This window comes from Flexivirga caeni (genome assembly GCF_003724155.1).
GTDB lineage: Bacteria > Actinomycetota > Actinomycetes > Actinomycetales > Dermatophilaceae > Flexivirga > Flexivirga caeni.
On the sequence record NZ_RJJQ01000001.1, the window covers coordinates 1 to 57,671 of the forward strand.

The following is a 57,671-nucleotide window of genomic DNA, read 5'->3' on the forward strand; positions in this document are numbered from 1 at the left end:
ATCACGCCACTGCCCGCCACGCCCACCCGAGGGTGGCAACAACGGTCCGATCCGCTCCCACGCCGCGTCCGTCAACTCACCACGTCCAACCACGCCAGCATCATCGGTAACACCGACTCACATCATTCGCAGGACACGCCCTAGGCCGCACCTCAGAATCATGCGATTTGATACGCATCGTCGACAAGTTCGGCGACCGTCTCTGGGGAGCCTCCGGAGAGCAGCCATGCGCGCGGGCTCACGGGTTGGTTACCGATCTCCAGGTCCTCACTGATCCTCGCTAGGAACGACTCGATGGCTACGGGATGCGCGTCGGTCGGGAAGCGAGGAGCGACGATTTCCCAACCGGGCAGGACGTGATCCTTCTCGAACTGGAACCGTGGGAACTTGATTCCCTCGCTGGTAGCTACTGACAGGAGGGTGCGTTGGGCGACACGCTTCCGGATGTGGCTTTCCTCGGCATCGAGTATGCGGGCGACCGTGCCGGTGTCGTAGGCGTCGGCGACGATCCGCGTGAGCGTGTGCAGGGTGAGCGTAGATGCACGCTCTTGTGGCGGCGGCATCTCCACAGCGGGCATCCCGGCCCGTTCTAGGACGACTTCCCGTCCCTTGTCGAAATGTCCGCTACGGCTCGCCGCCGATGATGACGTGTCATCGTTCTCGCCATCTCTGTGGTGTGCTCGTGATGTGCTCATCCAAGAGCCTCGCCGTCTCTGCTGCCCGTCAGGGTGGCAGCTTCTTGCGGAGTGATCTCCTCGAACACGATCTCCGTCATGGGGTAACCGATTTCGCCGGACAAGCCTTCGTCGTACACCCAGTCACTGCTATCGGGGCCCCACCGATAGCAGTCCATGCTGCCGGACGGCACCCGAATGGTGGACCCAACCGGTTCACCTGCGTCCGCACGGACCTGGTAGTATACGAATCGGACTGCCGCATGGGCCTTTTCGTCTGCGCTGTCCACGCGTGTCGCCCGGTCGGTGCGTGCCCCGGTTGCAGCCCGGGGCGCCCGCGACGCACGGTCCCGAGGTCGTCCGGTCTGTGCCGCCATACTGCACAGTCTCTCGCGTGGTAACGGCGAAGACCACTCCATCGTCGAACTCCCCTCCGCAAGAAACAGCAGTGGGCGTGCGACTTTCAGATAGTCGGACGAGGTGGCCCGACTGAGGCACGCAGCTGGGCTACTCGAACTTCACTGTTGCTGACCCGGTATCGCACCACAAGCATGCCGCGACCCTGGGGCCTCCCGACTCGGGGTACAGCTCCCAGCTGCCATATCCGAGGATTGCGTCGCCGACTGCATAGCCCAGGAACCGCGGGTTCGATGCGCGCATGACTGCGTTCACCCACCGGCCATCTGGGCCCTTTGCACCACGTGGAGTGTGTAGGTGCACGCTACGGCCGCCGCTCCCGCTCTTGAATGGTTGGATCAGCGTCGCCTGGCCAAGGACAGCGATCGGGTACTGGTTGGGCGCCGACAATCGGTCCGATAGGCGGGCCGCGTCCTGTTCCGCGTCGAAGAAGAAGTCCGTCCATGGGATACGTGCCCCGTGGTATGTCGCCTCGAACCGGGCTAAAGCATCGGGGTCATTCTGAAAGTGTCGCAGCAGACGAGCGATCGCCCGGGCTGCCTGGATCGTGGGATGCAAGGCTGCACCGCCGGAGGACTCGACATCGGTGCGCACCATGCGCCCGTCACCGTCATCGTCCTCGTCGTCGCCGGGAGCAGCCAGCGACCGCGGGTCCCTCAAGATCAGCACATACGTGTCTGCATCACGTTCGATCTCCTCGCGATGCTCGGTGACGAGGTCACCGGCGCGTTCATCAAAGTGGTAGCTGCACCCGTCGTCATGGTCATGTTCCTTACGGTTCTTCAACCGGTAGTAAGGAATGACCGGTACCGGGCCTGCTGCACTGCGCCGCTGGGTGCCCGGCATGGCGACCACGGGGGCAGTACAGCCTCCGCAGTGCAACGGCTTCTTGAACGGCTGGGGGCTCTCGTCAATCGCCCCGCGATCGAACAGTCCGTTCTTGGCGTCCCGCGCGCGCGGAATTCCTACCCGTTCCCTCTCAGGCATCACTGGCCTCCCCTGTATCCAGGCTCGCTGCCCGGCCACGTTAAGCCACAGAGCGGGCACGAGGGGAGGTTCGAGGCCACTGTCGTGGTGTGTCTCGGAGTGCCGGTCTACGGTTCGGGGTCGATCCGATCTTCGTCCATCTGAAGTTGTGTATGAGCCGCCGGAACATGTGGGCACCCTCCCGGCGGGAGGGTATGCGTATGAGAGAGCGGCCACAGCCGGGTTGGGACGGATTCGACGAATCCTCCGTCAATCGTGCGCGTCTTGGGCGTCGGGCCGGGCGACCTCAAGACTGTGCCCGACTTCGCGCGTGGCAGGGTTGTGGGCGTCCGCCCGCCGATGCAGGGCGTGCTCGTTATTCCCGCCGCGAAGCCTATCGGCGATGCGACCGAGACGGCCGAGCTGGTCACCGCCGTCCGGGCAGAGCTTCACGAGCGTGCCAAGTCCCTCGACGATCCGATCGCATTATTTGGTGAACTCGGCTCAGAGATCTACACCGATCGCGAAGCCGACCTGCTCATCGAGACGACTGACAAGGGCATCTTGAAGGTCACGCCGCGTGTGTCGGGCGACTCGAGCACCGGCGTTCGCAGTGTTGAGACCTTCATGTTTGACATGGTGTGTCTGATCTCGGCCATCAAGAACGAGCGTGCACCACGAATCTTGGTGCACGACAGCCACCTGTTCGACGCAATCGACGGCCGCCAGGTCGCCTCGTGCTTGAACATCGGCGCGCGTCTCGCTGAACAGTACGGTTTCCAATACGTCGTCACCCTCAACTCCGACTTCCTTGAGCTGGTGACCGCACAAAGCGACGGAGCGTTCGACGCTGACCCATACATCATGTCGACGCGCCTCACCGACGCCACGGATGACGGCGGCTTATTCGGGCTCAGGTTCGACTGACAGGTAACTCGCGAGGCGAGTCGGTCAATACCCCCTGTGGGCGAGCAGATGGAGCTTGGCTACCGGAACGGGCCGGGTGTGCGGCATCAAGATACGAGAATCCGTTGCCACGTCAGACTCCTCGGACGATTCTGAGCTACCGGATTGTGCTAGGCGGTTTGACGGTCCCGACAGTTGCGTCGAGGATCTCGTGGGCGTAGCTGGTGATGTCGATGATGTCGCTGGCCGGTGTATGTGTTGCATCGTCCATGATGTCGAAGATCTGTGCTTCCATCAGCAGCAGGTCGATCTTGATGATTTGCCCATCTGTCTCGCCGTCGAGCGGGGAGATGAGCTCTGCCCTCGTCGTGTTGTAGTCCACCGTTCCTTGACCGCGGCTGAGGTGCACTCGACGAAGAGACCCGTCTTTCCGTCGGCCAGATGTGGACCGGCTGGCGACGGCTTTTGCGTTGACTGTCAGCAGGCGACTGTCGGGTGCGATGACGATGAAGTCTTCCGGGTTCATCCGCGTCGGTATCTCCAGGATGTTGGAAACTCCGCCGACCAGGTCGTCTTGGGTGGCGAGGATCTGATATCCGAGGTCTTCCAAAATCTGGAACGCGATGTGCTCGCCGAGATTTCCGATGGCGGTGTAGTTTCGAGCGTTTCGCCACGCGAGGATTTTCGGGTGGAGTTCGGGCATGATCAGCCTGCGGTCGTTCGGGTGCGTTTTGCGCTGGCGGCGTACTGGGCGTCGGTGAAGTCCCCGGTGAAAAAGTCTTCGTTGAGCAGTTGAAGTAGGTCGCGGGTGTTCTCAGGTTTGAAGTCCAGCTCGTCGCCTGGCATGAGCCGATCGGGATCGAGCCCGTGCTCGCTCATCTTGGACTTGATTGCGGCCGGGGTGAGGCTCGCGAGGTGTCCGCGACCCAGGATGCTGTGGACTTTTCGCCGGTACACCGAGTTCGAGCGCACCGCGTCCAGCAGCGCGTCCCGGCTGCTGGTAGTGATGGGTAGTGACACGGTGAGGGTTTCGACCCATTCGCCTGCCTTGGCCAGTACCGCGTCCGAGTCGCGGAAGAGCATCTCGAAGGGTTTCTGGTGCAGTGCAAAGACGTCATCACCGGTGATGATCACGTCGAAGGTGTCCTCGAATGCGAACAGCGGTGTCTCCAGCCTGGTGAGGGCGCCGGTGATCAGGATGGCGAGCACTGATTTCGTCGCGAGCCGAATGGGGTTCATCTTTCGGACGAAGACTGTCTTGTCGTCACCGGATCCGATGACGGCGGCGTAACAGGTCAGCGGGCGGCGCAGTTCGTCGTCGCTGGCCAACGGTAGTGATGAGCCGGTTTTGAGTTGGCCGATGAGTTCAGTGTCGAGCAGGTCGTCACGGTTGGTGGTGACGTGCGTGGCGTCTTCCTGGTCGGAGTCGGGGTTATAGGGCACACCGTCGGTGAGCGACGAGGTTACTTCGTCTGCTGTCGAGCGGAGGGCGGACTCGACGTCGGAGCCGATCTGCACTTTTCGTGCATGCACGCGGCCGCCGATGCCCCAGGCAACGACGAGGGTCAGCGCGCCCGTGGTGTTAATGCTCGACCCTGCTGGCATGCGGAGACCTTCCTACTTGACGCGCCTCACGATGGCTGTTCGGTGGCCGGGGGCCGTTCGAGAAGAACGTCGTCCCCCATTGCCACGGCTTGCAATGTATCCCCAGGGACGTACCGGTGTCGGGTGACCAGGTAATACTGCCCGCCCTGATCGTCAACGAGGGCGAGGATGGTCCAGCCGAGACAAAACAGCGTCGGGTTCACCTGGATGATGCCTGTTCGAACGTGCACGATCCCGGCGACCACGATGAACAGCGCGTACGCGGCCAGGTCCCCACCGGTGGGCTGGCTGACCGTCAGGAAGGGCAGCAGGTACCCGGCGAGGAACGCCGACGCCTCAGTGCCGGCCAGTCGTGCCTCCCGCACCACGTGCACACCAGGAGTCGTGCCGCGATGTAACCGGAGGATCGCACCAGCGGCGATCACTCCGAGAACGGCGAGGACCGCGCAGACAGCGCGCAGGGTGGCTCCGTCGAACCGGAGCGCGAGGAGAACAAACAGTGGGGCGTACGCCGATACAAACATCAGCGGCTTCGTCAAGACACCGGTGCCCGCGTTCATGTGTCCAATCTAGGGAGGTCCTGCGACAGTCGCTGATGCTTCGGATTCACCGGACCTACTCCTCGCAGTGCCGCAAGACGTTCCGCACGCGAACCGTGACCGTCCGGAGCTGCGGGTGCATGACGTCGAGCGTCGCAGTGGCACCATCGGCGTCAGCTGTGCACGCCTGAAGACCTAACGTCTGGCGGATTACGGCACGCGTAGAAGCGGCAAGGTGGAACAGTGTTGTCCTATGACGCAGGACGAGCCCCAGGGGCTTTCGACGACTGGCGAGCCGCGTATCACGTCGCTGCCGCTGTCCCAGGCGAGCATCGCAGCGTGTTGGGCGGCCGCCGTAATCCTCCTGGTCGCTGGAATTACGGGCACGTTCTACGAGAAATCTGGTGCGCCGTGCGCCACTCTGATTGCCCTCGGCGCTCTGTTGCTGTTGATTGCCCTGATGAAAAGGATTCCACTTCGGTTGGAAGTGGCCGGCACGAAGATTGATGCGTCCTACCCACCTGATAGGGCCTATAACGCAGGCCGTGAAGGTGGAGTGGTCGAAGGTCTCGAAGCCGCCATCGAAGCGGCCGAGCTGTCCGCCGCAACCGGCTCGGACGTCGAACAGTTGCTGAGCCATCTCCGGCGCACGCGTGAACTTGAACTGCCACCAGCCTCGACGAACGAAGACCGTGAGACGCCCAGGCCAGCCCTCAGCGAGGGCACTTCCCCGGCATCAGAAGGGGTCGGATACCGCGGACCGGCCGTGTGCCGCGCCGCAGGCGTCACGTATCGCCAACTCGACTACTGGGCACGGACCGGACTTGTAACACCGTCCATCAGGAATGTCGACGGGTCACCGCACAGTCGGCTCTATTCCTTTGAGGACACGGTCGCCATCGCGGCGACGAAGCGCCTGTTAGACGCTGGAGTGAGCCTGCAACAAATCCGCGGCACGATCGCTTATCTCCGTGAGAAACCGAGCACCCGTTGGGCCGATGTCACTCTCATGAGCGACGGGCAGTCGGTTTACGAAAGTACGGCCACCGATCAGGCGTTGACCCTCCTGACCACCGGCCGCGCTATGTACGGGATCTCGATAGGGCCTCTCAGCGAGGAGATCAGAAGCAAGCTCGGCGAAGTTCCATCGGAGGACGCCAACGGTTGACCCGCTACGGATGGCAGCACGCGCAGCCGATCAGTCGAGCGGTAGGCCCTTTGACTCCTGGGCCAAGCGGGAGACGCTCACTGACATCCAATCGGTGACATGCCCAGGTGCTGTTGAAACTCATCGGCACACCCTCTCGAAACTCACCTACACAGCCATCTGTGGAGCCATCATGCTCTCGCCGAACGCGCTGCGGCACTCGATCGAGTCAATTGCGCGATGCCTCAACAGGCCCGGGGTCAATCGGTACTAAACTCTGGGTCGCCTCGATACAGAACTGCCCGTCGCGACCGACAAAGCCGCAGGTCAACGGATTTCGTGAAACACCCACTCTGTGTCGGATGGCAGCGGACGGCCAGCGGGGATGTTCGTGTTCCGCCCTCATCTCCTTCATCGTTGCCTTGCTCGTGGGGCTTCGCGGATGATGGTGGCGAACGATTCTGCGACCGTGGGTCAGAGCTGTTCGTCGTCGGTGATGTCGAGCCGGGTGCCGAACTCCGTTGAGGACGTCGCCGATGTATGGCGACCCTTGTCCGGTCATCGTGATCGCCTCGGGCCACTCGATGGGCTCCAGCCCGATCGTGCGGAGGACGGCGATAAGGCCCTCGACGGAATCCCGCCTCCATGCGCGACGACCAATCCGGTCACCCGCTGCTGCGGATCATCCGCCCCGGCAACCGGGTCGCGGCAGCGACCAGGGCCACGAAGACTGCGGCCGCGAGCGCTACACAGCAGCTCATCACGGCCACGTGGCCGTACCCGTGCGGACGTGGGTCGAGGAACGGGTAGGGATACCAATCGACGAGCTGACCTCTCAGCAAGGTGTAGGCGAGATAGGCCAACGGGTACGCAAGCCAGACCAGCGCCCAACGCAGTTCGATCACGCGCTCCGGGAGATCGACCAGCCAGTCGACCACCGTCGCGACCGGCACGAAGTAGTGCAGCACGACGTTCGCCCACGGGAGTGGAGTGTTGACGTCGACATTGCTCAGCAGGAGCGCGTAGACGACTCCGGTGATCGAGATGTAGACCGTGGCAGCACCGCGCAGCTGATCGAGCCAGCCGGGCGCAGCGCCCCTCAGCCGTATGACGGTGGCCGTCGCGAGGACGACGGCGACGATAACGTTTGACTGAATCGTGAAGTAGCTGAAGAAGTTTCCCGCAGTAGCCGGCGGTTTCCGGCCCAGCGCAACCACGAGTTGCACCACCACCGTGACTGCGATCAGACCCGCGACAAGCGACCGGAACACCGCTTGCACGCGGTGCAGGCTGAAGATACCGGGTGCGGATTCGCGTTCGTCGACAGCCATGAGGCCACCGTACGGGTCGACGCGGTGTCGTCCGGGAAACTTCGTTGCGTCATACCACCGCAGTCTGCTGCACTGGGCGCGTACCGCCAGAGATCGAGGAGTTCACCCATGTGCCGTCCGTCCCGCACCGCACCGATCCACTTCACTGCGGCCAAGGACAGGACCCTTGCACACACTCAACCTCGGCATCCTGGCGCACGTCGACGCGGGTAAGACCACCCTCACCGAGCGGCTGCTCTTCGACACCGGAACCATCGACCGATTGGGCCGTGTCGACGACGGAACGTCGGCGACCGACACGATGTCGCTCGAACGGCTTCGCGGTATCACCATCCGCACCTCGGTCGCGAGCTTCACAGCAGGCGACCTGCGCGTGAACCTGGTAGACACTCCGGGGCACCCGGACTTCATCGCCGAGGTCGAGCGGGCGCTGGCCGTGCTCGACGGTGCGATCCTGGTGCTGTCGGCCGTCGAGGGCGTGCAGGCACAGTCCCGGTTGCTCATGCGCGCTCTGCACCGGCTGCGATTGCCGACCATCTTGTTCATCAACAAGATCGACCGGACAGGCGCCGATCCGGATCGTGTCCGGCAGCAGATCGCACACCATCTGCGGCCTGAGCCGGGCACTGCGGTGCTCTGCGGCTCGGCACGCCGCGGCGACAGCATCGACGACCTACTGACGGCCATCGCTCGTATGGCGCCTGCACCCGGCGACGCGCACGCGGCCCTCTCGGCGACGATCTTCTCGATCGACGCCGGCGGCGGCGCCTGGGTGCGTGTGCACAACGGCGTCATACGCACCCGGGACCGGCTCGGGCCACGCTCCCGGATCACGGCGATCCGCACTCCGGGACACCTCCGCACGACGTTTCTCTCAGCCGGTGACATCGGCGTGATCACCGGCCTGGACCATCCGCGGGTCGGCGACCGGATCGGTGCCGACGGCGCGCGCCCAGTAGCTCCATTGCGACCGACGACGCTGGAAACGGTTGTCGATGCAGCTGATCCGCGCGATCGTGGCAAGCTCATCGGCGCGCTGAGTACCCTGTCCGACCAGGATCCCCTCATCAACCTCCGCCTGGACGATGCGCGTGGAGAACTGCGGCTGTCTCTCCACGGCGAGGTCCAGCGGGAAGTGATCGCTGCCCGGCTCGCCGAGGAATTCGGAGTCGTCGCGACCTTCCAGCCGCTGTCCGTGGTGTGCGTCGAACGGGTCACCGGCAGCGGATTGGCGCACGAGACCATCGCCATACCGCCGAACCCCTACCTCGCGACGGTCGGCCTGCGCATCGATCCGGCACCAGTGGGCTCCGGGGTCGATTTCGCCCTCGATGTCGAAGCGGGTTCCATGCCACCCGCGTTCTTCGCGTCCGTCCAGGCAGCGGTGGAGGAGACGCTTCACCAGGGGCTCTACGGCTGGCAGGTCACGGATTGCGTTGTGACCATGACACATTCGGGATACTGGTCCCGCCAGTCCCACTCGCACGCGACCTTCGACAAGTCGATGTCCAGCACCGCGGGCGATTTCCGCCTGCTCACACCCGCGGTGCTGATGCGCGCACTGCGAGCGGCCGGCACGGTGGTGTGTGAGCCGGTCGACTCGTTCCGACTCGACCTGTTGCCCGAGCAGATCCCGGCACTGCTCGGCAAGCTCGCGCGGGAGGAAGCCGAGATCACCGGCACCGACGTGGGAGAAGGATCGGCACGCATCGAGGGCGTCATACCGACCCGGCTCACCGACTCGATGCAGCGCCGGCTGCCCGATCTCACGAGCGGCGAGGGCGTCTGGGAGAGCCGGCTGGATCACTACCGCGCGGTCCGGGGCCGGGCTCCGCGCCTTCCGCGGGTCGGCGTCGACCCAGGAGACTGGGCGGCATACGTCAAGGCCCACCCACGCTGAGCCCCGGTTCGACGTGAGCGCCCACTCCAAGTAAGGTCAGGCTAACCAAACTTCTCGACCTTCCTGGAGTCCCCCGATGACCTTGTCCCGGCGCGCCGCGCTGTCCGCTTTCTCCACTGCCGCAGCCGTTTCGGTGCTCGCCGCCTGTTCGAGCGGCGGCGGTGACGCAGGCCGGGCGTCCGCTGCCCCGAGCCGATCCGCGTCATCCGGCGGCACCTTTCCTGCGACCGTGGCGCACAAGTACGGCACGACGACAGTGCAGCAGAAGCCCACCCGCATCGTCACCGTCGGCCTCATCGAGCAGGACATGGTGCTCGCGCTCGGCACCGTGCCGGTGGCGGTGACCAAGTGGATCGGGGCAGCCCCCGGGGAGATCTATCCGTGGGCCAAGCCGTCGCTGCACGGAGCCGCACTGCCGAAGGTGCTCAACGGCGACAAGGGCCCCCAGATCGAGCAGATCGCCGCCCTCAAACCGGACCTGATCGTCGCGATCTGGTCCGATCTCAAGCAGAGCGACTACCAGAAACTGTCCCGTCTCGCGCCGACCATCGCCCCGCCGAAGGGATACGTCGATTACGGCGCACCGTGGGACGTCATCACCCAGATGGTCGCCGACGGGATGGGGCTGCCCGCCAAGGGCGCCACGATCGTCCGGAGCGTCAAGGCGAAGTTCACCGACGCCCGCGCGAAACACCCCGAGTTCCAAGGCAAGACCGCGATGGTGCTCGGCATCTACGACGGCCTCTACCCGTACGCCGAGAGCGATCCGCGCAACCGCGTGCAGCAGGAGCTGGGCTTCGTATTCCCCTCGCAGTTCAAGAGTCTCGGCGCGAAGTCGGTCAGCGCGGAGCGCACCAAGGAGTTCGACTTCGACGTCGTGGCGTGGGTCGACTCCGAGGCGCACGTGCTTGAGACGACCGGCGGCCTGCTCAAGCAGACCCGCGCCTACAAGGAGGGGCGCGAGATTTTCGTGCCGAACACCATCCCCGGCACCACGAAGCCGAGCACCTACTCCGCCGCGTTCAGCATGGTCACACCGCTCAGCCTGCCGTGGATGCTCGAACGTTACGTGCCCCAACTGGCTGCCGCGGTGGACGGAAAGGTCTCGACCAAGGTGCCGGTCGTGTCCGTCTGACTGCCGCGCCGGAGGGATGACCCACGCGGGTGGCCGGTCCGGCCGCGGATGCGACAGGATGGCCGGGTACGGCCTGCTACCGAGGGAGGGTCCCGTGCCCGGCTGGATGAAGCGCATCGTGCGTGACGTGGACGACATCGACACCACGATCTTCGAGGGTCTGGCCACGATGCGCAGCCCGTTGCTCGACAAGGCGATGCCCCGGCTGACCGACGCGGCGGACCACTCGGTGCTGTGGTTCGCGATCGCCGCCGCGCTCGGCGTCAGCCGCAACCGGCGCGCAAAGCGTGCCGCGCTGCGCGGTGTGACCGCGATCGCCGTGAGCAGCCTGGTCGCCAATCAGCTGGGGAAACGGGTCAATCGGAGACCGCGCCCGTCGATCGCCTCGGTGCCGGTTGCCCGCCTGTCCCGACGGTTGCCGACGTCGACCAGCTTCCCGAGCGGCCACGCCGCATCCGCAGCTGCCTTTGCCACTGCGGTCGGCCTGGAGGCGCCAGTGCTGTCCTTGCCGCTCAAGGCGCTCGCCGGGCTGGTCGGCATCTCCCGGGTCGCGACCGGCGCGCACTATCCTTCCGATGTCGCCGCCGGCTGGCTGCTCGGCACCGCTGTTGCCGAGGCAGGTGCTCGACTCGTGCCACCCGCCGGACCGCCGCCCGCCATCCGGCGCCTGGACGTCATACAGCTGGAGGCGCGGCCGACCGGCGCCGGCGTGGTGCTCGTCGTCAATCCCGCGTCGCACAGCGGGGAGGGTGAGCGCGTGCTCGCCACAGTGCGTGAGCAGTTGCCCGCCACGCAGATTGTCGAGCTGACGAAAGACTCCGACGTCGAAGCCGTCATGCGCGAATCAGCCTCGCAGGCAAAGGTTCTCGGCGTCGCTGGCGGAGATGGCACCGTCCGCACCGCCGCGCAGGCAGCCCGCGAGGCGGACGTGCCATTGGCGGTTTTCCCAGCCGGCACGTTCAACCATTTCGCCAAGGATGCCGGTGCCTTCCCCCTGCGGGCGGCAATCACCGCGGTGCAGCAGGGCACCGCTGCCAAGGTCGACCTGGCCTATCTGAACGACCAGATCTTCCTCAACACGGCGAGCCTCGGCGCCTACACCGACTTCGTCGCGATCCGGGAGCGCAACGAGAAGCGCCTCGGCAAACCGGTCGCGGCGCTGTATGCCGGGCTGCGCACACTGCTGCGATCGACCACAGTCACGATCCGCGTCGACGACCGGGTCGCCGAGGTCGACCTGCTCTTCCTCGGCAACGGTGAATATCAGCCGCACGGCTTCGCGCCCAGCTTCCGGGAACAGATGGACGACGGGCTGCTCGACCTGCGGATGCTCGACGCATCCGGTCCCGCTGCGACGGTCGCCATCCTGGGTGCACTGCTCACCGGACAGCTCGCCCGCAACAAGCACTACCACGAGATCCACGCACCGTCGCTGCGCATCGAGGTCACTGCGGGCGGGCCGGTGCGGGTGGCTCGCGACGGCGAACTCGGCGAGGAGACCAGCGTGCTGGACGTGCGGGTGGACCGGCGGGCGCTGACGGTCTACCGCCACGACTGGTGGTCCTGACACTCATGGGGATCGCTCAGGACACCCGTGCCGCAGTCAGATTCAGCCAAGAGCTGTACCGGTCGAAGCTCAGCACCGCCTACCACGGGCGCATCCGGCATGACCCGTTCGCCAGGCTGCGACTGCGCGAGGGACGCGACGACCCCTATTCTGTGTATGCCGAGTTGCGTCCACGCGGCCCGCTGGTGCCGACCCGGCTGGGCGGCTTCGGCACGGTCGATCACCCCACTGCCCGCTCGGTGCTGACCAGCCGGGCGTTCGGTGTGCGTCCGCAGGCGGAAGCGCCGTCGCCGACGGCCGACGGCGTCGACCTGTCGTTCCTGGACCGCAACGAGCCCGATCACAGCCGGTTACGCCGGGTGGCCGCGCCTGCCTTCAGCCCGCGGATGGTGCGCGGATACCGTTCGCGCATCGAGGAACTCGTCACCGAACTGATCAGCCAGCTGCGCACCGACGGTGCCACCGACTTCGTGTCGACATTCGCCGCGCCGCTGCCGATCGGCGTCATCACCCAGATGTTCGGCATCGACGAGAGCGCAGGGGTCGACACGACCGGTTTCGCCCGCTACGGCGCGGCGATCGGCGGAGCGCTGGACGGCATACACTCGCTGCGCCACGCGCGTGAGCTGATGCAGGCCGGGGAGGCGCTGGGGCAGATGTTCGAACAGCTCTTCGCCGTGCGCGCCACTGACCCGCGCGACGACCTGATCAGCGTGCTGGTCGCCGAACGCGGTGAGAAGGTCCGGCCGGACGAGCTGATGGCGATGTGCTTCCTGTTGCTCGTCGCCGGCTTCGAGACGACGGTCAACCTGCTCGGCAACGCCCTGCTGGCCCTGCTGCAGCATCCCGACCAGTGGCACCTGCTCGTGGAGCAGCCGCAGCTCGCCGGCGCGGCCATCGAGGAGACGCTGCGCTGGAACCCGCCGGTGCAGCGCACCGAGCGCGTCTCCTTCGAGGACCAGCAGGTCGCGGGCACGCCCGTGCGGGAGGGGCAGTGGATCGTTCTGCTGCTCGGCGGCACCGGCCGTGACCCGCAGGTCTACCCGGGCCCCGATCGCTTCGACATCACCCGGTCGCATGCCGCTGAACATCTCGCGTTCTCCAGCGGCATCCACTACTGCCTGGGCGCCCCGCTGGCGCGGCTCGAGGCCACGATCGCGTTGGAACAGCTAGCGAATCGCCTGCCGCGCATCCGTCAGGCGGGTCCGGTCACCATGCGCCCGACGTCGATCATCCGCGGCCCGTTGCACCTGCCGGTCACCGTGGGCTGAGCCTGGCCCCCAGGTCGTATGACGCATCGGCGTCCTCCGCGAGCTGGGCGTCGTTGGTGGTGACGAGCACCGCAGCCCCGGCGTCTGCTACTCGCCGCAGTTCGGCGAGCACGATCGCGCGGTTCTCGGCGTCGAGCGCGGAGGTCGGCTCGTCCGCGAGCACGATTGCCGGGCTGTCGGCGATGGCCCGGGCGACCGCGACCCGCTGGCGCTGGCCACCAGAGATCTCGTCGATCAGGTGGTCGGAGATCGAGTCGATCCCCAGGCGCCCCAACGCATTCGAGGCGAGTCCGGCAGCCTCGGCATACGCCATGCCGCGCGCGACGAGCGGCAGCACGATGTTCTCGGCGGCGGTGAGCGACTCGCACAGCTCGTAGCCTTGCGTCACCACTGCGCACCGGCCGGGCGGGTCGAGCGTGACCGTGCCCGCGACGGGTCGCAGCTCCCCGCGGCATACGTCGATCAGCGCGGACTTGCCGCTACCCGCGTGCCCGGTGACGATGGCAAGTTGCCCGTCCCGCACCTCAAGCGTCAGGGCGTTGAAAATCACTGCACCGTCATGGGATTCGGCCGTGACGTCGTCCACCCGGATCATTGCGGACCCTCACTTGTCGCTCGGCGCACCACGAAGGTGCCTGGTTCGGCGCCGGGGACCACCACCACCGAAGTGCCGGCGGGGAACTGACGGATGAGGTCGTCGGGCAGCGGAATGCTCCCGTCCTCGCGCACCAGCAGCTCGGTGGTCCCGCCGCGCGCATCCATCCGGATCCGGCCGTCCCTGATGGTGATGATGCGAGCATCCAGCGCCGTCGCGACGTCCAGGTCGTGCGTGACCGCGATGACGGTGGTACCCAGTTCCTCGTTCGCGCGCAGGATCGCGTCGGTGACGGCACGCACTTCGGCGCCGGTGAGGCTGCTGGTCGGCTCGTCGGCGAGCAGCACGGCCGGGTTAGTCGCGAGAGTGGCAGCAATCGCGGTCAGCTGGCGACTTGCGGCCGAAACTGCTTGCAGTGGTTGCGGTCTCAGCTTCGGGTCGATGCCGACGATGTCGAGGATCGCGTCGGCGTCGATCGAGCGGGCGAGCCTGCTCGGCCAGCCGAGCTCGATGTTCTGGCGCACCGTTAGATAGGGCAACAGGTTGCGGCTGACGTCCTGCAACAGCACGGCCAGGTCGGTCCCCCGCACACTGTCCAGCCGCCCGACGTCCTTGCCGCTCAACTCATGCCCGGCAATCTGCACCCGGCCCGCGCTCGGTGTCGTCAGTCCCGCGAGCACGCTCAGCAGGGTCGACTTCCCGGCCCCGGAGGGGCCGACGAGCGCAACGATCTCACCGGACCGCACGGTGAGGCTGACTCCGGACAGGGCGGCGGTGTCCTGCCCGTCGACGGTGTAGATCTGGACGAGGCCCTCGACACTGACCGTCGCGGCAGTCGCATCGTTGACGGTCACGCTGTCCTCCCCTCACCTTTGTCAGCGGCACGGGCCAGCCGGAGGCCGAACACCGTTGCCACTACGAGCAACAACACGATCAAGACCGCTGCTGCCACGACCCCGACCGGCCACATGAAGCCGGTGCGTGTGAGCGGCTCGGCCGGTGGCGTCGACCACCACAGCATCGTCGGCCCGGTGAGCAGCGCCGCGAGCGGTGCGGTGGCGGTTCCGATCACGGTGCCGAGCAACGTCAGCAACGCGAACTCGCCGACGGTTGCGGCACGCGCGACCCGTCGGGGGACACCGCCGGTGCGCAGGGCGCGGAGGTCGGACTGACGATCTCGCCGCGAGGCGACGGCGACCAGCACCACCGAGGTCAGCGCCGCGAACACCGAAAGGATCGACACCACGATGCTCAGGTTCATCGCCCATGCGGTGGCCGTGGCGTCATACGATGCGCGCGTCTTCGTCTCCGTCTGGACAGTCGCACTCGCGAACCCGGCCTTGCGCGTAGCATCCTCCAGCTGCGCAATCCGGTGTGGGTTTTGCGTCGCCGAAAACACTTGATAGGTCACGTTGTCCCGGCGATTGCCCGATGCCAGCATCGTCGCCAGGTTGACCACGAGGGTCCTAGCCCCCGCACCCGGAATGTATGGCGCCGTCCCCACGACGCGGTACGGCCCGTCCACGTCCATCATCGTCGGCGCCTGGATGACCGAGCCGGTGTTCGCGGGCAGCGTCCAGGTCGCAGCCAGCGCCGTCGGTTCGTCGGTCGAGCCCCCGCCCCGCAGAGCCGACCAGGGAATCGGCTGCGCCAGTCCGGTGCGCAGGCCCATGCGCTGCAGGTCGCTCGGCACGACTCCGAGGATGGCGTTGCTCTCCGACGTCGCCGACGCGATGCCGACGGCTGGTGAGAAGTCGCGGTGGTGTGGATCCACTGAGTTGACAGCCTGTTCCAGCGCCTGACCACTCACCGTGTCGAAGCCGGTCCCCAGGTTGATGACGGCCGGGGCACCCAGGTCCGCAGCGGTTCGGGCGGCGCGGTTCTCGCCACCGCGCGCGAACTGGCTGATGCTCAGGGTGAAGAGCGCCGACGTGATGACCAGCGTGGCGACCGCGGTGACGACTCCGGCGCGCCTGCCCAGTTGCGCCACGGCGAGCGCACCCGCTGCCCGGCGACGCGCCAGCAGCCGGCGCACCAGCCAGGCGGCGACCGGGGTGAGCAGTGCTCCCACCACCAGCGCCACGAGGCCGGCGAGCAGCACCGGCGTCACCTGCACGGGTGCGCCGGTGAGGTTCTTGGTCGCGGTCAGGATGACGCCGATCAGGCACAGCGTCCCCAGGACGGCCAGCGGCATCGAGAGCCGTGCGCCGCGCGTGCGGGGAGGCCGCACGCGCAGCAACGCGCTGATCGACTGGCGTGCCATGGCGGTCCAGCACACGAGCCAGACGACCAGCACCAGCGTCGCCATCGCGAGCGCCGCACAGCAGGCCGTCCAATTCCACGCCGCGTCAACGTCTCCCGGCAGCCAGAGCCGCCGGACGAGTTCGTCGACGACATACGCGAGCCCGAGGCCGCACACCACTCCGACGACGTATGACGGGAGGAACTCCTCTGCCCCGAAGCGCACCACGCCGCGTGTCCCGTTGCCGCGCATCTTCAGCACGGCGGCCTCGCCGCGGCGCGCCGTGCCGAAGTAGCTGGTCACTTGCACCAGCAGGATCAGCAGGACGACGCCCAGTTGCACCAGCAGGAACGGCAGTATCTGACCCGCCTGCCGCACGTCGGTGTGCGTCAGCTCCTGGATCCTGGAGAGCGATTCGAAGACCGTGACCTGCTGCCCGAGCTTGGCGGTGGTCGCATTGACCCCCGCAACCGCGGCAGGCAGTGTCTGCGGATTCAGCCGGGTCGGCAGCACCGGATAGGAAACCGTCGAGGTGATGCCCAGCCAGCTGACCCCGGGCGGAGCATCCTTGGTCTGCGACTGCGGCGCGGTCGGGACTTTCCCGGCGAAGGTCGACGCGGGGGTCAACCAGTATTCGGTGGGGGAGGTCGAGGTGGCCGTCGGTGGGGCATAGTCCCCGACGCCGGTGCCGCCCCAGAACGGGTTGTCGTCCGAGACCGTGAAGATGCCGACCAGCCGCATCGTCTTGCGCGGGTTCAGCCTCGGGTCCCCTGCCCAGAGAGTCGAGCCAGTCACCGGCAGTTGCGCTCCCAGGTGCAGGATCTTGGACCCGTTCCCCCGGACCGCCGCCTGGGCGACCATCACCTCGTTCCGGGCGGTCGGGCAGCGGCCGCTGACCAGATGGACGTGAGCACAGGCGTCCTGGGTCGACTGGATGCGCACCGGCTGAACCGTCTTCAGCGAGCTGACGACCACCGTCCTGGACTCGATCGGCGCAGCCGTGACCGCCCGCACCCGGGGATCGACTGCCTTCTCCAGTTGTGCGATCGACAGTGGAGAGGTGCCACCGGATTCGAACTGCACCTGGCTGCCGGAGACGCCCTGTTGCTCGGCGTGGAAGGTGATCAACGCGTTGCGGAACGATCGGGTGAGCAGCGGATCGACGGACGCGGTGCCGACCAGCAGGCAGACCGTCACCGCGAAGAGCACTGCGTGCCCGAAGCGGTGCCGCCGGGCAATTGTCGCCAGCCGCGTCATCGCACAGCACCCACCACGAAGATCTCCTTGTCGTCCCCACCCAGCCGAGGTCCGTCGTCGGACTTCCTCGGCCAACCGACGTTAACAACGCATCCATCCATCTGCATTGGGAACCGAAGAATCGTTGGCGGAATCGTGACCTTCGGCCGGCCGCCCCGGCGGCGACCAGTCGCCGTACGTTCAGGAAATCCTAAACTTGACCAAGTCCAGAAAATGCACGAAGCTGTCGGGGTGCCGGACTTCGAGACATCGCTGCGCGACGCCGGGCTGCGCGTGACCCGCCCGCGGGTGGCAGTGCTCGAAGCAGTACACGACCACCCGCACGCCGACTCGGCAACCCTCGCCGAGACCGTGCAGGATGCCGAGCCGGGCGTGTCCCGGCAGGCGATCTTCGACTGCCTCAACACCTTCACCGAGACCGGATTGGTGCGCCGCGTCCGGCCGTCCGGATCGCCGGCGCTCTATGAGATCCGGCGCGGCGACAATCACCACCACCTGGTATGTCGCTCCTGCGGCATTGTCGTCGACGTCGCGTGCGCAGTCGGCGCCGCGCCGTGCCTGGACGCCTCCGACGACCATGGCTTCGTCATCGACGAGGCCGAGGTCATCTACTGGGGCATCTGTCCCGAATGCATTGACCATCAAGAAAATTCATCCCGGCAGGCACCTTCTGGCGGGCGCGACGAAAGGATGCCATGAGCACCACCGACGAACAGCCACTCGCCGAGATCGACGACTCCAGCGGCAAGTGCCCGGTCCTGCACGACCTGGTGCGCCCCACCTCCGGCGACGCCAACCAGCAGTGGTGGCCACAGCGTCTCAACCTGAAGATCCTGGCCAAGAACCCGGCCGTCGCCAACCCGCTCGGAGACTTCGACTACCCGGCGGCGTTCGAAGCTCTCGACCTCGCCGCGGTCAAGCACGACATCGCTGAGATCATCACCACCTCCCAGGACTGGTGGCCGGCCGACTTCGGCAACTATGGCCCGTTCATGGTCCGGATGGCGTGGCACAGCGCCGGCACCTACCGGGTGCAGGACGGTCGCGGCGGTGGCGGCACCGGGCAGCAGCGCTTCGCGCCACTGAACTCCTGGCCCGACAACGTGCTGCTGGACCGCGCACGGCGGTTGCTGTGGCCGGTGAAGAAGAAGTACGGCAAGTCGCTCTCCTGGGGTGACCTGATCATCCTGGCCGGCAACGTCGCCCTGGAGAACATGGGCTTCAAGACCTTCGGCTTCGCCGGCGGACGAGTCGACGCGTGGGAGCCGGATGACGACGTCTACTGGGGCTCCGAGACCGAATGGCTCGGCGACGACAAGCGCTACACCGGAGAGCGCGACCTCGAAAACCCGCTGGCCGCAGTGCAAATGGGCCTCATCTACGTCAACCCCGAGGGTCCCGAGGCTAACGGTGACCCGCTCACCTCCGCGCGCGACATCCGCGAGACCTTCAAGCGGATGGCGATGAACGACGAGGAGACCGTCGCGCTGATCGCCGGTGGGCACACGTTCGGCAAGACCCACGGTGCCGGCGACGCCGCCCTGGTCGGCCCCGAGCCGGAGAGCGCGCCCTTCGAGCAGAACGGCCTGGGCTGGAAGTCGTCATACGGCAGCGGCAAGGGCATCGACGCCATCGGCTCGGGCCTGGAGGTCACCTGGACCTACCACCCGACGCGCTGGGACAACGAGTTCTTCCACATCCTCTATGGCTACGAGTGGGAGCTCTTCGAGTCGCCGGCGGGCGCGAAGCAGTGGCGCCCGGTCAATGGCGGCGGCGCCGACATGGTGCCGGAGTCGCAGGGCGACGGCAAGCGCGAGCCGCGCATGCTCACCTCTGACCTCGCGCTGCGCTTCGACCCGGTCTACGACACGATCAGCCGGCGCTTCATGGAGCACCCGGACGAGTTCGCGGACGCCTTTGCGCGCGCCTGGTTCAAGCTGACCCACCGTGACATGGGTCCGGTGTCGCGCTATGTCGGCACCGAGGTGCCGTCCGAGGAGCTCCTCTGGCAGGACCCGATCCCGGCCGCGCCCGCCCCGAGCGCCGAAGCGATCGCCGCTGCGAAGCAGCAGATCGCCGACGCCGGTTTCTCGGTGTCCGCGCTGGTCAAGACCGCGTGGGCGGCAGCCGGCTCCTTCCGCGGCTCGGACAAGCGCGGTGGCGCCAACGGTGGCCGGCTGCGGCTGGAGCCGCAGCGCAGCTGGGCGGTCAACGACCCGGCGGTCACCGGACCGGTCGTTGCGAAGCTCGGCGAAATCGCTGCGGCTACTGGGGTTTCGTTCGCCGACACCGTGGTGCTGGCCGGCAACGTCGGCGTCGAGCAGGCGGCGAAGGCCGGCGGGTATGTCGTCGAGGTGCCGTTCACCGGCGGCCGCGGTGACGCGACCCAGGAGCAGACCGACGTGGAGTCGTTCGCGTACCTGGAGCCGCGCATCGACCCGTTCCGCAACTACACCGACTTCGAGCCGATCGCGCCGCTGGAATACCACCTGATCGACCGGGCCAACCTGCTGAACCTGTCGGCGCCGGAGATGACGGTGCTGATCGGCGGGCTGCGGGTGCTCGGCGCCAACACCGGCGATAACCGGGCGGGCGTCTTCACCGATCGGGCGGGCGTGCTGACGAATGACTTCTTCGTGGGTCTGCTCGACCTCACCGCCGACTGGGTGCCCGGCGAGCAGCCCGGCACGTATGCCGGCACCGGCCCCAACGGCCAGGACTGGGTCGGCACCCGTGCGGACCTCGCGTTCAGCTCGAACTCCGAGTTGCGCGCGGTCGCCGAGGTCTACGCCTCGGACGACGCCAGCGAGAAGTTCGTGACCGACTTCGTCGCCGCCTGGGCGAAGGTCATGGACAACGACCGGTTCGACGTCAAGAACTGACCCGGCGGTCCGCTCACCCCTGATCGAGAGGACCCCAACCGCAACGAGCGGACCCCTAAACCACGCTGGTTTACGGGTCCGCTCGTTGCATATTGGGTCCTCTCGATCGCGGAGAGCGCGTGCGCGGAGCCCGAGCGAACAAGCTCAGCTACTCGGCGCGGCGCGCCGCGTCATACTCGTGCTGCTTCTCGGCCGCGCGGAAGAACAGCACACCGCCGCCGATGCCGACGAAGAACGTCGCGAGGGTCTGGCCGACCCACTGCGCGTCGCCCTGGAACAGCTCGCACAGGATCACCAGCACCAGGACCACACCCGGGACGACCCACGACTGGACCTGCCAGCTGCGCGGCTTGATGACCAGCGACGCCAGCACGCCGATGACGAACCCGATGATCGGGCCGGTCAACCAGGTGGGGCCGGGCAACGACGAGGTCGAGGGCTGGAAGATGAAGTCGAGGAAGAGCAGCAGCAGGAACGCGACGACGGTGATCACCGCCCAGAGCAGTCCTTCCTGCTTGGCGTTCAGATCCGAGCCCGGGGCTGCCTTGACCGGTGAATCGAACTTTCCCATGGGTGCGCACTCCTGACGTCGGGGATTACTCGCGAGTCACTTACCGGGAAGTTACCGCAGATCCGGGCGCGATGTCAGTTACGCTCTCGGCGCATGAGGCCCGCTCACCGCATTCGCTTCGCAGCCGTGGGAGCGACCGCGCTGCTGCTGGCCGCGTGTTCGGCCGGCACGAGCGACTCGCGTGCGGGCACGCTCTCCTCCCCCGCTTCGAGTCGTATGGCGGGGCCGTCAAGCGCCTCGGCGAGCACGACCCCGGCATACGGCACGCGCACGACCGGACCGCATCCGAAGGCCGCCCGCTCGGTCACGATCGCCGTCTCAGGAGACGAGATCCCGCATCCGGCGGTGTTGGCCGCGGCACGCCGCGGCATCGGCTGGGATTTCGGGCCGATGTTCGCGCAAATCGCACCGGTGCTGCGGTCTGCCGATGTCGCGATCTGCCAGCTCGAGACGCCGCTGGGCGCGTCCGGCGTCAACCTGAGCCACGGCTTCACCATGGGTGCTCCGGCAGCGTTCGCCGTCGGGCTGCGGCGGGCCGGCTTCGACGGCTGCAGCACCGCGAACAACCACTCCTTCGACCAGGGCGTGGCCGGGTTGCGCGAGACGCGCCGCATCATGGGCGCCACCGGCCTGCAGGCCGCGGGGCCCGCCGCGGACGCCAGCCATCCCGCGCAGCCGGCGATCTACCACGCGAAGGGGTTCACGATCGCGCAGCTTGCCTACTCCTACACCCTCGACAACACGGTCGGCGACAGCTCGCACGTGCCGGCCGCGGCACCGTGGACCGCCGCCAACCTGTATGACGTCGTCGGTGTCGCGGGCATCGAGAAGGACGCGCAGGCGGCGCGCGCCCAGGGTGCGGATCTGGTGCTGGTCTCGATGCACTGGGGCGAGGAGCAGGACCCTCACCCGACGACCGAACAGCGACGAATTGCAAGGGAATTGCTCACCTCCGGCACGGTCGACTACATCATCGGCAACCACCCGCACGTCGTGCAGCCATGCGAGCGGATCGACGGCCGGATGGTCAACTACAGCTTCGGCAACGACCTGTCCGACCAGTTCGCGGGCATCGTGGCCTATGGCGGCGCGGTGTCGACCGAGGCGGCCCAGGACGGGCTGATCGCACTGGTGACCTTCACCAGGGACACCGACGGGAAGATCACCTCGACCGAGCGGCTCCAGCCGACGCGGGTGGACCGGGCGAACAGCCACGTCATCCGGCTGGTCAGCAAGGCGTCCGATCCGGCGTCCTGGCAGCGCACCACGTCCGTGGCCACCGCCGGCGGAAACTCCTGTGGCGCAACGCCGCTGCACTGAAGGCCGATGCCAGGTGTGGCAGCAGTTGACCCTGAGCGGCGCCACCCTCACCGAGAGGACCCTAGTTGCTGCGAACGTCACCCTCTGACGATGTCTAGTGACCTCTCGTGGCCGACGCGCGACGGTCCGCCCTTCTCCGGATCGAGCGGTCCTCGGGTCGCACCCGCGGCATACCAGGCAGGCATGATGGGGACATGTCCCGCGACGTGAGCGCCACCTACCGACTGCAGCTGCATGCCGGATTCACCTTCGCCGACGCCGCAGCACAACTGGATTACCTTGCGGCGCTGGGTGTTTCGCACCTCTATCTGTCACCGATCCTGCAGGCCGCGCCGGGGTCGATGCATGGATATGACGTCGTCGACCACTCGCGCATCAGCGAGGAACTCGGCGGGCGTGGCGCGTTCGAGCAGTTGGCGACCGCCGCACACAGCCGTGGGCTCGGGCTGGTCGTGGACGTCGTGCCCAACCACATGGCGATCTGCGCCCCCGAGTCGCTGAACCCCCAGCTGTGGACGCTGCTGCGGGACGGCCGCGACGCCGAGACCGCCCACTGGTTCGACATCGACTGGAAGGCCGGCGGCGGGCGAATCGGGTTGCCGTTCCTGGGCAAACCGCTCGCCGAGGTGCTCGCGGCCGGGGAGATCACGCTTGACCGGTCGGGAGACGAGCCAGTGTTGCGCTACTTCGACCACGTGTGGCCGCTGTCGGTCGGCACCGACACCACGGACGACGTCGCCGAGCTGCTGGAGCGCCAGCACTACCGGCTCGCCGACTGGCGGGCCCAGGACGCCGTGCTCAACTACCGCCGGTTCTTCGACGTGGACACATTGATCGCCATCCGGGTCGAGGAGCAGGACGTCTTCGACGCAACCCATGCCCTGCTGCTGGAACTCGACGACGCCGGCTTCATCGATGGCTTCCGGATCGACCATCCGGACGGTCTCGCCGACCCCACTGGATATCTGGAACGCCTGTCGGACAAGCGATCTCGCGGCACCAAGGTGTGGATCGAGAAGATCCTGGAGCCCGGGGAGAGCCTGCCGCGCGGCTGGCGATGCAGCGGCACCACCGGGTATGACGCCCTGCGCGTCGTCCAGTCCGCCCTTGTCGACCCAGAGGCAGCAGCCACGCTGCGCGCAACCTGGACCGCGAGCGGCGGCGATCCCGACTTCCCGCACGCCGTCGACGTCGCCAAGCGCCAGGTCGTCAGCCACTCGCTGCAGCCCGAGGTGCTGCGCCTCACCCGGCGCGCGCACGAGGCGCTGCCCGATCTTGACCCCGGCCGGCTGCGTGAGGCGATTGTCGAGCTCCTCGTCGCAGGTTCCGTCTACCGGGTCTATGTGCGCCCGAGACACCGCACGTCCAGCATCGCCCACGAGCTGGTCGAGGACGCGCACGCTGTCGCCGTGCACGCGCGGCCCGACCTGGCTCCCGAGCTCGAAGCTCTCGCGCCCCTGGCCCTGCTCGCCGAGGAAAGTCCGGCCGCGCTCGACTTCGGCGTCCGCTTCCAGCAGACGTGGGGACCGGTGATGGCCAAGGGCATCGAGGACACGACGTTCTACCGATGGGCCGAGCTGATCGCGCTCAACGAGGTCGGCAGCGACCCCAGCCAGGTCGGGGAGTCAGCGGCCGACGACCTGCACAACTGGTGCGCGCAACAGCAGGCCAACTGGCCGGGCACCATGACCACGCTGACCACGCATGACACCAAGCGCAGCGAGGACACCCGTGCACGCCTCATCGCCGTTGCCGGCGATCCGCTTTCCTGGCAGACAATTTCGCGTGCCACCGGAGCAGCGGCGAAGGCCGCGGGAGTCGACCCTCGCACTGCGCACTTCGTCTGGCAGACCCTGCTCGGCGTCGAGCCTGCGGGCGACGACCGCGTCCGCGACTACCTGTGCAAAGCGCTGCGCGAGGCCGGACTCAAGACGCGTTGGACGGACCCCGACCCGGCATACGAGCAGCGGGTAATCGACTTCGCCCTCGCTCTCGCGGCCGGCGGTGCAGTGCACGACGCGATGACGGCGGCGGTGAGCTCCAATGAGCGCGCCATCCGGGCGATCACTCTCGGCGCGAAGCTGGTGCAACTCACCATGCCCGGTGTCCCCGACAGCTACCAGGGCACCGAGCTGGTCACCCGCACGCTCGTCGACCCGGACAACCGCCGGCCGGTCGACTTCGACCGGCGCGTGGAGTTGCTCCGCAGCGGCACTCCTACCGACCTCGACTCCGAGAAGCTGCACGTCGTGACGACCGCGCTGCGTGCCCGCCGCGATCACCCGCGTGTCTTTGGCAGCGAATCGTCATACCGGCCAGTGCTTTCCAGCTCCGAGCACCTCCTCGGCTTCAGCAGATCAGTCGCACCCGGACGACTCACCGGTGCGATCGTCCGCGGCGGACGCGAGACGTTCGTCACCCTTGCGACGCGGGCGCCGGCCCGGCTCGAACGAACGCACGGCTGGGGTGACGCGACGGTCGACCTCGCTGCGGGTGACTGGCATGACCACCTCACCGGCGAGACCGTCACCAGCGACGGGCAGGTCCGGCTCGCCGAGCTGCTCAGCGCCTGGCCGGTCGCGCTCCTGGAGCGCTCATGACGGGCCTCTCGCAGCACACCTTCTCGGTCTGGGCGCCGAATGCGCACCAGGGTGTCGAACTCGCGCTGCGCGACGAGCGAATCCCCTTGCGGCGCAACGGTGACTGGTGGCACGTCCAGGCGGATGCCGCGCCAGGAGACCGCTACGCCTATCTGCTCGACGGAGGCGCGGAACGCCCCGACCCGCGCTCGCTCGCCCAGCCGGACGGCCCGCACAGCCGGTCCGCACTCGTCGACCTCTCCGCACACGACTGGGCCGACGGCGAGTGGGCGGGCCGTTCGCTGGCCGGCTCCGTCGTGTATGAGCTGCACGTCGGCACCTTCACCGAAGGGGGCACCTTCGACGCGGCCATCGAGAAGCTGGATCACCTTGTCCGGCTTGGTATTTCACTTGTCGAGGTGATGCCGGTCGCCAGCTTCCCGGGCAGTCGCGGGTGGGGGTATGACGGTGTCTCGCCATACGCTGTGCACGAGACGTATGGCGGTGCAGCCGCCTGCCAGCGCTTCGTCGACGCGTGCCACACGCGCGGTCTCGGCGTGCTGCTCGACGTGGTCTACAACCACCTCGGACCGAGCGGCAACTACCTGTCGGACTTCGGGCCGTACTTCACTGACCACTACGTCACGCCGTGGGGCAGCGCGGTCAATCTCGACCGTCCGGGCAGCGACGAAGTGCGTACCTACCTGATCGACAACGCGCTGATGTGGCTGCGCGACTTCCACTTCGACGGGTTGCGGCTGGACGCCGTGCACGAGCTGCACGACGGCCGTGCGGTGCACTTTCTGGAGGAGCTGGCTGGCAGCGTCGACGAACTCTCCGGGGAGCTGGGCCGGCCGCTCTCACTGGTTGCCGAGAGCGACCGGAACGATCCGCGCACCGTCGTGCCGCGCGACGGATCCGGCGCCGGCCTCGGCCTGTCCGGGCAGTGGTCCGACGACGTCCATCACGCGCTGCATGTGACGCTGACCGGCGAAACCCAAGGCTATTACGCGGATTTCGCGGACCCGGGTGCACTCGCCAAGGTGCTTCGCACGCCGTTCTTCCACGACGGCACCTGGTCGAGTTTCCGCGGGCGGCACCACGGGCGACCGGTCGATCGTGAGCGCACCCCGGCATCCTCGTTCGTGGCGTCCTTGCAAACCCACGACCAGGTCGGCAATCGCGCAGCGGGAGAACGGCTTTCGCAACTCGTGTCGCCCGCTCGTGCGGCTGCTGGTGCGGCGCTGCTGCTGACTGCACCATACACACCGATGCTCTTCATGGGCGAAGAGTGGGGCGCCTCGACGCCGTGGCAGTACTTCACCGACCACCAGGAGGGAGATCTCGCGCAGGCGGTTTCGGAGGGTCGCCGGCGTGAGTTCGCCGAGCACGGCTGGTCTGCGGATGTGCCTGATCCGCAAGCACTTTCGACCTTCACTGACTCCTCGCTGGACTGGTCGGAGGTCGACGACCCTGAGCATCGCAGGCTGCTCGACTGGTATGCCGCGCTCCTCCGGCTGCGCCGCGAGACGCCGGTCTTCACCGAGCCGGGCACGACGCTCGTGCAGCGCGACGGCGGGATGCTCGTCGCAAGCCGCAGCGATTATGCGGTGGTGGTCAACCTGGGCACCGAGCCGGGCGACGTGCCGGGCGAGGTGCTGCTGGCCTTTGGCGAGGTGACTGGTGGCGGCACGTCCCTCGTCACCGTCGGCGCAGACTCGGTTGTCATTGTGAAATTGCAACAATGAGAACACTTCTCGTCATACACCATTCGCCGACGCCGCGACTGCTCTCGTTGCTGGATGCGGTGCTGGAGGGCGCGCGACACCCGGATCTGCCACCGGTCGACGTGCAGGTCGTCGAAGCGCTCGCCGTCACGGTCGACGACTTTCTCGCGGCCGACGGCTACCTGCTCGGCACCCCGGCGAACTTCGGCTACATGTCCGGCGCGATGAAGCACGCCTTCGACTCCACGTATGACGACACACGCGGACGCATCTCCCGGCAGCCCTACTCGTTCTGGATCCACGGCCGCTCCGACACGACCGGCGCGCGTCGCTCGCTGGAGTCCATCGCCACCGGCCTGGAATGGCGCCTCGCCGCCGCCCCGGTGGAGATCCTGCGCGTCGAATCCGCCGAACAGCGCGACGCCCTCACCGAACTCGGCGGCACCATGGCCGCCCTCGTCGCCGACCTCGACGCCTGACGCCGCACGCGGCCCACCCCGGAAACTCGGGTGACGTATGTCGGTGTCGCGTGGTCGACTGGCCGACGTGCCCGCACCACATATGACCCGGCTGCGCTCCGGGATCCGGCAGCTGATCCCGCCGACGCCGCTGTCCCGCCGGCTCGCGCTGCAGTCGCTGCTCTTCGCGACGGGTGAGGGGACGTTCATGACCGGAAGCGCGGTGTTCTTCACCCAGGTCGTCGGGCTGTCCGCGGCGCAGGTGGGCCTCGGTCTCACGGTCGCGGGTGTCGTGTCGTTCCTCGTCGCCTATCCCGCCGGCCGGCTGGTCGACGTGCTCGGCCCGAAGCGCATGTGGGCCGCGGGCGCACTGCTCGGTGCGCTGATGTTCGGCGTGTGGCCGTTCATGAGCGGCTTCGCGTCATACCTGCTGATGGTGGTGCTCTTCGAGATCGTCGGAAACGCGGGCGGTGCGGGCCGGGGGGCCTACATCCTCGACGTGATGCCCGAGGCCGAGCGTGTCGGGACGCAGGCCTACATGTACTCCTCGCTCAACGTCGGCTTCACGCTCGGCGCGATCATCGGCGGGGTGGCGCTGGCCTTCGACAACCTGACGGTGATGCGCTGGCTGCCGTTGCTGGCGCTCGCAATTGGGCTGGTCAACGCATTCTGGATCGGCCGGCTGCCTCGCGCCTCGCACGACCTGCGCGTCGCCGAACGCGAGCGCGGCGCACGCCGGGAGAACGTCCCCGGCAAGGGGCCGCTGCGCAACGTCGGCTGGATGGCACTCAGCTTCTTCTCCGGGACGCTGAACACCAACCAGGTGCTGCTCAACGTCGTCATCCCGCTCTGGCTGGTCGAGGAGACCGACTCGCCGCACTGGCTGCTGGCCTGGCTCTTCGGCACCAACACCGTGCTGTGCATCTTCCTGCCGGCATACACCTCGCGGGGCGTGCGTACCGTCGACCACGCAATCCGTGCCGTCTGGATCTCCAGTGGCTTCTTCGTGCTGTCCTGCCTGATCACGATGGAAACGCACAGCACCACGGGGTTGCTCACGATCTTCCTGGTCTGGCTCGGGCATGTCGCCGTCACCGGCGCCGAACTGGCCAACTCGGCGGGCAACTTCACCTTTGGTGCGATGCTGATGGACCCGCGCAGACGTGGCGAGTATGGCGGCGTGGCAGAGGTTTTCGGCACTCTCGGCGGTCGTTGGGCACCTGCGGCGTTCACCTTCCTCGCCCTCAGCTGGAGCGGCCCAGGCTGGCTGGTGATCGCGGCGATCGTCGTGATCGCAGCTCTCGGGACCGGCCCGGCCGCGCACGCCGCGGAACGTTTCATCCAGCGGGAATTGCCGTCCGGCGCCGCCGGCGTCGTCACCGTGAGTGACGGTCCCCACGCCGACTGACGGCGAGGTCGCACCGCCGCTCGCCGAGGAAGCCGTCACTCGGTGAGGTGCAAGCAGCCGGATGCGCGAAGATAGCGCGCGTGAATCCTTCCGCTGCGATTGCGACCGTGCTGCTCGACGAACTCATCCGGCAGGGTGTGCGCGAGGTCGTGCTCGCGCCCGGCTCGCGGTCCGCACCCCTGGCGTATGCCGCCGAGGCGGCCGAACGAGCCGGCCGGATCCGCATGCATGTGCGCGTGGACGAACGCTCCGCGGCATACCTCGCGCTCGGGCTGGCGAAGGCATCGCGTATGCCGGTGCCGGTCATCACCACCAGCGGCACCGCCGTCGCCAACCTGCACCCCGCGGTCCTGGAGGCATCGCACGGTTACGTCCCGCTGATCCTGCTCACTGCCGACCGTCCGCAGGAGCTGCGCGGCACCGGTGCGAACCAGACCACCGACCAGGTCAAGCTGTTCGGCGCGGCGACACGCTGGTTCCACGAGTTCGGCACCCCGGAGCGACGCGCCGGCCAGCAGGCGATCTGGCGTTCGGTGATCGGCCGCGCCGTCGCGGAGTCGCGCGGCTACCCGTCGGGCGACCCCGGCCCGGTCCACCTCAATGTGCCGTTGCGCGAGCCGCTCGTGCCGGGCACGCTCGACGAGACCGACGCCGACTGGCCAGAGAGCCTGGCCGGCCGGCCGCACGGCGAGGCATGGTTGCGCCTGCGGCAACCGGATTCGCACCCGCGCGGCGCCGTGTCCGGACCGGGCATCGCGCCCGTGCCGCGCACCCTGGTGCTGCTCGGCGACCTGCCTGCGCCGCAACACTCTTCGGAACTGGCCGAACTCGCCGATGCCGCCGGCTGGCCGATCATGGCCGAGCCGTTCGGCGCCTACCGGCGCGGGCGCGTCACGCCGAACGGGCCGCTGCTGCTGCGGGCTCACGAGTGGGTGGAGGCGCACCTGCCCGAGCGGGTGCTGATCGGCGGGCGGGTGACCCTTGACCGCGAGGTCGCCATGCTGCTGCGCAACCCGGCGGTGACCGTCGAAGCAATCACGCCGTTGACTTCCTGGTCCGACCCGGGTCATGTGGTGCGCCGGGTGCACGACTGGGACGACATCGAGCGCAGCCATCAGGCCGTCGCATCCTGCGTGGACCGCGCCTGGGCCTCCGAATGGCGCGCGGCCGGTCAAGCTGTCGCGGCAGCTGCCGCTCCCCTGATCGACGCAAGCTGGCCGTCCGGTCCGGCCGTGGCGCGGACCGTGGTGCACAATCTGCCGGCGGACTCCGGCGTCTACCTCGGCTCGTCCAACACCGCACGCGACCTCGACCTTGCGCGCGACCCGCGCGCGATCGTGTCCGGCGTCGTGTCCGTCGGCAACCGCGGCCTGGCCGGCATCGACGGCGTCCTCTCCTCGGCCATCGGTTTCGCACTGTCCCGTGCGCCCCTGCCGACCGTCGCGCTGATGGGCGATCTGACCTTCCTGCACGACAGCAACGCGCTGCTGATCGGCCCGCACGAACCGCGTCCCGACCTGACCGTCGTCGTGCTGAACGACAATGGCGGCGGCATCTTCGGCACGCTCGAGCCGGGCCGGGCGGAGCTGGCCGCGCCTTTCGAACGGATCTTTGCGACGCCGACCGACACCAACCTCAGCGAGCTGTGCGCGGCGCACGAGGTGGCGCATGAATACGTCTCCCGGGCAAACGTCCTCGCCGACCGGATCGCCCACCCTGGCAAGGGGATTCGGGTGTGTGAGGTGCCGATAGATCGCGCCGGGCAACGGGAGCTGCGGGCCGAGCTGGCAGCCGCGGCCACAGCCGCGCTCGGGTGATCCGCGCACCCGATCTCTCGATACGCTCGTTCCTCGCTGCTCGATCAGCGTGCCCACGTCCACGTGACCAGCGCCCATCGCGCGCGTCCATCGGCACAAGTCGTCCCGCCGGTCTGGCGCCTGTCCGATAGGGACAAATTTCGCCCGATATTTGGCCGCAGCCGTCACTTGTTCTGACCGGACTCGACCTGTCATCGTTCTTCCGAGATGATCTACGTCACAGAAGGTGAGTCTTGAGCGCCCTGCATTCCTATTCGGCTCCCGAGCCGGCGCTCGATCGTATGATCGATACTTACTCCATGCTGCCGCCCGGCGCACGGCGCGCTCTCGTCGCGATCGCCGACCACCTCGAGCCGAACAGCGACGAGATCGCCGAAGTCATGGTCGGCGACTACGTCCGGGAGATCCCGCAATACGCGGCGATCACCGACCAGGGCATGCTGGCCGACGTGCACTCGGTGTCCTCGGCGCTGGTGCGGTGCTGGATGCGCATGCTCCGCAGCGGCAGCCCCGCCGACCCTGACCTGATGGCTGTCATCCAGGACAGCGCCCGCCGCCGCGCCGCACAGGGAATGGACCTCAGCGCGTTGCTGCGCGCCTACCGGCTCGGCGTGCGCTCCATGTGGACCCAGATGACCGAGAGCCCGGACTGGCGGGCGTGCTCCAGCTTGCGCAAGTCCGCCGACCGGGTGACGTCATGGGTCCTCGACTACGGCGATTTGCTCTGCACCCAGGTCGAGGCGTGCTTTCTGGAGGAGTCCCACCGGGTCGCACAACAGCGCGAATACGGCCGGTCCGCGTTGCTCAACGCAATCCTGACCAGCGCCGGGGACGCGGAGAGCCGGCACTCCGAACTGTGCCGGCCGCACGCGCTCGCGGTTGTCGAGGTGGCGAACCAACGAGATCTGAGCCAGCTGGAGTCCCTCGGACACACGCTCGAGCGATCCGCCGGTGCAACCCTGTGGACCGTGCGCCACACCAGCGTCGTGGCAGCCGTCCCGATGACCTCGGCCATGCACCGCAGCACACTGCGGAAACAACTGGAAAGCATTGTCCAGCATGATGACTCGCTCGCCGCAGGTCTTGGTGGCAGCGCCCACAGCAGCCGGGACTCACGCAGCAGCTACGTCGAGGCGACCGATGCGATCCATGTCGGTCGCGCGGCCGACACCACCTCACGCCGGGTCTACGACTACCTCGAGCTCGCGCCGCTGATCGAGATGCTGCGCGACCCGGCGCGCGCCCGGCGCTTCGCGCACACCATGCTTGAGCCGTTCGGTGCCATGTCACACCGGACCTGGATGCTGCCGACCCTCGAGGCATACCTGGTGCACGGCGGGCGACAACGCGACATCGCGGACGCTCTGTCGGTGCACGTCAGCACGGTGAAATACCGGCTCGGCGAACTGCGGACTTCCTTCCCCGCGTGGCTGGACGGCGGTCGGCAGGCCGGCAACCTGCTGCTCGCCATACGGCTGCGCCAAGTGCTCGACACGGCCGACGACAACCCCCCGTAGAACACTCCCGTTCCCGCAGCGCTGCCGACGACACGACGGTCCAGCGCCGATCCCGCACACCCTCCAACCCTTCTGAAGACGAGGCGAAAGATCATGATGCACAAGAACATCGCCATTGCGGTGGCAGCAACCCTCCTGCTCGGTCCGCTTGCTGCGTGCAGCAGCAGCGGCTCCAGCGGCGATGGCAACGGCAGCGGCGGAGGTTCCGGTAGGGGCGGCTCGGTCACGATCGGCGAGTCGACGTCGCTCAGCGGTTCCATCGCCAACCTCGGCCAGACCGGGCTGCAAGGGCTGCAGCTGGCCGCAGCCGACATGAACGCCTCCGGCGGCCTGCTCGGCAAGAAGATCAAGGTGGTCAGCGCGGACGACAACGCGCAGCCCGCGACGGGAGCGTCCGAAGCCCGCTCGATGATCACGAAGAACCACGCCGTGGCGTTGTTCGGCCCGGTCTCCAGCGCGGTGGCCGCCGCCCAGGAGCAGGTCGCCGCGCAGTACAAGGTCCCGATCTTCTTCCACACCTCCAACGACGTCGGGCTGATGACCAAGACCTTCACGCCATACGCGTTCCAGGACGTCCCGAACACCATGATGGAGCCACGTGCCGTGGCCGACTACCTGGCGAAAAAGGTTGGCAACAAACAGATCACGATCGCAACCTTCGCCCCCGACTACAGCTTCGGGCACGATACCGTCGACGGTTTCCTGCAAGCGCTGAAGACGCTGCACGTGAACTACAAGCTGGTCAAGCAGGAGTTCCCTCCGCTCGGCGCGAGCAACATCAGCTCCTACCTGTCGGCGCTGGTCTCGGCCCATCCGCAGTATGTGTTCAACGCGCAATACGGAGGTGACCTGGTCGCCTTCACGAAGCAGGCGGCACAGTTCGGCTTCTTCAAGGACACCACCGTGATTGCGATGTATGCGTACGCGCCGCTGGCGGCCCTCGGCAGCAGCGCGCCGGCCGGCGCGATCGGCTTCGACCGTGCGCCGTTCTGGGAGATCAAGACGCCCGAGATGACCAAGTTCGTCTCGGAGTTCAAGGCGAAGTACGGGAAATACCCCACGGAGTGGGCGATACTCGCCTACAGCGCCGCGCAGGAGTGGGCGTATGCCGTGAAGAAGGCCGGGAGCTTTGACTCGGCCAAGGTGATCAAGGAGCTCCCAGGCGCATCGGTGCCGACGATCATCGGCTCGATGACGGTCCGCGCCTGCGACCACCAGTCGGAGGTGCCGGAGTATGTCGGAACGATCAGCGGCACCGCGGACCCGAAGTTCGGCATACATCTCTACAACGACGGCTTCACCGCGCCGTTCAAGGACATCTCGCTGACCTGCTCCGAAGTCAAGGCGCTGCAGAAGTGACGCGACCAGCCCACGACGGCCGAACCGCCGAGGGAGCCGCATGAGTGAGTCGTCCATCATCACTAACCTGATCGGTATCCTCACCACGGCGAGCACGCTCTTCATGGTCGCGGCGGGGCTGACCCTGGTGTTCGGTGCGTTGCGGCTGATCAACATCGCTCATGGCAGCTTTTACATGTATGGCGCCTACCTGGCCACCACGCTCGCCGCGCGCCTGGGCGGTGCGGGGTTCTGGGTCTCCCTGGTGATCTGCCCGCTGGTCGTTGCCGCGATGGGTGTGCTCGTGGAGGTGCTGGTCCTGCGCCGGCTGTACCGGCGGGAGCACCTGACGCAGTTGCTGGCCACCTTCGCGCTGCTGTTGATCTTCGCGGATATCGCGCTTCGGTTGTGGGGAAAGAGTGTCCGCAGCATCAAGGCCCCCAGCGCGCTCAACGGTCACTTTCAGTTCGGCGGTGCCGCCGTCCCGGTCTACGACCTCTTCGTGATCGGTGTGGCCGCGCTGGTGGCCATCGGGCTGTGGGCATTGATGAGCCGGAGCAAGCTGGGCTGGCGGGTCCGGGCCGTCGTGGACGACCCGGAGGTGCTGGCTGCCTCGGGAACGAACGTGCCGCTGATCCTTACCGGCGTGTTCGCGCTCGGCGCGATGCTCGCGGGCTTGAGCGGCGTCGTGATCGCTCCGGAGCAGGCGGTGCAGCCCGGCATGGACGCCGAGATCATTGTGGCGGCCTTCATCGTCGCCGTGATCGGTGGCCTGGGCTCCATTGTGGGCGCCGCCATCGGCTCACTGATCATCGGTGTCGTGGAGACGCTGGGCGCGGTGTGGACGCCGAGCTGGGCTTCGACGTTCATCTACGCCCTGATGATCCTGGTACTGGCAATCCGCCCCTGGGGCCTGTTCGGGGAGACGGAGCGATGAGCAGCGGCAAGTCCCCGGTTCCCACCGCGTCCAGTCAGGAAGAAGCTCGAGTGCCGACCGGGGCCGGAGCGGCTGCGCGCTCGTCGTCGCTCGCTCGAAGCGTCGCAACGCCCGTCGCGCTCACCGTCCTGATGGTGGCGCTCGGCTTCGCCGTCGGCGGCAACACGCTCACGACCCTCGAGGAGGTGCTGGCGCTGGTGGTCTTCGCCACTGCCACCAACCTGCTCCTGGGGCAGGCCGGTCTGGTCAGCTTCGGCCAGGCGGTCTTCTACGGGATCGGCGCGTACACGGTCGGACTCGGCTGGTTGCACTGGCATCTGTCGTTCTGGCTGACGTTCTTCCTCGCGCCTGTGGTCAGCGCGCTCGTCGCCATACCTGTCGGACTGGTCGCGCTGCGGGCCCGCCGGCTCTACTTCGCGCTGTCCACCCTGGCCTTCTCCGAACTGGCTTACCAGCTGGCCGAGTCGCGGTACGACTTCACCCAGGGCGCGAACGGGGTGTTCGGACCGTTCGTCCCGAGCGTGCTGACCGACCCCATCAAGGGATATCTCTTCTTGCTCGCGGTCACCGTGGTCAGCCTGCTGCTGATGTGGAAGGTAACGCGATCGCCGTTCGGCCTAGTGACCCGGGCGATCCGCGAGAACAGGGGGCGCGCACAGGCTCTGGGCGTGAATGTCTACCGGCACCAGCTGATCGTGTTCGTCGTCTCTGGCTTCTTCTGCGGCCTCGCCGGCGCGATGTTCGTGGTCTACAGCCAGTCGGCATACCCCGAGCTGCTGGACTGGACCAGCTCCGGGACGCCGATCTTCATGGCGGTCATCGGTGGCATGGGCACCTTCCTGGGTCCGGCGCTCGGCGCGTTCATCTACCAGTTCGGCCACGACGAGCTGGTGCGATACGTCAGCGACTGGCAACTTGTCCTGGGCGGGGTGCTGCTGCTGATCGTCATGTTCTGGCCGGATGGCGTCCTCGGTTCGCTGACCAAGGTCAAATGGTCCCAGTGGCGGAATTCGCTGAACAAAGGTGGATCCGATGAGTGAGAAGGCCTTGCTGGTCGCGACCGGGCTGGTCCGCGCCTTCGGCGGGTTCCGCGCGGTCGACGAAGTCGACCTCACGGTCACCGAGGGCACCATCCACTCGGTGATCGGTCCGAACGGCGCCGGCAAGACAACCCTGTTCCGGCTACTGACCGGCATCCTGCGGCCGACCTCCGGAACCCTGGAATTCGACGGTGCCCAGATCGGCGGGAAACCACCGGACATGGTCGCGCGCCTCGGGCTGGCCCAGGCGTTCCAGACCACGAACATCTTTCCCCGGATGAGCGTGCTGGAGTCGGTCCGCGCAGCCCTGGTCAGCCGGCACCACCGCACCCGCGACATGTTCAGCTGGTTTCATACACGCCTCACCGGCGAGGCGATGGACATGATCGACCGGGTCGGCCTGACCGAATTCGCGGACGAAGAGTCCCAGACCCTGTCACACGGCGACCAGCGCGCCCTTGAGGTTGCGCTCGCCCTCGCGGTCCAACCACGACTGCTGCTGCTCGACGAGCCCACCGCCGGAATGTCACCCTTCGAGTCCCAGCGGATGGTCTCGCTGGTCCGGGCCCTGAGCCGCGACATGGGCCTGACCGTCATCCTGTCCGAACACGACATGGACACCGTCTTCGGGATCTCCGACGAGGTGACCGTCATGCACCAGGGCAAGGTCATCGCCGACGGCCCCGCCGCAGAAGTACGCGCCAACGACGAGGTCATGTCCATCTATCTGGGGAGCGAAGCATGACGCTGACCGTGCACGACATACACACCTACTACGGCAGAAGCCATGTACTGCAAGGCATCTCGCTCGAAGTAGCCGACGGTGAGACAGTCGCGCTACTGGGCCGCAACGGCGCAGGCAAGACGACCACCATGCGCAGCGTCGTCGGCCTGACCGCACCCCACCGGGGCACGGTCGAACTGGACGACACCGACATCACCGGCATGCCGACCCACCAGATCGCCCGACGCGGGATGGCCTTCGTACCCAGCGGCCGCCGAGCCTACGCCTCACTGACCGTGCGGCAGAACCTCGCGCTCTCCACACGCGGCAAAGACAGCCCGAACGCGTGGACCCTGGACCGGGTCCTGGAGACCTTCCCCAAACTCCAGCAACTCGGCAACCGTCGCGCGGGACACCTGTCCGGCGGCGAGCAACAGATGCTGAAACTCGGGCGCGCGCTGCTCAGCGCGCCCCGGATCCTGCTACTGGACGAACCCACCGAGGGGCTCTCGCCGGCCATCGTGGCCGACCTCGGCCGCTGGTTGGCCATCCTGAAAAAAGAGCGGACCACTGTGCTGATCACCGAACAAAACGCCTTGTTCGCACTGAAATACGCCGACCGCGGCTACATCATCGAAAAGGGGCTCGTCCGGCACGAAGCGTCCGCAGAATCACTACGACAGAGCACCGAGATCCAGCGCTACCTCGGGGTGGCGGCCAGTGCCTGAGCCTCGCACTGGATGCCCCAGGATGCCGACCAGCTGTCCCCAGGCTGCAGGATCACGAGCGATTCGCCGGAGACGAACGCGTTCGCCGGGCAGGTCATCGGCTCCACTGCGACACCGGTATGGCGCGCCCGGCCGCCCGGCAACGAGTCGCCGGTGAACAGCTGGGTATACGGGAACGAATCCGCCTCTGCCCACAGCGTCGTCGACCGATCGCCGGACGCAACCCGGATGCGCCAGCGCCCGTCGGCGTCTGCTTTCAGCCCGGTGAAGGCGGTGTCGAGCGCGGTCTGCGCGATCGGGCGCTCCGTGCGGAAGTCGTAGCCGGTGCCGTCGACCGGCCGCACTCCAGTCGGGAGCAACCGCTCGTCGACGGTCAGCCAGTTGTCCGCCGGGAGCGACAGGGTGAGTTCATCGACCGAGCTCTCACCCGTCGTCAGGTAGGGATGCGCGCCGAAACCGAACGGCACCGCGACAGCACCGACGTTGGTGGCGGACGGTGTCACCGTCAGCCCTTCGTCACCCAGCTCGTAACGCACGCTCAGGTCGAGTATGCCGCCCCACCCCGGACTCGGCATCAGCCGAAACTGCACGGTGACAGTCGAATCCGTGCGTTCAGCGAGCGACCACTGCTCCCATCGCACCAGCCCGTGCGAGGCGTTGTGCCGTGCGGGCTCGGTCAGCGGCAGCTGCTGTGCCTTGCCGTCGAAGGTGTACTTACCGTCGCCGATGCGATTGGGCCACGGCATCAGCACTTGCCCGCGGCCGGCGTCCGCAGGTGCGTCGGCGGGGAAACCGTGCAGCACGGGGCGACCGCCCACTTCATACGACCGGATGCCGCCGCCGACCCCGACGACAGTCAGCCGCTGCTCGCCGTGCGCGATCTCCCATTGCTGCCCGGACGGCAGGACCGGCACCTCAGTCATTGCCAAGTATCCGGGTCGCGGCCTCGCGCATCTCGACCTTGCGGATCTTGCCGGTCACGGTCATCGGGAACTCCTCGGTGACGTGCACGTAGCGCGGGATCTTGTAGTGCGCCAGTTTGCCGGCGCTGAACTCCCGGACGTCCTCAGCGGTCAGCGGGTCCTCACCGGATCGCATGATGATCCACGCCATCAGCTCCTCGCCGTACTTTTCGTCGGGCACCCCGATCACCTGCACGTCGGCGATCTTCGGATGGGTGTAGAGGAACTCCTCGATCTCGCGCGGGTAGACGTTCTCCCCGCCGCGGATGACCAGGTCCTTGATCCGGCCGACGACGTTCACGTAGCCGTCGTCGTCCATCGTCGCGAGGTCACCGGTGTGCATCCAGCGTGCGGTGTCGATCGCCTCGGCGGTCTTGTCCGGCTGCTCCCAGTAGCCGAGCATCACGCTGTAGCCACGCGTGCACAACTCACCGGTGCCACCGCGCGGAGTGGTCAAACCCGTTGCTGGGTCGACAATCTTGACCTCGAGGTGCGGCATGACACGCCCGGTCGTCTCCGTCCGCCGGGCCAGGTTGTCGTCGGCTCGGGTCATCGTCGACACCGGCGAGGTCTCCGTCATGCCGTAGCAGATGGCGACCTCGCTCATGTTCATCTCGGCGATCACTCGCTTCATCACCTCGACCGGGCACGGCGAGCCAGCCATGATGCCGGTGCGCAGCGTGCCGAGCTCGAACTGCTCGCCCGCGTCCATCAGCGCCAGCTCCGCGATGAACATCGTCGGCACGCCATACAACGACGTGCAGCGTTCTGCCGCAACGGCCTTCAGCGTCGCGGCGGGTTCGAAGGAGGGTGCCGGGATGACCATGCAGCTGCCGTGTGAAGTAGCACCCAAGTTGCCCATGACCATGCCGAAGCAGTGGTAAAACGGCACCGGCAGGCAGATGCGGTCTTCCTCGGTGTAGTTGACGAGCTCGCCGACGAAGTAGCCGTTGTTGAGGATGTTGTGGTGCGAGAGCGTGGCACCCTTGGGGAATCCCGTTGTGCCCGAGGTGTATTGGATGTTGATGGGGTCATCGGCGGTGAGCCCTGCCGATCGCTGCGTGAGCTGTTCGGGAGTGGTGCGCGACGCCCCAGCAAGCAGGTCGTCCCAGGTGGGGTCACCGATGTAGACAACGTCGGTCAACGAGCGGCATTCCCCGCGCACCTGCTCGACCATCGACCGGTAGTCGGACGTCTTGTGCTTGTCGGCGCTGACGAGCATCCGCATGCCGGATTGCTTGACGACATAGGACAATTCGTGGGATCGGTAGGCCGGATTGACGCACACCATGATCGCGCCGATCCGCGCGGTCGCATATTGCACCAGCGTCCACTCCGGACAGTTGGGCGACCAGATGCCGACCCGGTCGCCCTTGTCGATGCCGGCCGACATGAGGCTCCGCGCGACCTCGTCGACGGCCGAGTCGAACTCGGCATACGTCCACCGACGACCGCTCGGCACATCGACCAGCGCCTCCCGGTCGGCGAAGCGCTCTGCCGTGCGCCGCAGGTTGTCGCCGATCGTGTCCCCCAGCAGTGGCACGTCCGACGTACCGCTGCTGTATGACGGGTGGCTACTCTCTGCCATCGGTGACCTCCTGGGACTGGCGGTGTGTCCCCCTCAGATTAAGTCAACGGCGTCCGGCGCGACGGCATAGCACGTTCAAGCGTCTGCGCCAGCCGGTCGCCGCGGTGCGTGCCGATGATGTAGGTGCCTGTGTCGCCGAAGACCTGACTGGCGGCCCGGACGCTGTAGCCGACGATCGCGGCACCCGGCATAGCCGCGGGAACACGCGCCGGATCCACCCGCACCACAAGGATGTTCGCGACTTCCGGGCCGGTGAAGTTGCCCCAGTTGCCCACCCCTTTGCCGAGCTGTGGCACCGGAATGTCACCGTCCGGGTACGGCGACCTCGGGACCGGGATCCGTCTCCGGCGGGGGCGGTGACACACGGTCCAGACCAGCACCTCGTCCAGCGGGATCTCCTGGCGCTTCCACGCGCGTCCGGCACGCGGCACGACGAAGGCACCGATGGTCAGCGTGCCACCCGCCAGCCGGATGCCGTAGGGCGCGAACAGCGCGATCGCGAAGACCACGACGATCACGATGACGAAGGGCAACAGCAGCCAGAGCGCCCAGCCGAACCGCGTCGTACCCCAGACGATCACCACACCCGCCAGCACACACCCCGCCAGCAACCGCCACGGCACCTGGCTCATCGACTCGCGGTAGGTGACCGAACGGTCCACCGGCACGCGCAGCCACGACGGTTCCCCGAGCGTCCTCGAGCCGTCCAGCAGCCTCGCCGAAGCGGCCCGCAGCGCACGATTTCGCGCCGCGAGCAGCTCGGCTCGCTGGGCCGAGCCCGGGGTCCGGCGCATGGTCAGCCCGACGGTGCCGAGCGCCGCGCACACGGCTGCGCCGGACAGGCCACCCGCCCCCGAGAAGTCGCCGCCCACCATGTCCGTGATCTCGACGGCCAGGATGAGCAGGGCCGCCGCCTAGAACACCATCGCCAGAGCGGTGCCGGTGAAACGCCGGCCGCGCGACACACCGGTGGCCGGCGCCGAAGCCACGGACGACACCTGGACGACTTGTTGCCCGCCACGCACGGCCCGGCGAAAGCAGAGGAACGCCAGCCAGCTGAGCAGCGCCAACACCACGCAGGTGATCGCGACACCGCTTGCCCGACCATCCTTCTGCGCGCTGCCGGTCGCCACCTCGACTAGGACGGCTCCGAAGAACAGATCGACCAGCACGAGCAGCACGCCGGTCACGATCCACGGCCACCGACGTCGGCGGTCGGGCTTCGCAGTGCTCACCTGCCCTCCTTCTCCTCGCGGGCGCATCTCAGACACCCGGATGGCGGCGACGCTCCCAGCCCGGTCTCCGAAGAACCTGACAGGCCGTCGCCAGGCTCTGGCCCGGACCTATTCTTGACCGGTGCCGCGATCCGCACGCAGTTTTGCTGACGACCTCCGCGCGCGCAGCGATGATCAGCTGCGCACGCTCCTTCGTGCACGCCCGGACCTGACCCGACCGGCACCTGCCGACCTCACTGCCCTCGCCGCGCGCGCGAGCACCGTCGCCAGTGTCCGGCGCGCACTGGATCAGTTGTCCGCCGGCCACCTCCGCGTGCTGGAAGCCGTGCTGGTCAAGGACGTCGACGCTGCGCCCGAGCTGCTGGGTGCATCGAAGCGACACGTGCAGTCGATCTGCCGGGATTTGTGGGACCAGGCGCTGCTGTGGCGCAGCCCTGAGGGCTGTCGCCCCGCGCGAGCTGTTGCCGACGTGCTCACCGCACCAGCGCGGCTCGGGCCGACAAGCCGGGAGTTGGGCGTGCCCGACCTCTCGGAGAAGGCACTCACGGCATACGAAAGCCTCACTGGCGCAGCCAAATCCGCGATCGACCGACTGCGCTGGGAGCACCCGCGCGCGAGTTTCGACGGGCCTGCCGCGGCGGACGTGCTGAGCGAGCTGGTCGCCGCCGGGCTGCTGGTGCGCACCGACGATGACGGCGTCATTCCGCGCGAGGTGGGTCTCGCGCTGCGCGGCGGCCGACTCTATCGGGACGGTATCGAGCCACCGGTGCCACCGGATGGCGGGCAGGTCGCCAAGGACGCCGACGCCGACTCGGCCCGTGCCGCACTCGACATCCTGTGGCACGTCGAATCCGTTGTCCGGCAATGGGACTCGGCCCCACCTCGCGTGTTGCGCTCGGGCGGCCTCAGCGTCCGGGACCACCGAACCGTCGCTACCTCACTCGGTGTCGAGCTCGGGCTCGCGGCATTCGTCACCGAGTTGGCGTATGCCGCGAGCCTGATCGCGAACGACGGCGACTTCGAGCCGAGCTGGCTACCCACTGCCGCGTATGACGAGTGGGCCGACCGCGACCCGGCCGACCGATGGGCGGCACTGGCGACCGCATGGTGGGCGTCCGGCCGCGCCGCGTTTCTCGCCGGCGCCGGCACCACGCAGGGCACGATCAACGTGCTCGGCCCCGACGCCGCATGGCCGCTGATGCGCGGTCGCCGGCAGGACGTGTTGCATGCCCTGCGGGATGTGGACCCGGACGTCCCGGTGGCGGTCGACTACGTGGACGCCGTGCTGCGTTGGCGCCGGCCGTTGCGATTGCCTGCCGGCGCACCAACCCACGCCGCCGATGTACTCCGCGAGGCAGCCTGGCTCGGCATCACGGGACGCGACGTCCTTTCCACCGCCGGGCGTGCCCTGGTCGACGGAGCCGACCCTGCGGAGGCCATGCGAAGCGCCATGCCTGCGCCCGTGGATCACCTTCTGTTGCAAGCGGATCTGACGGCTGTCGCGCCCGGTCCGCTCACCGCTGACCTCGACGCTCTCATGCGCGAGTCCGCCGAAGTCGAGTCGCGTGGGGGCGCCACCGTCTATCGCTTCACGGACGCAAGCATCCGTCGCGCCCTCGACGGCGGCCGGCCTGCCGGCGAGTTGTTGGAGCGGCTGACGGTCGCCAGCCCGACTCCGGTGCCGCAACCCCTCGAATACCTCATCTCGGATGTCGCACGCCGGCACGGGCAGACCCGGGTGGGCACCGCAGGCTGCTACCTGCGCAACGACGACGTCGCGACTCTCGACGCAATGACCAATGACCGCTATCTCGCAGCGCTGCAGCTGCGCAGAATCGCACCGACGGTGGTCGTCTCGCCCGCCCACCCGGCAACAGTTCTGGAAATGCTGCGGCAGCACGGCTATTCGCCGATCGCCGAGGGCCAGGATGGTCACGTCGTCCGGGTCGGAGACGACCGTCGGCGCGCACCGGTGCCACGCACTGCGCAGCCGCCGACGCTCGACTCGGTCAGTGACGGCGCGATCGACCAGGTGATCGGCCACCTGCGGCGTGGCGAGATCGCTGCGGGCACCCGATCGGCGCGCAGCTCGGGCCCCCGCATCCCCTCCACCGATCCGACCGTGACCCTGGCGTTGTTGCAGGAGGCCGCGGCTGATCGCGCGGCCGTCTGGATCGGCTTCTCCGATGTGCACGGCGAGTTGCACCGCACCCTCTTCCACCCGCGACAGGTGGATGGCGGACGGGTCACGGGGACCGTCGGTGAGCGGGACGAGACACGGACCTTCTCCATCCACCGCATCTCCGGGGTCGCGTCCGAGTAGGCGCAAACTCCTTCAGCCGCAGGCATATTCGACCACCACGAACGGCCGCGTAGACCACCTCTTCGCGGGCCGATCACGCCCCGGCGCGCAACTTTGACCAAACCATTGCGAAACCTTTGCCCCTCGATGAATGCGCTCGGCAGTAGTTTCGGCCGTCATCACTATTGAGTTGTGACACATCTGAACGTTATCTGAAAGGACACCTATGTCGTCATCAACGCGACGTGGGCCGCGGCCAAGAGCCGCTGGCGTCGCATTACTGGGTGTGGTCGCTGCCTTGCCACTCGCCATGACCGGCGGAATGGCATACGCACACCCGTTGCACAGCGCGGCTCACCAGTCGCATCGTTCGGCAACCCGGGCACCCTCCACAGGGACCGTCTCCGGAACACCGATCAAGGCCGGCGTCAAGGTTCAGCACAGCTGTTCACAGTCGGTGAGGGAGGGCTGGGCCACCTGTTTCGCACTACGACAGTCCAACCCGGTCGAGCCGAACCGCATCGTCCCGCATGCCGTCACCCCGAATGCAACGCCGTCCGGTTACGGCCCCAGCGACATCCAGTCGGCATACAACCTCCCCAGCAGCACCGCCGGCTCGGGCACCACTGTCGCGATTGTCGATGCGTATGACGACCCCAACGCGGAGTCGGACCTCGCGACCTACCGCAGCCAGTACGGCCTGCCGGCCTGCACGACGGCGAACGGCTGCTTCACGAAGCTGAATCAGTCCGGTACGCAAGGAAGTTACCCGACCGCGAACACCGGGTGGGCGGGCGAGATCTCGCTCGATCTGGATGCCGTCAGCGCCGCGTGCCCGGCGTGCAAGATCATGCTGGTCGAGGCGAACTCGGCGAGCATGCCCGACCTGGGCACCGCCGTGAACACCGCGGTGGCCAAGGGCGCGAAGTACGTCTCCAACAGCTACGGCGGCTCGGAGGACAGCACCACCAACAGTGAGGACTCGAGCTACTACAAGCACGCCGGGGTCTTCATCACCGCCAGCACCGGCGACTCGGACTACGGCGCGGAGTTCCCCGCAACGTCAGCGTACGTGACGGCTGTCGGCGGCACCTCGCTCAGCAGAGCGAGCGGCACGAGCCGCGGATGGACCGAATCTGTCTGGTACACAAGCTCTTCCGAAGGCACCGGCTCGGGTTGTTCGGCATACGTGGCCAAGCCGTCGTTCCAGAGCGGCGTCAGCACCGGGTGCAGCAAGCGCGCCGAGGCCGACGTCTCGATGGATGCTGACCCGGCGACCGGCCTCGCGGTCTACCAGACCTATGGTGGCAGCGGATGGAGCGTGTATGGCGGGACCAGCCTCGCGTCCCCGCTGCTCGCGTCCACCGCGGCTCTCGCGGGCGCAGCCGGCAACTCGACCTACGGGAACGACCTGTCCTACTCGCACACAGCCGACTTCAACGACGTGACCAGCGGCAGCAACGGCAGCTGCGGCACGGTCCTGTGCAACGCGGGGACCGGCTGGGACGGACCGTCGGGCAACGGCACCCCGGACGGGGTCGCCGGTTTCGGTGCTCCCACGACTTCCGGTGTGACAGTGACGAATCCGGGCAGCAAGAGCAGCGCGAGCGGCACCGCCGTCTCACTGCAGCTCGCGGCGAGCGGTGGCACTTCGCCATACACCTGGAGCGCCAGTGGTCTGCCGAGCGGGCTGTCGATCAGCAGCTCGGGCCTGGTCTCCGGCACGCCGACGAAGGCTGGAACCTACTCGGTCACGGTGACCGCGACCGACGCAACGGGCACCACGGCGTCGGCAACGTTCCCCTGGACGGTCACCGCGAGCGGCGGCGGTGGCAGCACGTGCTCCGGGCAGCTCGTGCAGAACCCGGGCTTCGAGTCGGGCGCGGCCAACTGGACCGAGAGCAACAGCAACATCATCGGACAATGGGGCGCCGACGAGCCGCCGTATGCCGGGTCGTATGACGCCTGGCTGGACGGCTACGGGACGACACACACCGACACGCTGTCGCAGAGCATCACCATCCCGTCCGGCTGCACCGCGAAGCTGTCCTACTACCTGCACATCGACACCGACGAGACAGGTCCGACGGCATACGACAAGCTGACGGTGAAGGCCGGTTCGACGAAGCTGGCGACCTACTCCAACGTCAATGCGGCAAGCGGTTACACGCTGCACACGGTCAACCTGTCGGCGTTTGCCGGCAAGACGGTCAAGATCACTTTCACCGGCACGGAGGACGACTCGCTGCAGACGTCGTTCGTGCTGGACAACGTGACGGCAAACCTGTCGTGACGAACTACTGATTGAGCGGTACACCAACGCATTGAGCGGCACACTCCGAGACGGTCTCGGAGTGTGCCGCTCGATGCATATGTGTGCCGCTCAATGGGGCCGCTCGGCCAGCCATGCCTCGTGGGTGATCTCATAGAGCACCTCGCCCTTCTCGGTGCCCGGCAACGGATCGTCGAAGTCCACGAAATACGTTCGCACATAACGCATTCCGATCTTCTCCATTACTGCCCGCGACCCGGCGTTCACCGCCATGGTGTCCGCGACAACCTTCCGCACGCCGACGGTCTCGAACGCGTGCCGCAGCAACTCGCGGGATGCCTCGCTCGCATAACCCTGCCGCCAGTGTCTCCGCGCGATGCGATACCCGAGTTCGGCGGCGTCTGGGTCGACCGGTCGCAGCTGCGTGTGCCCTGGCGGGAGCATCATCAACCCGACGAACTCACCTGGCACGCAGTCAGGTTCACCTGTATGGCGGAACGCCACCCAATACCCGAGCCCGTCGATCCGACACCCCAACTCCATGCGTTCCGAATGCGATTCGAGCACTTCGTCGCGAGTGCGCGCCCGCCCCCAGATGTAGCGCAGCACCTCCGCGTCCGAGTCGAGCGCGACTTCCAGTTCGAGATGCTCGTCATCAAGCGGCACCATGAGCAGGCGCTCCGTGCGCAGCACTGGCTGGTTCATCGTCTTCTTCCTGATCGAGAGGACCCAATCCGCATCCACCGGACCCAATCCGGGCCGCGGTTTGGGGTCCGCTCGGTTCCCGATTGGGTCCTCTCGATCCGGAGACGTCCCCAGTTCAGAAGATCCGGACCTGCTCGTCCACGGCCAGGAACATCCCGTCCTGGTCGGAGACATCGAAGGCAGCTGCGAATTCACGCAGATTGCGGGCGACGTTGGCGCGGGCGTCGGCAGGCGAATGCGGGTCAATCGTCAGCAGCCGCTTCGCCTCCGCCTCGCGTGCCTTGCCACACCACACCTGGGCCCAGCCGAGGAAGAAGCGCTGCTCGGGGGTGAACCCGTCGAGCTCCGGCGACGCCTGGGTCTCCCGCGCGATCTGCAGCGCCTTGAAGCCGATCGTGAGACCACCGAGGTCGCCGATGTTCTCGCCGATCGTGAGGGCTCCGTTGATCGTGTTGCCCGGGGCATCCCGACCTTCCAACCCGTTGAACTGCTCGATCAGCTTCTGCGACAACGCGTCGAAGCGTTCGCGATCGTCGTCGGTCCACCAGTCGACCAGATTGCCGTCGCCGTCATACCGCGAACCCTGGTCGTCGAAGCCATGGCCGATCTCGTGCCCGATGACGCCACCGATGCCGCCGTAGTTGACGGCATCCTCGGCGTCGACGTCGAAGAACGGCGGCTGCAGGATCGCGGCCGGAAAGACGATCTCGTTCATCACCGGCATGTAGTAGGCGTTGACGGTCTGCGGAGTCATGAACCACTCGCCGCGGTCCACCTCGTCACCGACCCGGCTGAGCATGCGGTCGACCTCCCAGGCACTCGCCGCCGCAATGTTGCCGAGCAGGTCGTCCTCGCGAATCTCGATGCGGGAGTAGTCCTTCCACTCCTGCGGGTAGCCGATCTTGGGGGTGAACTTGGCCAGCTTCTCCAGGGCCTTCGCGCGCGTGGTCTCGCTCATCCAGGGCAGGTTCTCGAAGTCGCGCCGATATGCCTCGACGAGGTTCGCGACGAGCTTCTCCATCCGTTCCTTGGCGTGCGGCGGGAAATGCTTCTCGACATACAGCCGCCCGGCCGCCTCACCGATGAGCATCTCGACCAGGCCGACACCGCGCTTCCAGCGTTCGCGGTTCTCGGGTATGCCGGACAGCGTGCGGCCCGCGAAGTCGAACCGCTCGTCGACCATCGCCTGGTTGAGGTATGGCGCCCGGTCCGACACCAGACGCCAGGTGAGCCAGGACTTCCACGCCGTCACCGGTTCGTCACGCAGCGCCTCAGCGAATCCGGTGAGAAACGAGGGGTGCTCGACGTTCACCGGGTCGAGCACGCGCTCTTCCGCGCCCACGCCGTCGAGCCAGGCGTCCCAATCGAGTCCCGGCGTCAGTTCATCCAGCTCGGCGCGGGACAGCTTGTTGTAGGTCTTGACGGCGTCGCGCGCGGCAACCCGGTCCCAGTGCGACTTCGCGATCCGCGTCTCCAGCGCCATGATCGTGTCCGCCTGCCCGCCGTCGAGTCCGGCAAGCACGAGCAGTCGTCCGATGTGCCCGACATACTTCTCGCGAACTTCCGCGTGCTCGTCCTCGCGGTAGTAGGACTCGTCAGGCAGACCGATGCCCGCCTGCATGATGTAAAGGATGTTGTGTGCTGAATCCTTCGCATCCGCAATGGAATAGAAGCTGACGAAGGTGTCGACACCGCGACGGCTGAGCTGTCCACACACTCGCACCAGGTCCGAGCTCGTCTGCACCGAGTCGATCAGCGCAAGTTCGTCGGCCAGCGCGCCGGCGCCGAGCTGTTCGATGCGATCGGTGTCCATGAACGAGGTGAAGAGGTCCCCGACCTGCCGACGCGGCGTGCCCGGATCGGACTTCGACTCCGCGGCCTCCTCAATGAGGTGATGCACCGCCTCCTCCGCAGCCTCGCGCAGGCGGTCGAAGGTGCCGTACCGTCCGCGGTCCGAAGGGATTTCGGTCTCTCGCAACCACGTGCCGTTGACATGACCAAAGAGGTCGTCCTGCGGACGGACGCTCGTGTCGAAATTTTCGGTGATGACACCCGACTTCATCTGTGTGCACTCCTCATCAACTGACGTAGCTCTGGCTGCTGGCCAACCTACGCGGCGGCGCGGCCTGTGTCGCGTCGGTTGTGCAACGCGCGACGCGACACCGCCGTGCCCGGACCCCGCCGGAGCGGGTGATTGCCCTCGTTACAGTGAGCCCATGGCGGACACCCCCGACGGGCGCGGCACCCTCGACTGGCACTCAGCGGCGCACCGCACCGACCTGCTGGCGGCGCCACTGGTCGCGGTGCTCGCGTCCGTCCCGGGACTGGAGGTCGCCGAGATCGACCCGACGCTGGCCGACACGGCGGGGTTCTGCGCGGCATACGGCTCGGCGCCGGAGCTTTCCGCCAATTGCGTGGTGGTTGCCGGCCGCCGCGGCGAACTCACGCGGTATGCCGCGGTCGTCATACTCGCGACGACCCGCGCCGACGTCAACAAGGCGGTGCGCACGTTTCTGGACGTGCGCAAGTGCTCCTTCGCATCCATGGACGACGCCGTCCGGCTGAGCGAGATGGAGTATGGCGGGATCACCCCGATCGGACTGCCCGCCGACTGGCCGGTGCTGGTCGACGCGCAGGTCGCGAATGCGTCTGGGCCGGTCGTCATCGGCTCCGGGCTGCGTCGCAGCAAGTGCCTCGTCCCTCCGACAGAGCTCGCCGCCCTGCCCACCGCGCAAGTCGGCGTCTTCGCCGGCTGACCAGACACCTGGCGGCACACCGGAGGAAGTGAGCCCCGCCGGTCGTTACGGTTGATTGGGCGCCGCGGGCGAGCCACAGGTGCTTCCCGCCCGCCCCGGCACTGACTCGAAGGGACACCTGCGTGACCGACGGACCACTGATCGTCCAGAGCGACAAGACCGTGCTGCTGGAGGTCGACCACCCCCAGGCGACCGAGGCGCGGCGCGCGATCGCGCCGTTCGCCGAGTTGGAGCGCGCGCCGGAGCACATGCACACCTACCGCGTGACCCCGCTTGGCCTGTGGAACGCGCGGGCCGCAGGCCACGACGCCGAGCAAGTGGTCGACGCGCTGATCCGTTACAGCCGCTACCCCGTGCCCAACGCGCTGCTCATCGACATCGCCGAGACGATGGACCGCTACGGCCGCCTGCAGCTGACCAAGGACGACGACGGCCGCCTCATTCTGACTACCACCGATACCGCGGTCCTCGCGGAAGTGTTGCGGCACAAGAAGATTGCGCCGATGATCGGCGAGCGTCTCGATGACGCACGAGTGCTGGTCCACCCCTCAGAACGCGGCGCGATCAAGCAGCAGCTGATCAAGATCGGCTGGCCGGCGGAGGACGACGCCGGGTATGTCGACGGCGAGGCTCACCCGATCGCGCTGGTGCAGGACGGGTGGACGCTGCGGCCATACCAGCAACAAGCCGTCGACGGCTTCTGGCACGGCGGGTCGGGCGTCGTCGTCCTCCCCTGCGGCGCGGGCAAGACGCTCGTCGGGGCCGGCGCGATGGCCGAGGCGAAGGCGACCACCCTGATCCTGGTCACCAACACCGTCTCCGCCCGGCAGTGGCGGGACGAACTGCTCGCCCGCACCACGCTCACCGAGGACGAGATCGGCGAATACTCCGGCGCCCGCAAGGAGATCCGTCCGGTCACGATCGCGACCTACCAGGTGCTCACCCACAAGCGCAAGGGCGTCTTCCCACACCTCGAACTGCTGGACGCGCGCGACTGGGGTCTCATCCTGTATGACGAGGTGCATCTCCTCCCAGCACCGATCTTCCGGATGACCGCCGATCTGCAGGCCCGGCGCCGGCTCGGCCTGACCGCGACGCTGGTGCGCGAGGACGGCCGGGAGTCCGACGTGTTCAGTCTCATCGGCCCCAAGCGGTATGACGCCCCCTGGAAGGACATCGAATCGCAGGGTTACATCGCGCCTGCCGACTGTGTCGAGGTGCGCGTGACGCTGTCCGACAGCGACCGGATGGCCTACGCGATCACCGAGCCGGACGACCGCTACCGCTTCGCCTCCTGCGCGCCGGTGAAGGAGCCAGTGGTGGAGCAGCTCGTGCGACAGCACGACGGCCAGCCCACCCTGGTGATCGGCCAGTATCTCGACCAGCTCGAGTCGCTGGCCGAGCGGCTGGGTGCCGACCTGATCACCGGCGAAACGCGAGTTGCGCAGCGGCAGAAGCTGTTTCAGCAGTTCCGCGACGGCGAGATCAACAAGCTCGTGGTCAGCAAGGTTGCCAACTTCTCCATCGACCTGCCCGAGGCGAGCGTCGCGATCCAGGTCTCCGGCACGTTCGGCTCCCGGCAGGAGGAGGCCCAGCGTCTCGGCCGGGTGCTGCGGCCCAAGGGCGACGGCCGCACCGCCCACTTCTACACCATCGTCACCCGCGACACCGTCGACGCCGAGTTCGCCGCCCACCGGCAGCGGTTCCTCGCCGAGCAGGGGTACGCCTATCGCATCGTCGACGCCGACGACCTGCCGGTGCCCGACTGAGACTCAGCCCCGCAGGAACGCCAGCACCGCGAGCACTCGACGGGCCACACAACCTCAGGAAATGTGGTGCAGCACCGCCTCTACGGGCGAGATCGCGAAATAGATCAGGAAGAGAGTGGCAATGAGCCACATCAGCGACGGCACCTGCTTCACGCGACCGCGAGCCAGCTTCACGACCACGAACGCGATGCAGCCGGCACCGATGCCCACGGTGATCGAGTAGGCGAACGGCATCACCACGATCGTCAGGAACGCTGGTATGGCGATGTCCCAGTCGTGCCAGTCGATGCCGCCGACCTGCTGCATCATCAGAAAGCCCACCAGGACCAGCGCCGGAGTAGCGGCCTCGTAGGGCACCACACTCACCAGTGGCGACAGGAACGTCGACAGCAGGAAGAGCACGCCGGTGACGATCGCGGCGAGGCCGGTGCGGGCGCCCTCACTGACACCTGCCGACGACTCGATGAAACCGGTGTTGGAGCTCACCGACCCCAGGCCGCCCGCCGCCGCGGCCAGGGAGTCGACAACCAGGACCTTCTGGGCGTTCTCCGGGTTGCCGTCCGCGTCAAGCAGGTCCGCCTTCGCACCGATCGCGACCATCGTGCCCATGGTGTCGAAAAAGTCCGCGAGGACCAGCGAGAAGATCAGCATCAGCGCGGTGATGACACTGATCCGCCCGAACGATCCGAAGAGGCTGACATGCCCGATCAGTCCGAAGTCCGGTGTGTCGACCCAACTGTGCGGCAGCTTCGGGACGTTCAGCTCCCACCCCGTGGGGTTCTTGGTGCTGAGCGCTCCCTGATGGCCGATCGCCTGCACGACCACCGCGAGCACGGTGGTCGCCAGGATCGCAATCAGTATGGCGCCCTTGATTTTTCGCACGTACAGGACGATCACGAGGATCAACCCGACGCAGAAAACCAGCAGCGGCCAGCCCTTCAGCTGGCCGTTCACGCCCAGCTGCACCGGCGTGCCCGAGCCGGGCCGCACGAATCCCGACTCGAAGAGCGCCAGGAAGGTGATGAACAAACCGATGCCGACGCTGATCGCCGTCTTCATCGGCGGCGGCAGGGCGCGGAACGCGGCGACCCGGAAACCGGACAGCACGAGCACCAGCATCACGATGCCTTCGAGCACCACCAGGCCCATGGCGTCGGCCCACGTCATACCGGGCAGCGCAGCAATCGAGAATGTCACAAAACCGTTGAGCCCCAGACCGGTTGCGATGGCCAACGGGAAGTTGGCGATGAACCCCATCAGGAGCGTCATGACACCGGCAACCAGGGAGGTCGCCGCGGCGATCTTCGCCAGGTGCAGGTCGCTGCCGCCACCGAGGAAGTGGCCGTGACCGTCCTTGGCCGTGCCGATGATCAACGGGTTGAGCACGATGATGTAGGCCATCGCGAAGAACGTCACGACCCCGCCACGGATCTCGCGACCGATCGTGGACCCGCGGGCGGTGATCTTGAAATGGCGATCCAGAGCATTAGCACCGATGGCTGGCGTCGTCATGGCGATGAGCGTAGGGGTAAATGGCAGGCAGGACTCCCGATTAGGCTGAGCCGCGTGAACGATTCCGAGGCCGAGGAGCCGAACGCCGACGATCTGCTCCCGGTGAAGATCGACGTCCTGCGCGTGGTCGAGATCGGCGTCGCGCTGTGGGTGATCGCCCTGGTCGTCACGCTCGTCATACCGGCGCTGCACCGGGACGGCCACGACTGGTGGCCGTGGACCTGCGTCGCAGGCGCAGTGCTCGGCGGCATCGGCTGGGGCTACCTGCGCCGTGGAAGAGGCAACGCCGCAGCCGCCTGAAGCGGCATACCGTCCCATCATCCGGTGGGCCGACTTCCGCGCAGGCGGCACGAGGGTACAAAGTTGTCCCATGACCTCTGATCCCGCCCTGCAGGATTCGACAACCTTCGTGCTCTTCGGAGCGACCGGAGACCTCTCCCGCCGCAAGCTGCTGCCCGGACTGTTCCACCTCTTCGACACCCACTTGCTCGCCGACCTGCGCGTGATCGGGACCTCGCTGGAGGACCTCACCCGCGACGAGTTCGTCGCGTGGGCGAAGGACGCCGTCACCGAGTTCGGGAAGCACCCAACGGACACCAAGGTGTGGAACGCATTCGCGAAACGCCTTTATTACGTGCCGGGTTCGGCGGGTCCGGCCGCGCTGCGCAATGTGGTGACCGAGGCCGAGCAGGACATGGCCCCGCCGATCCAGCGCCTGCACTACCTGAGCGTCCCGCCGAAGGCGGCGCTCGACGTCATCCAGACGCTCGAAGCCGCCGACCTGGTCAAGGACTCCCGCGTCATCATGGAGAAGCCGTTCGGCACCGACCTGGCCAGTGCGGTCAAGCTGAACGGGGCGGTGCACGCCGTCTTCGACGAGGAGCAGGTCTATCGCATCGACCACTTCCTCGGGAAAGAGGCCGCGCTCAACATCCTGGCGTTCCGTTTCGCCAACGGTCTCTTCGAGCCGATCTGGCACCGCAACTTCATCGACCACGTGCAGATCGACGTCCCGGAAGTGCTCGGGCTGGAAGGGCGTGCCGCCTTCTACGAGGGCACCGGCTCCTACCGGGACATGGTCGTCACGCACCTCTTCCAGGTGCTCGCATTCACCGCAATGGAACCGCCGACCTCCCTGGACCCGGCCTCGATCACCGAGGAGAAGAACAAGGTCTTCCGGTCGATGCTGCCGATCGAACCCACCGATGTCGTCCGGGGCCAATATCAGGGCTACCGCGACGAGAAGGGCGTCAGCCTCGAGTCGGAGACCGAGACCTTCGTCGCGCTCAAATGCCGCATCGACAACTGGCGCTGGGCGGGAGTCCCGTTCTATCTACGCACCGGCAAGAAGCTCGCCGAAGGGCAGCGGATCATCTCCATCGCGTTCAAGGAACCACCGAAGTCGATGTTCCCGGCCGGATCGGGCGTCGGCCAGCAAGGTCCTGACCACCTGACCTTCGACCTCGCCGACGAAGCACGAGTTTCGTTGTCGTTCTATGGAAAGCACCCCGGACCCGGCTTCCGCCTCGACAAGGTGTCGATGCAGTTCGCCGTGCAGGACACCGACTGGGCCGGGGCTGTGCTCGAAGCCTACGAGCGCCTCATCTACGACGCCGTCCGCGGCGACCACACGCTCTTCACCACCGCCGACGGCATCGAGCGCCTGTGGGAGATCAGCCAGCCACTGCTGGACAACCCGCCGCCCGTGCGCCCCTACGCACCCGGGTCCTGGGGCCCCAACCAGATCCACCAACTCGTCGCACCCAACGCCTGGCGCCTGCCCTTCGAGCGCAAGTGGCGCGTGCCGAGCTGAGTCTTTGCGCTGCACTCCTCGCAGAGGGGGTGCAGGTGGCCACGAACAAGTTCGTTGGCCACCTGCACCCCCTCTGGTCGTCGTTCCGCGGGCGTCCGCTGTGCGTCCGGATGGGTTGATCTGGCCCGTCACCACGGCTAGCGAGGTATGCCGGACCCAGCGCCGAAGTCCGCAAACCTCGACCGTCGAAGGTTAGGTAGTCCGGGAGCGCCGGCTAAGTGAAGTCGAGTGCCAACTCGTCGAGAACGGGTGCCTCCAGAGTCTCGGGAGGCGTTGCGGGAGCGTCGGTTTCGCTGTGCGCGCCGCATCCGTGGTCGAGCGAGACGACCCGCCCGTCGGACGGCGACCACTCACCCGCGCAGACGCCGAAGAGCTGACGCAACACTCCCGGGAGCGGCAGGAAGAACCCGCACGAGGAGCAGTGTGCCTTCGCCTGGCGAGCCACCTCGGAGCTAGGACCACCGTCACCGTCATACCAGCGCTGGGCGGCTGCCTCGCGACCCTCCGCGGACAGCACCCGCGGCCGGCCGAGTCCGAACTCGACGAACGCGACCTGGTCGACGTCCTCTTCCCCGGTCGCCTCGAATCCCTGCTCCAGCAGCGGGTCACCCGCGACATACGGCCGCTCGTCGCCGGCACCGATGTCACCGGGCGCAAGACGCTCGACATACGGCAGCCACTCGGGCGCCAGGATCGCGGCGTCGGTCGGCAGCAGGTTGGTCTCGCAGACGGTGGCGAACTTCTGCCGCGGCGCGCGGGCGACCGAAATGGCCCAGTGCCAGCCGACGTACCCCGGGGAGGTGCACTGGAAGTAGTGCATCGCCAGCCGCTCGTCCAGCATGACGGCGCCCGCGTGGTCCCCGACCGCGCCGGGTTCGGCGATGGCGAGGGCTGCCTCGTGCGCGAGAGCGACGCCGTCCAGCAGCACCTTGTCCGCCTTGACGGCGACCCGGCCGGGTGCCTTCTGCGCCGTGACTTTCCGCGTGCCCGTCTTCTTGGCGGGCTTCTTCGCCACCTTGGCGGCGGACTTCTTGGTGGGTGACATGTCAGACCTCGAGATCGTCGGCGACAGCGCGCAACACGGTGGCGACCTTCTCCGCGTGCCGCTTGTCGGGGTAGCGTCCGCGCCGCAGACCGTTGCCGAGATCGTCCAGCAGCTTGATGACGTCCTCGACGATGACCGCCATGTCGTCGGCCGGCTTGCGGTGGCGGGCCGCGAGGGAGGGGGACGCATCGCGGATGGTGACGCTGAGCGCCTGGGCGCCGCGCCGACCCTCGGCGACGGAGTAGTCAATGCGAGTGCCGCTCTTGACCGAGGTCACACCCGCCGGGAGCGCACTCGAAGGCAGGAAGACGTCCTGGCCGTCGTCGCCGGAGACGAAACCGAAACCCTTGTCGGAGTCGAAGAACTTGACCTTGCCGGAAGGCACCGTGACACCTACTTGATCGTTGCGGAGGGCTGAACTGAGTGGGAGCGACCCGGACGAACCGCCGTGTCGATGCCTGCGCAAGATTAACGCCTCGCGCAGGCATCCATCGAATCGTTCCGCCGTCCGGCCGGGGTTGTCACCGCGTGCGCAGTTCGCCCAGTCGCGGCACCAACTCGGTCAGCTCACCGACGATGAGGTCGGCACCGGCGGCCCGCAGCGTGACGGCGTCCGCGGGGCCGGTGGTCACACCGACCGCGACGGCTTCCGCCGCCCGCGCCGCATGCATGTCCCCCGCGTGGTCGCCGACGTATGCCGTAGCCCCGTGCTCACGCAGCGGAGCCGACTTGTCGTGCCCGAAGAGATCGCCGACCACGACGTCCGGCACGATCCCCACGTGTTCCAGCGTTGCGCGCACGGCGGGCGGGTTCTTCGCGCTCACGACCAGGACCGTCCCGCCAGTCTCGTGGATGGCGGCGACCAGCGCGGCCGCACCCGGCAGCGGCACCGTCAGCTCGATCGCGTGCTGCAGGTAGTGCGCCCGGTAGTCGGCTGCTGCGGCCACCACCTGGCCGGCCGGTAGGAAGTGCCCCAGATTGTCCAGCAGCGGCGCGCCGATGAGCGGCCAGAGCTGTTCGTCGGTCGCGGCAACACCACGCTCCTGCAACACCTTTCGCATGCTGCCCGCGATGCTGTGGCGCGAGTCGACCAGTGTCATGTCCAGGTCGAAACCGACGACGAGTCCTGCGTCCTTCATGGACACTTCTTATCGTCCGTAGGGGTCCTTCGGATCGCCCGGGGTCGGGCCGTATGGCGGCTGGCCGCCTGGGGCCGGGCCGCTGTGTGGCGGGGGGCCCGCGCCATACGGGCCGGGGTAGGTGCCCGGCGCCCCCGGATATCCGGCAGCGGCCAGGCGAGCCCGGTTGCGTTCCTTGCCGGAATTGACCAGCTTGACGATGCCGATGATCAGCAGCACGACTCCCACGAGGAACACGAGAGCGCCGCCGCCGACGCCGATGCCGATCGGCACCAGCACCCGGTGGGCGATGTCGCCGGCGATGTCCGAGTCCAGCACCTTGGTCCGCAACCCTGAGCAGTCGATCGTGTAGTCGCCGGCGGTAGTGGGCTGGAAGGTGCCGACGCGGGTCAGCGCCGTGCTGCCCCAGTCGATAGTGAGGCGTCCGTCGCCCTGGCTGACCGCGACCTGCTGACCGTCGGGTCCGGTGATCCGGCAGGCCGGCAGGGCCTGGGAATCGTCATACGTGCCATCGACCAGGATCGTCTGGCTGTCCGTCGTGTCGACGTGCACGCTGCTGCTCGCGGCATGCCACGGCTGATCGTTGACAGCGCTCATGCCGTGAGACACGCCCTGCCAGATGCCGATGCCTGCGGCGGCCGGCGCCAGGATCAGCATCAGGACCGCACCGACGATCGTCAGCGCGAGTCCGCGTCGTCGGGGCAGGCTCATGGTTTCCTTCCGGCCGGGTGACGGTCACCGGGCGCAGTGCCATCATCCCCCACCCGAGCGGTGACGCGCGCCTCAACGGTCCCGTCGGCGCTCCGATCCGGCGTACGGCTCCTCAGCCGACCGGCATACCCACTCGGCGCTGGGAATCCCAGAGCCGGGCGTAGGCGCCACCCGCGGCGAGCAGCGACTCGTGTGTGCCGCGCTCGATGATCCGGCCGTGGTCGAGCACGACGATCAGGTCCGCGTCGCGCACGGTGGACAGCCGGTGGGCGATGGTGAGGGTGGTGCGACCGCGGCTCACCTCGTCGAGTGCGAGTTGCACCGCGCGCTCGGTGGCATTGTCCAGCGCACTGGTGGCCTCGTCGAGGACCAGCACGCGAGGGTCGTGAAGAATGGTGCGGGCCAAGGCGATTCGCTGTTTCTCCCCGCCGGAGAAGCGGTAGCCGCGAGCGCCGACCAGCGTGTCGTACCCGTCGGGCAGTGCCTCGATGAGGTCGTGCACCTGCGCCGAGCGGGTGGCCGCCTCGATCTGCGCGTCGGTAGCATCCGGGCGGGCGTAGCGCAGGTTCTCGCGGATCGTGGTGTGCAGCAGGTAGGTCTCCTGGGAGACCACCCCGACGAGCGATGCGACGTCCTGCAAGGTCATCTCCCGCAAGTCGACGCCGTCGATCGCGACGGATCCGCTGGCCGGGTCGTGCAGCCGGGAGACGAGACCGGCGAGCGTCGATTTGCCGGAGCCGGTCGCTCCGACGAGCGCGACCTGGGCGCCGGCCGGCAGCCTCAGGTCAATGCCGTCCAGGGCGTTGCGATCGGCACCGTCATACCGGTAACGAACGCCGGTCAGCGTGACCTCGCCGCGGGCGGTGGCGACGTCGATCGGCACCGGGTGCTCGGGGTCGTCGATGGTGACGGGCAGGTCGAGGAACTCGAAGACCCGGCTGAACAGGGCCATCGACGTCACAACCTCGGCGCCGACGTTGAGCACGCCGAGCACCGGGCGGAAGAGCGCTGCCTGCAGGGTGGTGAACGCGACGAGCGTGCCGATCGACATACCTCCGCCCGTGGCGGGCAGACCGGCGGCCAGATAGATCAGCGCCGGTATGGCGGCGAAGACGATCGCCATCGTGCCCATCCGCCATCGACCGGCCATCTGCGATTGGAGCTCCAATTCGGTGAGTTCCGAGGAGGTTTCGCGGAACCGTGCCGAGAGGGCCGGGCCAGATCCGACGGTCTTGGCGAGCATGACGCCGCTGATCGAGAGCGA

Annotated in this window: 49 protein-coding genes (1 of these 49 running past the window's edge); 26 read left to right on the top strand and 23 right to left on the bottom strand. The window is 67.4% G+C overall.

Annotated features, from left to right (window positions below):
- Positions 1-158: 158 nt before the first annotated feature.
- From EFY87_RS00010 to EFY87_RS00020, 3 genes are all read right to left on the bottom strand, one after another.
- Positions 159-695: a hypothetical protein gene (locus EFY87_RS00010; RefSeq protein ID WP_148043182.1), complete on the bottom strand. Its 537-nt coding sequence runs from the start codon at positions 693-695 to the stop codon at positions 159-161.
- Positions 692-814, bottom strand: coding sequence for a hypothetical protein (locus tag EFY87_RS21085; protein WP_281276128.1), 123 nt, complete (start codon positions 812-814; stop codon positions 692-694). Before EFY87_RS21085 ends, EFY87_RS00010 begins: the two co-directional genes overlap by 4 nt.
- A 367-nt stretch (positions 815-1,181) precedes the next feature.
- Positions 1,182-2,078, bottom strand: a complete 897-nt coding sequence (locus tag EFY87_RS00020) for a hypothetical protein (RefSeq protein WP_148043183.1) — start codon at positions 2,076-2,078, stop codon at positions 1,182-1,184.
- Positions 2,079-2,333: 255 nt separating this feature from the next.
- On the opposite strand from EFY87_RS00020, the gene EFY87_RS00025 reads away from it, so the two are divergent.
- Entirely contained in the window at positions 2,334-2,984 is a 651-nt protein-coding gene (locus EFY87_RS00025; protein WP_123269276.1) for a DUF2326 domain-containing protein, read from the top strand.
- 136 nt (positions 2,985-3,120) lie between these two features.
- Here EFY87_RS00025 and EFY87_RS00030 read toward each other — a convergent pair whose 3' ends face one another.
- The 3 genes from EFY87_RS00030 to EFY87_RS00040 are packed head-to-tail and all read right to left on the bottom strand — an operon-like array spanning position 3,121 to position 5,128.
- A complete protein-coding gene (locus tag EFY87_RS00030) occupies positions 3,121-3,666 on the bottom strand; it encodes a hypothetical protein (protein ID WP_123269277.1) in 546 nt (181 codons plus the stop codon).
- Between the two features lie 2 nt (positions 3,667-3,668).
- Positions 3,669-4,568 (bottom strand): Kiwa anti-phage protein KwaB-like domain-containing protein, encoded by a 900-nt coding sequence (locus EFY87_RS00035; protein WP_123269278.1) that lies wholly within the window; start codon positions 4,566-4,568, stop codon positions 3,669-3,671.
- A 26-nt stretch (positions 4,569-4,594) separates the two neighbouring features.
- Positions 4,595-5,128, bottom strand: a complete 534-nt coding sequence (locus EFY87_RS00040; RefSeq protein WP_123269279.1) for a hypothetical protein — start codon at positions 5,126-5,128, stop codon at positions 4,595-4,597.
- A gap of 232 nt (positions 5,129-5,360) precedes the next feature.
- On the opposite strand from EFY87_RS00040, the gene EFY87_RS00045 reads away from it, so the two are divergent.
- Entirely contained in the window at positions 5,361-6,275 is a 915-nt protein-coding gene (locus tag EFY87_RS00045) for a MerR family transcriptional regulator (RefSeq protein ID WP_245988248.1), read from the top strand.
- A gap of 644 nt (positions 6,276-6,919) precedes the next feature.
- Here the strand turns inward: EFY87_RS00045 and EFY87_RS00055 are convergent.
- Positions 6,920-7,585: a Pr6Pr family membrane protein gene (locus EFY87_RS00055; RefSeq protein ID WP_123269280.1), complete on the bottom strand. Its 666-nt coding sequence runs from the start codon at positions 7,583-7,585 to the stop codon at positions 6,920-6,922.
- 166 nt (positions 7,586-7,751) lie between these two features.
- Between EFY87_RS00055 and EFY87_RS00060 the strand changes: the two genes are divergently transcribed.
- The 4 genes from EFY87_RS00060 to EFY87_RS00075 all read left to right on the top strand — a co-directional run bounded on the left by EFY87_RS00060 (position 7,752) and on the right by EFY87_RS00075 (position 13,458).
- Complete coding sequence (locus tag EFY87_RS00060) at positions 7,752-9,485, top strand: elongation factor G (protein ID WP_123269281.1); 1,734 nt, start codon at positions 7,752-7,754, stop codon at positions 9,483-9,485.
- Positions 9,486-9,561: 76 nt separating this feature from the next.
- A complete protein-coding gene (locus tag EFY87_RS00065) occupies positions 9,562-10,620 on the top strand; it encodes an ABC transporter substrate-binding protein (protein ID WP_123269282.1) in 1,059 nt (352 codons plus the stop codon).
- 94 nt (positions 10,621-10,714) lie between these two features.
- Entirely contained in the window at positions 10,715-12,187 is a 1,473-nt protein-coding gene (locus EFY87_RS00070; RefSeq protein WP_220093440.1) for a bifunctional phosphatase PAP2/diacylglycerol kinase family protein, read from the top strand.
- On the top strand, positions 12,178-13,458 hold the full coding sequence (locus tag EFY87_RS00075) for a cytochrome P450 (protein ID WP_220093441.1): 1,281 nt from the start codon (positions 12,178-12,180) through the stop codon (positions 13,456-13,458). Before EFY87_RS00070 ends, EFY87_RS00075 begins: the two co-directional genes overlap by 10 nt.
- Here EFY87_RS00075 and EFY87_RS00080 read toward each other — a convergent pair.
- Genes EFY87_RS00080 through EFY87_RS00090 form a run of 3 tightly spaced genes read right to left on the bottom strand, consistent with a single transcriptional unit; the run spans position 13,445 to position 17,552 of the window.
- Entirely contained in the window at positions 13,445-14,053 is a 609-nt protein-coding gene (locus EFY87_RS00080) for an ABC transporter ATP-binding protein (protein WP_123269284.1), read from the bottom strand. The genes EFY87_RS00075 and EFY87_RS00080 overlap by 14 nt on opposite strands.
- A complete protein-coding gene (locus EFY87_RS00085; RefSeq protein ID WP_123269285.1) occupies positions 14,050-14,907 on the bottom strand; it encodes an ABC transporter ATP-binding protein in 858 nt (285 codons plus the stop codon). The genes EFY87_RS00080 and EFY87_RS00085 overlap by 4 nt, the downstream gene beginning before the upstream one ends.
- Positions 14,904-17,552 (bottom strand): hypothetical protein, encoded by a 2,649-nt coding sequence (locus tag EFY87_RS00090; RefSeq protein ID WP_123269286.1) that lies wholly within the window; start codon positions 17,550-17,552, stop codon positions 14,904-14,906. The genes EFY87_RS00085 and EFY87_RS00090 overlap by 4 nt, the downstream gene beginning before the upstream one ends.
- Positions 17,553-17,765: 213 nt before the next feature.
- Here EFY87_RS00090 and EFY87_RS00095 point away from each other — a divergent pair, with 213 nt between their 5' ends.
- On the top strand, positions 17,766-18,251 hold the full coding sequence (locus EFY87_RS00095) for a Fur family transcriptional regulator (RefSeq protein ID WP_123269287.1): 486 nt from the start codon (positions 17,766-17,768) through the stop codon (positions 18,249-18,251).
- Positions 18,248-20,434, top strand: a complete 2,187-nt coding sequence (gene katG, locus EFY87_RS00100; protein ID WP_123269288.1) for a catalase/peroxidase HPI — start codon at positions 18,248-18,250, stop codon at positions 20,432-20,434. The genes EFY87_RS00095 and katG overlap by 4 nt, the downstream gene beginning before the upstream one ends.
- Before the next feature lie 148 nt (positions 20,435-20,582).
- Here katG and EFY87_RS00105 read toward each other — a convergent pair whose 3' ends face one another.
- The gene (locus tag EFY87_RS00105; protein ID WP_123269289.1) at positions 20,583-21,005 is read right to left on the bottom strand and encodes a hypothetical protein; all 423 of its coding nucleotides are present in this window, start codon (positions 21,003-21,005) and stop codon (positions 20,583-20,585) included.
- A 93-nt stretch (positions 21,006-21,098) separates the two neighbouring features.
- Here EFY87_RS00105 and EFY87_RS00110 point away from each other — a divergent pair, with 93 nt between their 5' ends.
- The 12 genes from EFY87_RS00110 to EFY87_RS00165 all read left to right on the top strand — a co-directional run bounded on the left by EFY87_RS00110 (position 21,099) and on the right by EFY87_RS00165 (position 36,598).
- Complete coding sequence (locus EFY87_RS00110) at positions 21,099-22,325, top strand: CapA family protein (RefSeq protein WP_123269290.1); 1,227 nt, start codon at positions 21,099-21,101, stop codon at positions 22,323-22,325.
- Positions 22,326-22,519: 194 nt separating this feature from the next.
- Positions 22,520-24,925, top strand: coding sequence for a malto-oligosyltrehalose synthase (gene treY, locus EFY87_RS00115; protein ID WP_123269291.1), 2,406 nt, complete (start codon positions 22,520-22,522; stop codon positions 24,923-24,925).
- Entirely contained in the window at positions 24,922-26,652 is a 1,731-nt protein-coding gene (treZ, locus tag EFY87_RS00120) for a malto-oligosyltrehalose trehalohydrolase (RefSeq protein WP_123269292.1), read from the top strand. The genes treY and treZ overlap by 4 nt, the downstream gene beginning before the upstream one ends.
- Complete coding sequence (locus EFY87_RS00125; protein WP_123269293.1) at positions 26,649-27,110, top strand: flavodoxin family protein; 462 nt, start codon at positions 26,649-26,651, stop codon at positions 27,108-27,110. The genes treZ and EFY87_RS00125 overlap by 4 nt, the downstream gene beginning before the upstream one ends.
- Before the next feature lie 67 nt (positions 27,111-27,177).
- A complete protein-coding gene (locus tag EFY87_RS00130) occupies positions 27,178-28,497 on the top strand; it encodes an MFS transporter (RefSeq protein WP_220093442.1) in 1,320 nt (439 codons plus the stop codon).
- Positions 28,498-28,577: 80 nt separating this feature from the next.
- Positions 28,578-30,314, top strand: coding sequence for a 2-succinyl-5-enolpyruvyl-6-hydroxy-3-cyclohexene-1-carboxylic-acid synthase (gene menD, locus EFY87_RS00135; protein ID WP_123269295.1), 1,737 nt, complete (start codon positions 28,578-28,580; stop codon positions 30,312-30,314).
- Positions 30,315-30,595: 281 nt separating this feature from the next.
- The gene (locus EFY87_RS00140) at positions 30,596-31,831 is read left to right on the top strand and encodes a PucR family transcriptional regulator (RefSeq protein WP_123269296.1); all 1,236 of its coding nucleotides are present in this window, start codon (positions 30,596-30,598) and stop codon (positions 31,829-31,831) included.
- 93 nt (positions 31,832-31,924) lie between these two features.
- Entirely contained in the window at positions 31,925-33,190 is a 1,266-nt protein-coding gene (locus EFY87_RS00145; protein WP_123269297.1) for an ABC transporter substrate-binding protein, read from the top strand.
- Positions 33,191-33,230: 40 nt separating this feature from the next.
- On the top strand, positions 33,231-34,106 hold the full coding sequence (locus tag EFY87_RS00150; protein ID WP_123269298.1) for a branched-chain amino acid ABC transporter permease: 876 nt from the start codon (positions 33,231-33,233) through the stop codon (positions 34,104-34,106).
- On the top strand, positions 34,103-35,146 hold the full coding sequence (locus EFY87_RS00155) for a branched-chain amino acid ABC transporter permease (protein ID WP_123269299.1): 1,044 nt from the start codon (positions 34,103-34,105) through the stop codon (positions 35,144-35,146). Before EFY87_RS00150 ends, EFY87_RS00155 begins: the two co-directional genes overlap by 4 nt.
- Positions 35,139-35,891, top strand: coding sequence for an ABC transporter ATP-binding protein (locus EFY87_RS00160; RefSeq protein ID WP_123269300.1), 753 nt, complete (start codon positions 35,139-35,141; stop codon positions 35,889-35,891). The genes EFY87_RS00155 and EFY87_RS00160 overlap by 8 nt, the downstream gene beginning before the upstream one ends.
- A complete protein-coding gene (locus tag EFY87_RS00165) occupies positions 35,888-36,598 on the top strand; it encodes an ABC transporter ATP-binding protein (protein ID WP_123269301.1) in 711 nt (236 codons plus the stop codon). The genes EFY87_RS00160 and EFY87_RS00165 overlap by 4 nt, the downstream gene beginning before the upstream one ends.
- On the opposite strand, the gene EFY87_RS00170 is transcribed toward EFY87_RS00165, so the two are convergent.
- The 4 genes from EFY87_RS00170 to EFY87_RS00185 are packed head-to-tail and all read right to left on the bottom strand — an operon-like array spanning position 36,571 to position 40,383.
- Entirely contained in the window at positions 36,571-37,521 is a 951-nt protein-coding gene (locus EFY87_RS00170; protein ID WP_123269302.1) for an aldose 1-epimerase family protein, read from the bottom strand. The two genes, EFY87_RS00165 and EFY87_RS00170, sit on opposite strands and share 28 nt — an antisense overlap.
- On the bottom strand, positions 37,514-39,148 hold the full coding sequence (locus EFY87_RS00175; RefSeq protein ID WP_123269303.1) for an AMP-binding protein: 1,635 nt from the start codon (positions 39,146-39,148) through the stop codon (positions 37,514-37,516). The genes EFY87_RS00170 and EFY87_RS00175 overlap by 8 nt, the downstream gene beginning before the upstream one ends.
- 38 nt (positions 39,149-39,186) lie before the next feature.
- Positions 39,187-40,023, bottom strand: a complete 837-nt coding sequence (locus EFY87_RS00180; protein WP_123269304.1) for a hypothetical protein — start codon at positions 40,021-40,023, stop codon at positions 39,187-39,189.
- Positions 40,024-40,062: 39 nt separating this feature from the next.
- The gene (locus EFY87_RS00185; RefSeq protein ID WP_148043184.1) at positions 40,063-40,383 is read right to left on the bottom strand and encodes a hypothetical protein; all 321 of its coding nucleotides are present in this window, start codon (positions 40,381-40,383) and stop codon (positions 40,063-40,065) included.
- Positions 40,384-40,504: 121 nt separating this feature from the next.
- On the opposite strand from EFY87_RS00185, the gene EFY87_RS00190 reads away from it, so the two are divergent.
- Positions 40,505-42,706 (top strand): helicase-associated domain-containing protein, encoded by a 2,202-nt coding sequence (locus tag EFY87_RS00190; RefSeq protein WP_123269306.1) that lies wholly within the window; start codon positions 40,505-40,507, stop codon positions 42,704-42,706.
- 436 nt (positions 42,707-43,142) lie between these two features.
- Positions 43,143-44,978: a S53 family peptidase gene (locus tag EFY87_RS00195; protein ID WP_245988250.1), complete on the top strand. Its 1,836-nt coding sequence runs from the start codon at positions 43,143-43,145 to the stop codon at positions 44,976-44,978.
- A 90-nt stretch (positions 44,979-45,068) separates the two neighbouring features.
- On the opposite strand, the gene EFY87_RS00200 is transcribed toward EFY87_RS00195, so the two are convergent.
- The gene (locus tag EFY87_RS00200; protein WP_123269308.1) at positions 45,069-45,662 is read right to left on the bottom strand and encodes a GNAT family N-acetyltransferase; all 594 of its coding nucleotides are present in this window, start codon (positions 45,660-45,662) and stop codon (positions 45,069-45,071) included.
- 115 nt (positions 45,663-45,777) lie between these two features.
- Positions 45,778-47,724, bottom strand: coding sequence for a M13 family metallopeptidase (locus EFY87_RS00205; RefSeq protein WP_123269309.1), 1,947 nt, complete (start codon positions 47,722-47,724; stop codon positions 45,778-45,780).
- Positions 47,725-47,878: 154 nt separating this feature from the next.
- Here EFY87_RS00205 and EFY87_RS00210 point away from each other — a divergent pair, with 154 nt between their 5' ends.
- Entirely contained in the window at positions 47,879-48,418 is a 540-nt protein-coding gene (locus tag EFY87_RS00210) for a YbaK/EbsC family protein (RefSeq protein ID WP_123269310.1), read from the top strand.
- A gap of 122 nt (positions 48,419-48,540) precedes the next feature.
- Complete coding sequence (locus EFY87_RS00215; RefSeq protein ID WP_123269311.1) at positions 48,541-50,187, top strand: DNA repair helicase XPB; 1,647 nt, start codon at positions 48,541-48,543, stop codon at positions 50,185-50,187.
- A gap of 54 nt (positions 50,188-50,241) precedes the next feature.
- On the opposite strand, the gene EFY87_RS00220 is transcribed toward EFY87_RS00215, so the two are convergent.
- Positions 50,242-51,699, bottom strand: a complete 1,458-nt coding sequence (locus EFY87_RS00220; protein ID WP_123269312.1) for an NCS2 family permease — start codon at positions 51,697-51,699, stop codon at positions 50,242-50,244.
- A gap of 54 nt (positions 51,700-51,753) precedes the next feature.
- Between EFY87_RS00220 and EFY87_RS00225 the strand changes: the two genes are divergently transcribed.
- Both EFY87_RS00225 and zwf read left to right on the top strand, forming a co-directional pair.
- A complete protein-coding gene (locus EFY87_RS00225; protein ID WP_245988253.1) occupies positions 51,754-51,999 on the top strand; it encodes a DUF2530 domain-containing protein in 246 nt (81 codons plus the stop codon).
- Positions 52,000-52,069: 70 nt separating this feature from the next.
- Positions 52,070-53,512 carry a glucose-6-phosphate dehydrogenase gene (zwf, locus tag EFY87_RS00230; RefSeq protein ID WP_123269313.1) on the top strand — a complete coding sequence of 481 codons (1,443 nt, stop codon included), beginning with the start codon at positions 52,070-52,072 and terminating at the stop codon, positions 53,510-53,512.
- Positions 53,513-53,726: 214 nt separating this feature from the next.
- On the opposite strand, the gene EFY87_RS00235 is transcribed toward zwf, so the two are convergent.
- The 5 genes from EFY87_RS00235 to EFY87_RS00255 form a co-directional block, all read right to left on the bottom strand.
- Positions 53,727-54,557 (bottom strand): DUF3027 domain-containing protein, encoded by an 831-nt coding sequence (locus tag EFY87_RS00235; protein ID WP_123269314.1) that lies wholly within the window; start codon positions 54,555-54,557, stop codon positions 53,727-53,729.
- Position 54,558: 1 nt separating this feature from the next.
- On the bottom strand, positions 54,559-54,942 hold the full coding sequence (locus tag EFY87_RS00240) for a cold-shock protein (RefSeq protein ID WP_123269315.1): 384 nt from the start codon (positions 54,940-54,942) through the stop codon (positions 54,559-54,561).
- A gap of 136 nt (positions 54,943-55,078) precedes the next feature.
- Positions 55,079-55,696: an HAD family hydrolase gene (locus EFY87_RS00245; RefSeq protein WP_123269316.1), complete on the bottom strand. Its 618-nt coding sequence runs from the start codon at positions 55,694-55,696 to the stop codon at positions 55,079-55,081.
- A 9-nt stretch (positions 55,697-55,705) separates the two neighbouring features.
- Entirely contained in the window at positions 55,706-56,407 is a 702-nt protein-coding gene (locus EFY87_RS00250) for a hypothetical protein (protein WP_123269317.1), read from the bottom strand.
- A 112-nt stretch (positions 56,408-56,519) separates the two neighbouring features.
- Positions 56,520-57,671, bottom strand: the 3' portion of a protein-coding gene (locus EFY87_RS00255) for an ABC transporter ATP-binding protein (protein ID WP_123269318.1). It continues 735 nt past the right edge of the window; only the last 1,152 of its 1,887 coding nucleotides appear in the window; its start codon lies off the right edge, out of view; its stop codon occupies positions 56,520-56,522.

What these genes read in the sequence shown, in the direction of transcription:
- EFY87_RS00105 (WP_123269289.1), bottom strand. Translation starts at nt 21,005, where the DNA reads ATGGGAAAGTTCGATTCACCGGTCAAGGCAGCCCCGGGCTCGGATCTG.
- EFY87_RS00250 (WP_123269317.1), bottom strand. Translation starts at nt 56,407, where the DNA reads ATGAGCCTGCCCCGACGACGCGGACTCGCGCTGACGATCGTCGGTGCG.
- EFY87_RS00080 (WP_123269284.1), bottom strand. Translation starts at nt 14,053, where the DNA reads ATGATCCGGGTGGACGACGTCACGGCCGAATCCCATGACGGTGCAGTG.
- EFY87_RS00010 (WP_148043182.1), bottom strand. Translation starts at nt 695, where the DNA reads ATGAGCACATCACGAGCACACCACAGAGATGGCGAGAACGATGACACG.
- katG (WP_123269288.1), top strand. Translation starts at nt 18,248, where the DNA reads ATGAGCACCACCGACGAACAGCCACTCGCCGAGATCGACGACTCCAGC.
- EFY87_RS00090 (WP_123269286.1), bottom strand. Translation starts at nt 17,552, where the DNA reads ATGACGCGGCTGGCGACAATTGCCCGGCGGCACCGCTTCGGGCACGCA.
- EFY87_RS00205 (WP_123269309.1), bottom strand. Translation starts at nt 47,724, where the DNA reads ATGAAGTCGGGTGTCATCACCGAAAATTTCGACACGAGCGTCCGTCCG.
- EFY87_RS00180 (WP_123269304.1), bottom strand. Translation starts at nt 40,023, where the DNA reads ATGGTGGGCGGCGACTTCTCGGGGGCGGGTGGCCTGTCCGGCGCAGCC.
- EFY87_RS00235 (WP_123269314.1), bottom strand. Translation starts at nt 54,557, where the DNA reads ATGTCACCCACCAAGAAGTCCGCCGCCAAGGTGGCGAAGAAGCCCGCC.
- EFY87_RS00065 (WP_123269282.1), top strand. Translation starts at nt 9,562, where the DNA reads ATGACCTTGTCCCGGCGCGCCGCGCTGTCCGCTTTCTCCACTGCCGCA.
- zwf (WP_123269313.1), top strand. Translation starts at nt 52,070, where the DNA reads ATGACCTCTGATCCCGCCCTGCAGGATTCGACAACCTTCGTGCTCTTC.
- EFY87_RS00040 (WP_123269279.1), bottom strand. Translation starts at nt 5,128, where the DNA reads ATGAACGCGGGCACCGGTGTCTTGACGAAGCCGCTGATGTTTGTATCG.
- EFY87_RS00210 (WP_123269310.1), top strand. Translation starts at nt 47,879, where the DNA reads ATGGCGGACACCCCCGACGGGCGCGGCACCCTCGACTGGCACTCAGCG.
- EFY87_RS00150 (WP_123269298.1), top strand. Translation starts at nt 33,231, where the DNA reads ATGAGTGAGTCGTCCATCATCACTAACCTGATCGGTATCCTCACCACG.
- EFY87_RS00245 (WP_123269316.1), bottom strand. Translation starts at nt 55,696, where the DNA reads ATGAAGGACGCAGGACTCGTCGTCGGTTTCGACCTGGACATGACACTG.
- treY (WP_123269291.1), top strand. Translation starts at nt 22,520, where the DNA reads ATGTCCCGCGACGTGAGCGCCACCTACCGACTGCAGCTGCATGCCGGA.
- EFY87_RS00110 (WP_123269290.1), top strand. Translation starts at nt 21,099, where the DNA reads ATGAGGCCCGCTCACCGCATTCGCTTCGCAGCCGTGGGAGCGACCGCG.
- EFY87_RS00055 (WP_123269280.1), bottom strand. Translation starts at nt 7,585, where the DNA reads ATGGCTGTCGACGAACGCGAATCCGCACCCGGTATCTTCAGCCTGCAC.
- EFY87_RS00160 (WP_123269300.1), top strand. Translation starts at nt 35,139, where the DNA reads ATGAGTGAGAAGGCCTTGCTGGTCGCGACCGGGCTGGTCCGCGCCTTC.
- EFY87_RS00045 (WP_245988248.1), top strand. Translation starts at nt 5,361, where the DNA reads ATGACGCAGGACGAGCCCCAGGGGCTTTCGACGACTGGCGAGCCGCGT.
- EFY87_RS00140 (WP_123269296.1), top strand. Translation starts at nt 30,596, where the DNA reads ATGATCGATACTTACTCCATGCTGCCGCCCGGCGCACGGCGCGCTCTC.
- EFY87_RS00030 (WP_123269277.1), bottom strand. Translation starts at nt 3,666, where the DNA reads ATGCCCGAACTCCACCCGAAAATCCTCGCGTGGCGAAACGCTCGAAAC.
- EFY87_RS00200 (WP_123269308.1), bottom strand. Translation starts at nt 45,662, where the DNA reads ATGAACCAGCCAGTGCTGCGCACGGAGCGCCTGCTCATGGTGCCGCTT.
- EFY87_RS00020 (WP_148043183.1), bottom strand. Translation starts at nt 2,078, where the DNA reads ATGCCTGAGAGGGAACGGGTAGGAATTCCGCGCGCGCGGGACGCCAAG.
- EFY87_RS00095 (WP_123269287.1), top strand. Translation starts at nt 17,766, where the DNA reads ATGCACGAAGCTGTCGGGGTGCCGGACTTCGAGACATCGCTGCGCGAC.
- treZ (WP_123269292.1), top strand. Translation starts at nt 24,922, where the DNA reads ATGACGGGCCTCTCGCAGCACACCTTCTCGGTCTGGGCGCCGAATGCG.
- EFY87_RS00155 (WP_123269299.1), top strand. Translation starts at nt 34,103, where the DNA reads ATGAGCAGCGGCAAGTCCCCGGTTCCCACCGCGTCCAGTCAGGAAGAA.
- EFY87_RS00220 (WP_123269312.1), bottom strand. Translation starts at nt 51,699, where the DNA reads ATGACGACGCCAGCCATCGGTGCTAATGCTCTGGATCGCCATTTCAAG.
- EFY87_RS00035 (WP_123269278.1), bottom strand. Translation starts at nt 4,568, where the DNA reads ATGCCAGCAGGGTCGAGCATTAACACCACGGGCGCGCTGACCCTCGTC.
- EFY87_RS00125 (WP_123269293.1), top strand. Translation starts at nt 26,649, where the DNA reads ATGAGAACACTTCTCGTCATACACCATTCGCCGACGCCGCGACTGCTC.
- EFY87_RS00170 (WP_123269302.1), bottom strand. Translation starts at nt 37,521, where the DNA reads ATGACTGAGGTGCCGGTCCTGCCGTCCGGGCAGCAATGGGAGATCGCG.
- EFY87_RS00175 (WP_123269303.1), bottom strand. Translation starts at nt 39,148, where the DNA reads ATGGCAGAGAGTAGCCACCCGTCATACAGCAGCGGTACGTCGGACGTG.
- EFY87_RS00145 (WP_123269297.1), top strand. Translation starts at nt 31,925, where the DNA reads ATGATGCACAAGAACATCGCCATTGCGGTGGCAGCAACCCTCCTGCTC.
- EFY87_RS00165 (WP_123269301.1), top strand. Translation starts at nt 35,888, where the DNA reads ATGACGCTGACCGTGCACGACATACACACCTACTACGGCAGAAGCCAT.